54 protein-coding genes and 2 pseudogenes (1 of these 56 running past the window's edge) are annotated in these 57,671 nt (G+C 32.0%); 10 read left to right on the top strand and 46 right to left on the bottom strand.

Translation table 11 applies throughout. The features are described from left to right. Positions 1 to 123: 123 nt before the first annotated feature. On the bottom strand, positions 124 to 858 hold the full coding sequence (locus tag RR643_RS02450) for a phosphatase (RefSeq protein ID WP_332482215.1): 735 nt from the start codon (positions 856 to 858) through the stop codon (positions 124 to 126). 104 nt (positions 859 to 962) lie between these two features. On the opposite strand from RR643_RS02450, the gene RR643_RS02455 reads away from it, so the two are divergent. Both RR643_RS02455 and RR643_RS02460 read left to right on the top strand, forming a co-directional pair. Continuing rightward, positions 963 to 2,192 (top strand): lipid II:glycine glycyltransferase FemX, encoded by a 1,230-nt coding sequence (locus RR643_RS02455; protein ID WP_332482216.1) that lies wholly within the window; start codon positions 963 to 965, stop codon positions 2,190 to 2,192. A gap of 310 nt (positions 2,193 to 2,502) precedes the next feature. Then, entirely contained in the window at positions 2,503 to 3,741 is a 1,239-nt protein-coding gene (locus RR643_RS02460) for a lipid II:glycine glycyltransferase FemX (RefSeq protein WP_332482217.1), read from the top strand. A gap of 42 nt (positions 3,742 to 3,783) precedes the next feature. Here RR643_RS02460 and ftsZ read toward each other — a convergent pair whose 3' ends face one another. Next, positions 3,784 to 4,842: a cell division protein FtsZ gene (gene ftsZ, locus RR643_RS02465; protein ID WP_332469218.1), complete on the bottom strand. Its 1,059-nt coding sequence runs from the start codon at positions 4,840 to 4,842 to the stop codon at positions 3,784 to 3,786. A gap of 12 nt (positions 4,843 to 4,854) precedes the next feature. After that, entirely contained in the window at positions 4,855 to 6,111 is a 1,257-nt protein-coding gene (locus tag RR643_RS02470; RefSeq protein WP_332482218.1) for a cell division protein FtsA, read from the bottom strand. A gap of 185 nt (positions 6,112 to 6,296) precedes the next feature. Between RR643_RS02470 and rpmB the strand changes: the two genes are divergently transcribed. Then, on the top strand, positions 6,297 to 6,491 hold the full coding sequence (gene rpmB / locus RR643_RS02475) for a 50S ribosomal protein L28 (RefSeq protein ID WP_078711928.1): 195 nt from the start codon (positions 6,297 to 6,299) through the stop codon (positions 6,489 to 6,491). A gap of 34 nt (positions 6,492 to 6,525) precedes the next feature. Here the strand turns inward: rpmB and RR643_RS02480 are convergent, their stop codons facing one another. From RR643_RS02480 to sufC, 18 genes are all read right to left on the bottom strand, one after another. Further along, entirely contained in the window at positions 6,526 to 7,134 is a 609-nt protein-coding gene (locus RR643_RS02480; RefSeq protein WP_332469220.1) for a thiamine diphosphokinase, read from the bottom strand. Further along, positions 7,128 to 7,772, bottom strand: a complete 645-nt coding sequence (gene rpe / locus RR643_RS02485; protein ID WP_332482219.1) for a ribulose-phosphate 3-epimerase — start codon at positions 7,770 to 7,772, stop codon at positions 7,128 to 7,130. The genes RR643_RS02480 and rpe overlap by 7 nt, the downstream gene beginning before the upstream one ends. A gap of 11 nt (positions 7,773 to 7,783) precedes the next feature. Next, the gene (gene rsgA / locus RR643_RS02490; RefSeq protein ID WP_332482220.1) at positions 7,784 to 8,632 is read right to left on the bottom strand and encodes a ribosome small subunit-dependent GTPase A; all 849 of its coding nucleotides are present in this window, start codon (positions 8,630 to 8,632) and stop codon (positions 7,784 to 7,786) included. Positions 8,633 to 8,641: 9 nt separating this feature from the next. Beyond that, positions 8,642 to 10,330, bottom strand: a complete 1,689-nt coding sequence (pknB, locus tag RR643_RS02495) for a Stk1 family PASTA domain-containing Ser/Thr kinase (protein ID WP_332469223.1) — start codon at positions 10,328 to 10,330, stop codon at positions 8,642 to 8,644. After that, on the bottom strand, positions 10,327 to 11,076 hold the full coding sequence (locus RR643_RS02500) for a Stp1/IreP family PP2C-type Ser/Thr phosphatase (protein WP_332469224.1): 750 nt from the start codon (positions 11,074 to 11,076) through the stop codon (positions 10,327 to 10,329). Before RR643_RS02500 ends, pknB begins: the two co-directional genes overlap by 4 nt. A gap of 7 nt (positions 11,077 to 11,083) precedes the next feature. Continuing rightward, complete coding sequence (gene rlmN / locus RR643_RS02505) at positions 11,084 to 12,118, bottom strand: 23S rRNA (adenine(2503)-C(2))-methyltransferase RlmN (protein ID WP_332469225.1); 1,035 nt, start codon at positions 12,116 to 12,118, stop codon at positions 11,084 to 11,086. Positions 12,119 to 12,148: 30 nt separating this feature from the next. After that, a complete protein-coding gene (rsmB, locus tag RR643_RS02510; RefSeq protein WP_332472465.1) occupies positions 12,149 to 13,363 on the bottom strand; it encodes a 16S rRNA (cytosine(967)-C(5))-methyltransferase RsmB in 1,215 nt (404 codons plus the stop codon). Between the two features lie 10 nt (positions 13,364 to 13,373). Next, the gene (priA, locus tag RR643_RS02515) at positions 13,374 to 15,542 is read right to left on the bottom strand and encodes a replication restart helicase PriA (protein ID WP_332482221.1); all 2,169 of its coding nucleotides are present in this window, start codon (positions 15,540 to 15,542) and stop codon (positions 13,374 to 13,376) included. A gap of 128 nt (positions 15,543 to 15,670) precedes the next feature. Continuing rightward, complete coding sequence (locus tag RR643_RS02520; RefSeq protein WP_332482222.1) at positions 15,671 to 17,473, bottom strand: M56 family metallopeptidase; 1,803 nt, start codon at positions 17,471 to 17,473, stop codon at positions 15,671 to 15,673. Positions 17,474 to 17,482: 9 nt separating this feature from the next. Beyond that, positions 17,483 to 17,923 (bottom strand): hypothetical protein, encoded by a 441-nt coding sequence (locus RR643_RS02525; protein ID WP_332482223.1) that lies wholly within the window; start codon positions 17,921 to 17,923, stop codon positions 17,483 to 17,485. Between the two features lie 31 nt (positions 17,924 to 17,954). Beyond that, positions 17,955 to 18,320 (bottom strand): BlaI/MecI/CopY family transcriptional regulator, encoded by a 366-nt coding sequence (locus RR643_RS02530; RefSeq protein WP_332469230.1) that lies wholly within the window; start codon positions 18,318 to 18,320, stop codon positions 17,955 to 17,957. A gap of 105 nt (positions 18,321 to 18,425) precedes the next feature. Further along, a complete protein-coding gene (locus RR643_RS02535; protein WP_332482224.1) occupies positions 18,426 to 19,091 on the bottom strand; it encodes a YoaK family protein in 666 nt (221 codons plus the stop codon). Between the two features lie 12 nt (positions 19,092 to 19,103). Beyond that, positions 19,104 to 19,640 (bottom strand): 5-formyltetrahydrofolate cyclo-ligase, encoded by a 537-nt coding sequence (locus tag RR643_RS02540; protein ID WP_332482225.1) that lies wholly within the window; start codon positions 19,638 to 19,640, stop codon positions 19,104 to 19,106. Between the two features lie 49 nt (positions 19,641 to 19,689). Beyond that, positions 19,690 to 21,093, bottom strand: coding sequence for a Fe-S cluster assembly protein SufB (gene sufB, locus RR643_RS02545; RefSeq protein WP_332469233.1), 1,404 nt, complete (start codon positions 21,091 to 21,093; stop codon positions 19,690 to 19,692). Next, a complete protein-coding gene (gene sufU, locus RR643_RS02550; RefSeq protein WP_332469234.1) occupies positions 21,094 to 21,537 on the bottom strand; it encodes a Fe-S cluster assembly sulfur transfer protein SufU in 444 nt (147 codons plus the stop codon). Between the two features lie 10 nt (positions 21,538 to 21,547). Beyond that, positions 21,548 to 22,765, bottom strand: coding sequence for an aminotransferase class V-fold PLP-dependent enzyme (locus RR643_RS02555; protein WP_332469235.1), 1,218 nt, complete (start codon positions 22,763 to 22,765; stop codon positions 21,548 to 21,550). Then, entirely contained in the window at positions 22,753 to 23,565 is an 813-nt protein-coding gene (locus tag RR643_RS02560) for a SufD family Fe-S cluster assembly protein (protein ID WP_332469236.1), read from the bottom strand. Before RR643_RS02560 ends, RR643_RS02555 begins: the two co-directional genes overlap by 13 nt. After that, a complete protein-coding gene (sufC, locus tag RR643_RS02565) occupies positions 23,562 to 24,389 on the bottom strand; it encodes a Fe-S cluster assembly ATPase SufC (protein WP_332469237.1) in 828 nt (275 codons plus the stop codon). Before sufC ends, RR643_RS02560 begins: the two co-directional genes overlap by 4 nt. 175 nt (positions 24,390 to 24,564) lie before the next feature. On the opposite strand from sufC, the gene RR643_RS02570 reads away from it, so the two are divergent. The 4 genes from RR643_RS02570 (at position 24,565) to RR643_RS02585 (ending at position 27,980) form a co-directional block, all read left to right on the top strand. Beyond that, entirely contained in the window at positions 24,565 to 25,536 is a 972-nt protein-coding gene (locus tag RR643_RS02570) for a foldase protein PrsA (protein ID WP_332469238.1), read from the top strand. A gap of 11 nt (positions 25,537 to 25,547) precedes the next feature. Further along, positions 25,548 to 26,399 carry a hypothetical protein gene (locus RR643_RS02575; protein WP_332469239.1) on the top strand — a complete coding sequence of 284 codons (852 nt, stop codon included), beginning with the start codon at positions 25,548 to 25,550 and terminating at the stop codon, positions 26,397 to 26,399. A 65-nt stretch (positions 26,400 to 26,464) separates the two neighbouring features. Then, on the top strand, positions 26,465 to 27,574 hold the full coding sequence (locus tag RR643_RS02580; protein ID WP_332482226.1) for a DUF362 domain-containing protein: 1,110 nt from the start codon (positions 26,465 to 26,467) through the stop codon (positions 27,572 to 27,574). Positions 27,575 to 27,584: 10 nt separating this feature from the next. Beyond that, positions 27,585 to 27,980, top strand: a complete 396-nt coding sequence (locus RR643_RS02585) for an HIT family protein (protein WP_332482227.1) — start codon at positions 27,585 to 27,587, stop codon at positions 27,978 to 27,980. A gap of 36 nt (positions 27,981 to 28,016) precedes the next feature. Here the strand turns inward: RR643_RS02585 and RR643_RS02590 are convergent, their stop codons facing one another. From RR643_RS02590 to nifJ, 10 genes are all read right to left on the bottom strand, one after another. Beyond that, on the bottom strand, positions 28,017 to 28,694 hold the full coding sequence (locus tag RR643_RS02590; RefSeq protein WP_332482228.1) for an ABC transporter ATP-binding protein: 678 nt from the start codon (positions 28,692 to 28,694) through the stop codon (positions 28,017 to 28,019). Between the two features lie 9 nt (positions 28,695 to 28,703). Then, positions 28,704 to 30,254: an ABC transporter permease gene (locus RR643_RS02595; RefSeq protein ID WP_332482229.1), complete on the bottom strand. Its 1,551-nt coding sequence runs from the start codon at positions 30,252 to 30,254 to the stop codon at positions 28,704 to 28,706. A 114-nt stretch (positions 30,255 to 30,368) separates the two neighbouring features. Next, positions 30,369 to 31,112 (bottom strand): tyrosine-protein phosphatase, encoded by a 744-nt coding sequence (locus RR643_RS02600; RefSeq protein WP_332482230.1) that lies wholly within the window; start codon positions 31,110 to 31,112, stop codon positions 30,369 to 30,371. Next, positions 31,105 to 32,049 (bottom strand): 3'-5' exoribonuclease YhaM family protein, encoded by a 945-nt coding sequence (locus tag RR643_RS02605; RefSeq protein ID WP_332482231.1) that lies wholly within the window; start codon positions 32,047 to 32,049, stop codon positions 31,105 to 31,107. The genes RR643_RS02600 and RR643_RS02605 overlap by 8 nt, the downstream gene beginning before the upstream one ends. Further along, on the bottom strand, positions 32,039 to 34,027 hold the full coding sequence (locus RR643_RS02610; RefSeq protein ID WP_332482232.1) for a glycosyltransferase: 1,989 nt from the start codon (positions 34,025 to 34,027) through the stop codon (positions 32,039 to 32,041). Before RR643_RS02610 ends, RR643_RS02605 begins: the two co-directional genes overlap by 11 nt. A 13-nt stretch (positions 34,028 to 34,040) precedes the next feature. Next, positions 34,041 to 35,078 carry a lysylphosphatidylglycerol synthase transmembrane domain-containing protein gene (locus RR643_RS02615; protein ID WP_332482233.1) on the bottom strand — a complete coding sequence of 346 codons (1,038 nt, stop codon included), beginning with the start codon at positions 35,076 to 35,078 and terminating at the stop codon, positions 34,041 to 34,043. 134 nt (positions 35,079 to 35,212) lie between these two features. Further along, positions 35,213 to 36,016: a prepilin-type N-terminal cleavage/methylation domain-containing protein gene (locus tag RR643_RS02620; protein WP_332482234.1), complete on the bottom strand. Its 804-nt coding sequence runs from the start codon at positions 36,014 to 36,016 to the stop codon at positions 35,213 to 35,215. 21 nt (positions 36,017 to 36,037) lie between these two features. Then, on the bottom strand, positions 36,038 to 37,045 hold the full coding sequence (locus RR643_RS02625; protein WP_332482235.1) for a glycosyltransferase family 4 protein: 1,008 nt from the start codon (positions 37,043 to 37,045) through the stop codon (positions 36,038 to 36,040). Between the two features lie 106 nt (positions 37,046 to 37,151). Then, on the bottom strand, positions 37,152 to 37,550 hold the full coding sequence (locus RR643_RS02630; protein ID WP_332482236.1) for a hypothetical protein: 399 nt from the start codon (positions 37,548 to 37,550) through the stop codon (positions 37,152 to 37,154). Between the two features lie 164 nt (positions 37,551 to 37,714). Further along, complete coding sequence (gene nifJ, locus RR643_RS02635; protein ID WP_332482237.1) at positions 37,715 to 41,233, bottom strand: pyruvate:ferredoxin (flavodoxin) oxidoreductase; 3,519 nt, start codon at positions 41,231 to 41,233, stop codon at positions 37,715 to 37,717. Between the two features lie 234 nt (positions 41,234 to 41,467). On the opposite strand from nifJ, the gene RR643_RS02640 reads away from it, so the two are divergent. Further along, positions 41,468 to 41,794, top strand: coding sequence for a hypothetical protein (locus RR643_RS02640; RefSeq protein ID WP_332482238.1), 327 nt, complete (start codon positions 41,468 to 41,470; stop codon positions 41,792 to 41,794). Between the two features lie 198 nt (positions 41,795 to 41,992). On the opposite strand, the gene RR643_RS02645 is transcribed toward RR643_RS02640, so the two are convergent. Then, on the bottom strand, positions 41,993 to 42,685 hold the full coding sequence (locus RR643_RS02645; RefSeq protein WP_332482239.1) for an ATP-binding protein: 693 nt from the start codon (positions 42,683 to 42,685) through the stop codon (positions 41,993 to 41,995). Between RR643_RS02645 and RR643_RS02650 the strand changes: the two genes are divergently transcribed. Together RR643_RS02650 and fucO are read left to right on the top strand one after the other, a co-directional pair. Next, positions 42,684 to 43,232, top strand: coding sequence for a TetR/AcrR family transcriptional regulator C-terminal domain-containing protein (locus tag RR643_RS02650; protein WP_332482240.1), 549 nt, complete (start codon positions 42,684 to 42,686; stop codon positions 43,230 to 43,232). The genes RR643_RS02645 and RR643_RS02650 overlap by 2 nt on opposite strands. Before the next feature lie 88 nt (positions 43,233 to 43,320). After that, complete coding sequence (gene fucO / locus RR643_RS02655; protein WP_332469253.1) at positions 43,321 to 44,466, top strand: lactaldehyde reductase; 1,146 nt, start codon at positions 43,321 to 43,323, stop codon at positions 44,464 to 44,466. 36 nt (positions 44,467 to 44,502) lie between these two features. On the opposite strand, the gene pyrR is transcribed toward fucO, so the two are convergent. From pyrR to RR643_RS02715, 14 genes and pseudogenes are all read right to left on the bottom strand, one after another. Next, a complete protein-coding gene (pyrR, locus tag RR643_RS02660; protein ID WP_332482241.1) occupies positions 44,503 to 45,012 on the bottom strand; it encodes a bifunctional pyr operon transcriptional regulator/uracil phosphoribosyltransferase PyrR in 510 nt (169 codons plus the stop codon). Positions 45,013 to 45,061: 49 nt separating this feature from the next. Further along, positions 45,062 to 46,246, bottom strand: coding sequence for a nucleotide sugar dehydrogenase (locus RR643_RS02665; protein ID WP_332482254.1), 1,185 nt, complete (start codon positions 46,244 to 46,246; stop codon positions 45,062 to 45,064). A 367-nt stretch (positions 46,247 to 46,613) separates the two neighbouring features. Further along, complete coding sequence (gene rfbD / locus RR643_RS02670) at positions 46,614 to 47,525, bottom strand: dTDP-4-dehydrorhamnose reductase (RefSeq protein ID WP_332482242.1); 912 nt, start codon at positions 47,523 to 47,525, stop codon at positions 46,614 to 46,616. Positions 47,526 to 47,527: 2 nt separating this feature from the next. Then, positions 47,528 to 48,103, bottom strand: coding sequence for a dTDP-4-dehydrorhamnose 3,5-epimerase (gene rfbC, locus RR643_RS02675; protein WP_332482243.1), 576 nt, complete (start codon positions 48,101 to 48,103; stop codon positions 47,528 to 47,530). 482 nt (positions 48,104 to 48,585) lie between these two features. Next, positions 48,586 to 48,789 (bottom strand): hypothetical protein, encoded by a 204-nt coding sequence (locus RR643_RS02680; protein WP_332482255.1) that lies wholly within the window; start codon positions 48,787 to 48,789, stop codon positions 48,586 to 48,588. Positions 48,790 to 49,582: 793 nt separating this feature from the next. Further along, a complete protein-coding gene (locus tag RR643_RS02685) occupies positions 49,583 to 50,416 on the bottom strand; it encodes an NAD-dependent epimerase/dehydratase family protein (protein ID WP_332482244.1) in 834 nt (277 codons plus the stop codon). A 224-nt stretch (positions 50,417 to 50,640) separates the two neighbouring features. Next, on the bottom strand, positions 50,641 to 52,041 hold the full coding sequence (locus RR643_RS02690; RefSeq protein WP_332482245.1) for a lipopolysaccharide biosynthesis protein: 1,401 nt from the start codon (positions 52,039 to 52,041) through the stop codon (positions 50,641 to 50,643). Positions 52,042 to 52,070: 29 nt separating this feature from the next. Then, positions 52,071 to 53,198: an EpsG family protein gene (locus tag RR643_RS02695; protein ID WP_332482246.1), complete on the bottom strand. Its 1,128-nt coding sequence runs from the start codon at positions 53,196 to 53,198 to the stop codon at positions 52,071 to 52,073. 10 nt (positions 53,199 to 53,208) lie between these two features. Next, complete coding sequence (locus RR643_RS02700) at positions 53,209 to 54,168, bottom strand: glycosyltransferase family 2 protein (RefSeq protein ID WP_332482247.1); 960 nt, start codon at positions 54,166 to 54,168, stop codon at positions 53,209 to 53,211. A 371-nt stretch (positions 54,169 to 54,539) separates the two neighbouring features. After that, complete coding sequence (locus tag RR643_RS02705) at positions 54,540 to 55,637, bottom strand: glycosyltransferase family 4 protein (RefSeq protein WP_332482248.1); 1,098 nt, start codon at positions 55,635 to 55,637, stop codon at positions 54,540 to 54,542. A 184-nt stretch (positions 55,638 to 55,821) separates the two neighbouring features. Next, positions 55,822 to 55,983: pseudogene (locus RR643_RS11670) on the bottom strand (ATP-grasp fold amidoligase family protein); the annotation flags it as partial. Between the two features lie 95 nt (positions 55,984 to 56,078). Then, positions 56,079 to 56,303, bottom strand: a pseudogene (locus tag RR643_RS11675) (ATP-grasp fold amidoligase family protein); the annotation flags it as partial. Between the two features lie 236 nt (positions 56,304 to 56,539). Further along, entirely contained in the window at positions 56,540 to 57,637 is a 1,098-nt protein-coding gene (locus tag RR643_RS02710; protein WP_332482249.1) for a hypothetical protein, read from the bottom strand. Between the two features lie 13 nt (positions 57,638 to 57,650). After that, a protein-coding gene (locus RR643_RS02715) for a DapH/DapD/GlmU-related protein (RefSeq protein WP_332482250.1) crosses the window boundary here: on the bottom strand, positions 57,651 to 57,671 show its 3' end. The gene runs 558 nt beyond the window's last position; the window shows 21 of its 579 coding nt (coding positions 559-579); its start codon lies beyond the right edge, outside the window; the stop codon is at positions 57,651 to 57,653.

Genomic DNA, 57,671 nt, shown 5'->3' on the forward strand with positions numbered 1-57,671 from the left:
TCTAAGAATTTAGGTTGACATTACTTTTCTCTTCAATGTCTTTAACAGTACTTTAAACCTTTGAATGTAAGATGTCAATATCTTTTTCTGAAAATTATTTCAAAATTACAATTCTCTATAAACTTACTCCTTACTGGTTGAATCCTTCAATTTGATAAAATTATTTAATTTATCTTCATTGTAGTTAAGAATCAATTCTTTTGGAAAATCTACTTCTTCAATTAATATCGTTGAATAATCATCTCTTCCAACATCAAATGAGATGTGGGCATCACTATTTAAGACAATCATGCATCCCACTTTTTTACACGCTTGCAATATTTTACGACAATTCTCTTGTCCATTAATACGACTTGCATTAGGACGTAGTGATGAATTGTTTAATTCAATCAATGTATTAGTTTCCTTAGCCATTTTCGCAAGTTCTTCATAATCACAAGGATATCTTCCATCATCAGCATGACCAATGATATGTACATATGGATTATGACAAATTGCTTTATATGCACTCATATTATCTTCAAGGGTATGCTTTGAGCTATAACAAGGAGAATGGAAAGATGCGATACAATAATCAAGTTTTTCTAAAATATTTTTCTCTAAATCCACAGTACCTAATTCATCAATGATATTTAATTCACACCCTCTTAAAACTCGAACACCATCGATTTCAGTCGGTATAATTTCCAAGTTTTTAAAATGAAAGAAATGAGTTCCACCAGGAATACCCGGAGCATGATCACTCATGCCATAATATTTTAAGCCCTTGAGTTTGGCAGCTTGTATATTTTCTTGTAGCGTACTATACGCATGTCCACTACTTATTGTATGTGTATGTAAATCCAGTATATTCTTCATTGTATATCTCCATTCATATTGTACTATTATAGAACTTTAAGATTTTAAATACAAGAAACTGAATGTAAAGTTTGTGCTATAATACATTAGAAAGGTTGGTCTATATGTTACTAAATCCTAATTGTAAAATTACTGAATTTAATGAGTTCGTAAAAAATCATACTCATGGACATTATATGAAAACATCGATGTGGGTAAATACGCTTGATGCTAATACAAAACCTTTCTATGTTGGGTTTTATGAAGAAGACAAATTAATAGGAACAGCTCTTGTACTTAAAAAGAAATGGTTGAATAAATCCTATCTTTATATTCCTTGGGGACCATGTATTGATTATCAAAATCAAACACAACTCAAAGAAACATTAAATTTATTAAAAACATTCACAAAGAATGAAAATTGTTTTATGTTACGAATCGATTTCAATGTTATTCGTGTTTCTCGTGATTTAGATGGCAATGAAATTGAAGGTATCAACAACGAACACATTACAGATACAATTATAGACTGTGGTTTCAAACACAAAGGTTATGGCTATGCCTATAACGGCAGTTGGGTGAATCGTTACACGCTTGTAGCGAGTTTAAACAAGACTATTGATGAAATACTTGCATCTTATGCAAAACCACGTCAAACAGCCATTAAACGTCACCAAATTATCGGTGTTCAAACACGTATTGGTACCTTAGATGATTTAGATGCACTCTGTTCGTTTGAAAAAGAGTTAGCTGAACTTCAAGGATTTAAACCACATTCAAAAGAATACTTTAAAAAGATTATTGAATCATTTAAACAAAATGCTCGGTTCTATGTCACAGAAATCGATTTAGCAAGAATGGTTCAAGGATTAGATGAAGAAATTCATTCAAAAAAATACGCAAAAGATAAAGAAGCCTACGCTTCAAAAGAAAAAGAATACAAAGAAGCTCTTCAATTACAAAAAACATATGGAGACCATGTAAAAATTGCAGCTGGTTTATTTCTTTATTATGGTGATACTTCATATGATTTATATACTTACAACAAGAAGGAATTCGGTTTTGTAAAACCAGTAGATAATTTACACTTCTTTGCAATGCAAGATATGAAAAATCTTGGAGTTACCCATTATGACATGTGTGGATTCTCAGGAACAGTAAAAAAAGAAGATCCCTATTACGGACTCTATAGTTATAAAAAATCATTTGGAAGTGAGTTTACCGAATACATAGGTGAATTCGATTATATCCAATCACCAAAAGCATATCAAAACTTCATCAAACAATATCGCTTATACAGTAAAGTAAAAAGAAAAGTTAACGCAATATTAAACCAAAAACAAAAAAGTTCATAATTACTTGAACTTATAAGGAGAAGAATAAGTGAAAAACATCAGAATTATCAGTACAATGATACTCATCATCACCCTCATTATTCTAGGTGTACACAATACAATATTACCTATGAATGTATGGATTCTAAGATTAAATTGCATCATTATGATGGGTTGTATCGTAACCATTTCCTATTGCACAATTAAAAGTTTGAAAAAAAATTAGACAGTTAATCAAATGATTAACTGTTTTTATTATGTTTCAATATAAAAAGACACTTGACTTCTAAGGTCTACATATGTAGACTATAAGTAGAAAGGTTGTGTCTTTATGGAATTTATCACGCATGTAGACCCAGTTATATTCGATAATTTTGTATCTCTTCACCCACATAGTCATTACATGAAACTATCTTCGTGGGCAAATCACAAACGACATACTGAAGGTTTAATACCTCACTACATTGGATTACAAGAACATCATACATTAATTGCCACAAGTTTGCTACTAGAAAAGAAAACAAAAGACATACATTACTTCTATTGCCCTTGGGGATTGTGTACGGATTACAATAGTGAATTAGTAACACGCTACTTTATTCAACAAATTCAAAAATATATAACAAAACAAAATGCTGATTTTCTAAGAATTGATTTCAATGTTGAAAGAAGACATCATGAACTATCCGGTAATGTAATTGATGATGGATTTAACAACGAGTTTGTAACAAAGTTATTAATCGATGAAGGCTTTAAACATAAAGGTTATGGTTATGCTTATAACGGAAGTTGGGTAAATCGTTTTACACTCGTTATCGATATTGATAAACCTCTACCTGAAATTATAAATCATTTTGAAAAGCGTAGAAAATCAAAAATAAATCATATAGGCATTCAAGGATTATCAACACGACTTGGTACTAAAGATGATTTAATTTATATTGCTTTATTTGAAAAACAATTATCTATGCAAAAAGGATTCAAACCTAAACCCCTATCCTACTTTGAAAATCTTGTAGAAGATTTGGAAGAACAAGTTGTATATTACGTTACAGAATTCAACATAAAACAATACATCCAAAACATCGAAGACTTACTTCAAACAAAGAAATACAAACTTGACTTAAAGGCTGCTTCTTACAAAAAAGAAGAAAAGGAACAAGCTCAAGTTTGGTTGAATAAGTATGGTGAAAAAGTAATTGTTGCAGCTGGGTTATTCATGAGATTAAATACGAAGTGTTGGGATTTATATATTTATAACAACAAGAACTTTCCGACAATTCATTCTTCTGATTCATTGCACATGTTTGCGATTAACGATATGAAACAACATGGCGTTAAAGAATACGATATGGTTGGTTTTTCTGGTGAAACCAACAAGTCCGATCCCTATTATGGTTTATATGAATATAAGAGTAGTTTTGGTCCACGTTTTGTTGAATACATTGGAGAATTTGATTTTATATTAAATGAAAAGCATTACCGTTCATATTTCAAAAAGACTAATCTATTGAAACGAATCAAAAAAAAGATTTATTCAATTCTTGTAAAGAAAAAACGAACATACTAACATAAGAAAATGGAGCTGGTTAGCTCCATTTTTACTTTTCTATTAACGTAGTTTGAAGAATCCTGGAATTTGATTATCTTCTTCTTCCACAATTACTTCTTCTTCAAATTCATGAGTATAATTTGATTGAGTTACAGGTTTACCTTGAGTAGGAATCTTTGCTTTAGGTAAATCGAAACCTGTTGCGATTACTGTAACGATAATTGCATCACCAATTTTTTCATTGATAGCAACCCCGAATATAATATCAATATCATTTCCTGCTGCTTCACGAATAAATTCAACTGCTTCACTAGCATCATATACTGAAATTGAAGCGCCACCAGTTACATTAACGATAGCATTTTTAGCGCCAGTAATTTGAGCTTCTAATAATGGAGATTGAATTGCTTTTTGTGCAGCTTCTTGAGCTTTGTTATCACCTTGTGACATACCAATACCAATTAATGCAGATCCTTGACCTTCCATAATTGAACGAACGTCAGCAAAGTCTAAGTTCATTAATGCTGGAACAGCAATTAAGTCAGTAATGGTTTGTACACCTTGACGTAATACGTTATCTGCTTCTTTGAATGCTTCTTCAAATGGAATATGTCCAATAACTTCTAGTACGCGATTATTTGAAACTATAATTAAACTATCAACATATTCTTTTAATTGTTCAAGACCTTCTTCAGCTTGAACCATACGACGTTTTCCTTCAAAACTAAAAGGTTTTGTCACGATACCCACAGTTAAAGCACCCATTTCTTTTGCAACTTTCGCAAATAATGGTGCAGCACCAGTACCAGTTCCTCCACCAAGACCAGCAGTAAGGAAGATCATATCTGCGCCTTCCATAGCTTTCTTGATATCTTCTTGACTTTCTTCTGCCGCTTTACGTCCGTTTAAAGGATTTCCGCCTGCTCCTAAGCCATCTTTACCTAATACTATTTTATTTTCAACTGGTGAAACTTCTAGTACTTGTAAATCAGTATTCGCAATGAAGAATTCAACCCCCTGAACACCTTCTTGCACCATACGGTTAACAGCATTGTTACCAGCCCCACCGATACCAAATACTTTAATTTTCGCTACTTGATTATAAGCTAAATCTGCCATCTCTTATTCCTCTTACTTTCTTGCTTCAAAAAGCATACCTTTCAAACGTTTTGTAATTGATTCTTCTTCTGAATCAGGATTTTGTTCTTTATAGTGAACAGTCTTACTAAATTGCTCCATATCAATACTATTTTCATTTTGTCCATTAATAGGAAGCTGATCTTTATATGCAAAGAATAAACCTAAACATGTCGATAAACCACTGTATCTAACACCTAATGTTTCTGGTGTATAATTCTTTACTTCAACACCTAGTTGTTTCGACAGTAAAGTAGCTAAACCTTGAAGTTCTCCACCTTCTCCAGTAATCATAACAGTCGTCTTATTTGAATTCAAGATAGGAAGACAAATAGATTTCATATCGCTCAACCACTTTTGAACATCTTTTTCAATACAACCACATAATTCTTTCTCAGACATCGTGAATGTTTCACCATGATTTGCCCAAATATAAATAGGCGAATTTGTGTATGATGTCTCATCCAATCGAGCATTATATTTCAATAAACGAGAAATAGTCTCATTGGGTAGGTCAAATTTTTCTTTGATTGAATCAATCCATGTATCTATACCATTCTCAAAGATATCACTATTCATTAGTTTTCCTTTTGATAGTAAACCAAGTGTTGTAGTTTGTCTTTCAAGTTTAATAACAATTACATTTTGATCCATTGTTTGTTCGAATAACGCCGCTTCTTTTGCAAGTGCAAACGTATCCAAATAAATATCCATAACACTTAATCCTGTTTCTTCTACACAGCGTACTAAGTCAAATGCTACATCACGATCAACACATAATAAATCAATATCAATTGTTAAATCCGAACATTTTTCATTTAGCGGCATACGTCTTGTTGAAATACCATTGCATGTGTATTTCACGCAAACTGCTTGTACCATAGCCAAAGAATCATCAATTTTAGTAGCCATTGCCTTTTTTACAGAACGACGAATATCTTGAATAGTCACAACATTCTCAATTGATTCTACTCTTGTATTCACTTTAAGTGGGTAACGATGCATATTAACTGAAGGAATACACAATAAAACACGCTCAATTTTTGCTCCTACTGTACGAGTAGCATTATCAACCGCTTTTTTAATTGACTCTTGAATCGCTTCAGCGTCAGATATTCTGTTATTGCTTATCCCAAATGCTGGTACTCTTTCCACTTTGATAATATTAAAGCGAGTATTAAAAAATTCGCCTAAAATTAATCTAATTTCGTGATCTGCTATTTCTAGGGCAGCAAAGATTTGTTTATCCATGTCCTTAGGAGACCCCCTTTTCAAATTCACAATGTTATAATAACACATATATTCCATTATAAAAAGAGATTACGTAATAAAATGAATAATTTTCATAAGAAAATGTCGTCCAAATACTTGCAAAGAATGAATAGGTATGTTATAGTTTACAAGCGAATTACGAAATTAGAGAGGGGGTCTACGGTATGTCAAGAGTTTGTGCCGTATCCGGTAAAAAAGCATTATCAGGAAATAGACGTTCACATTCATTACGTGCGACTCGTCGTAAATGGAATGTAAATTTACAAAAAGTTAGAGTGATGATTGATGGGAAACCACAAAGAATCCGTATTTCCGCTCGTGCACTTAAAACATTAAAAGCTGAACAAGCAGCAAAATAAAAGAGTCTAACGACTCTTTTTTTTCATGTTTTATTCAATCATTTGTTTGCATACATAATAGTTTACCTGCATGTACACATACCATACCAACTTGATCAACTATCTCATTGGATAATCCAATGAGATTTTTTGTATCCATTTTATAATGATCCAATGGATATTTAACGTCCGTAAGGGTCACTACAGCATCTTCTATTGCAAAGAGCGATAAATACTTGTACCCATTCTTTTCAATTAAATGAGTACCCTCTCTAAGCACTACCATGCAATTTTTATCATCAATTAGTTTCAGATTGATATCTTCATTCATTAACATTCTTTCATTTACATAATGATGATCAAATCGTTTACCTAATCCACCATAGAAGAGTATTTCCTCATACCCTCTTTCTTTGCATTGGTGAATCGCTGCTTGACTATCACTAAAATCTTTCATCGGTTCAAGTTGAATCACTTCATCACTCATTTGATAAACTAACTCTTTTTCCTCAATTTCAATTGAATCAAAATCACCAACCGCAAGAACCATGTGTTTACCTTGATTTGCTAAATGCAATGCACCACGATCAATTCCAATGTAATCACCATATGTTTGAACAAGATCAGTTTTTATATTCGCAACTAAAATCGCTCTTTTTAACATAAACTCTCGACAGCTTTCTCAATATCATTTTTAAATACATAACTACCTGCTACCAACACATCCACACCTGCATCTTTACAAAGGGTTGCAGTTTCTTGGTTGATGCCTCCATCAACTTGGATGAGGGTATTGTAATGATTGTCATCAATCATTGTTCGTAGCGTTTTTATTTTATCTATTGCATTCATCATGAACGATTGACCACCAAAACCAGGTTCAACTGACATAACCAATACCAAATCAAATGCACCTAGAATATCTTTTAATACCGATACATCTGTATTTGGCTTAATACTTATTCCTGCTTTAATACCACGATCATGGATGTGTTTAGCAATCATTAAACATTCTTCATTATCTTTACATGCTTCATAGTGAAAAGTAATCATTTCAGCACCAGCATCAATAAATACATCACTAAAGAATAATGGGTTACTTACCATGATATGCACATCTAAAAATAAATTACTTAAACGTCTAAATGCCTTTAATATATCTGGACCAAATGTTAAATTAGGTACAAAATGACCATCCATAACATCAAAGTGTAACCACTCCGCTTTTGATCGATTTAATTGTTCTGTTTGTTCATTGATTTTACAAAAATCAAGTGATAACACTGATGGTGATATAATCATATTATTTTCTCCTATTTCTTCATTAATGGTAAACATTGCAAATAATCATCATAACGTATTTTAGACAAGCTACCATTTTCAACAGCTTCTTTTACAACACATCCTGGTTCATTGACATGAATACAGTTTCTAAACTTACATTTACCAATATAGGGCCTAAATTCAAACAATGAATTCGCAAGCTCATCTGGAGTAGTATGGGTAAAATCTAGCGATGAGAATCCTGGTGTATCTGCAACCCACCCTCCTGCAACTTCATGCAGTTCTGAATGGCGAGTCGTGTGCTTACCTCTACCTAGCGCTTTTGATGTTTCTTGTGTGCGTAGTTTAAAAGTAGGATCAAGTGTGTTCAACAAAGTTGATTTACCTACTCCGCTTTGCCCTGTTAACACAGTTATTTTATCACATAAAATGGATGCAAGCTCGTTATCTACATTATCTCTACCACATAATAAACAGATATATCCCGACTTACGATAATCATCAATAATTTGATAAAGTTCATCATGTTCATCAACTAAATCCATTTTTGTAATACATAAAATAGGTTGAATATTTGCGATTTGAATCAAGAATGAAATACGATCAACAAGTGTAGTACTAAACTCTGGATCTTTACTAGACATGACAATAATAGCTTGATCAACATTTGCGATTGCAGGGCGCACTAAAGTATTCTTTCGCTCAAGAATTTTTTCGATACCTACTTGATCATCGTAACGTACGATTTCAACAAGATCGCCTACTACTGGTGTAATTTGAAGACGAATCTTTCCCATTGCAACGCACAAAACACGTTCATTATTTTCTGTTAAAACAGTGTATTGATTAGAAATTATTTTTATTATTCTAGCTTTCATTCAATCTCCCTAATAGTAATATAAAAGAATATAGCTTCCTTCTTCTTGTGTAAATGCACTACCTAATGCAGGTGAAGTATCAATCACAACTCCATATGATAAATTCGCTCTTTCTTCATCACTCATCGTACTAGTATCCATTGTACTTAAACGAACATCTGCACCAAGCGCTTCTAACTCAGCTTTCGCATCTTCAATTGGCATTCCTTTTAAGCTATGAGGAATAACAATACTTGGATAACTAGAATACACTAAGCGAATCTCTGTAGCTGATTCTGGATTGAATTCAGTGTTCGCAAGTAATAATTCTTGGCGAATAACCTGTCCAGCTGGTACATCTGCATTTTCTTCTGAAACCGTATAAACTCTCATATTCTTATATTGACTTAATTCAGCTTTCGCATCTTTTTGATTGTAACCAGTATAATCTTTAACACGTACTCCAATACCACTTGAAACCGTTACCTGAACACGTGATCCTTTTTCAACATTAGTACCTACAGCTGGATTCACTTCTACAATTTGTCCTTTAGGTGTATTTTCCGTTAGTTTATAAGTAACATTTGAAGTATCTAACATGAGATTATTCTCTATACAAATATCTTTTGCTTCAGTTATTGTTAGTCCCATTATGTCTGGTATTTCAAATCTTCTTGTAATTGGATCAAGAATTCCTGATAACGAAATCAACATATACCCTACTCCTATTGTTAGAATTAAGATAAGCGTAGTAATAATTTTAGGTAGAATTGATTTTCTTTGTTTAACAGGTGCTTTTTTCTTTCTAGTATCGGATGTCTTCTCATCTTCGAGTTGATTGAACATTACTGTCTTATTGTCATTCGCTTTTGATGTGAAGACTAATTTTTTATCGTTCGCATGAACTGGCAGTAAACATTGATTGATGTCATTTAACATTTCTAAACATGATTGATAGCGATATGACTTATTCTTCACAGTTGATTTTGTAATGATATTTTCAACTGATTGTGGTAATGAAGGGTTAAATTCTCTTACTGACGGAATTTCATTACGCATATGTTTAAGAGCTACTTGTACAGGAGCATCTGCTTGAAATGGTAATTCTCCCGTAAGTAATTCAAAGAAAACAATGCCTAAAGAATAGATATCACTTTGATTTGTTGCTGATTCTCCACGTGCTAATTCTGGTGCCAAATAATGTACTGATCCCATAACAGAATCTGATTGTGTTAATTGTAATGACCCTTGTGCCAAAGCAATACCAAAGTCTAACATTTTAATGGTTCCATCCGCCATAACAATCACGTTTTGTGATTTGATATCACGGTGGATGATTCCTTTGCGGTGAGCTTCGGCCGTAGCACTGATAAGTTGTTTCATAATATCAATGGCTTCTTCTTTGCAAAGTGCACCACGTTGATTAATCAATTGCTTAAGCGTCTTCCCTCTGATGTATTCCATAACAATAAAATGTTTACCATTTTCTTCGCCCACATCATATATATCTACAATATTAGGATGCGTTAATGCAGTTGAGGCACTTGCTTCACGTTGAAAACGCAATAAATTAACGGGGTCACTACTTAGTTCACCACGTAATATTTTAATTGCTACTTCACGATTAAGTATAATATCGACTGCTACATAAACATCAGCCATTCCACCCTGTCCAATGTGTTTGGTCAGTATATATCGATTCGCTATAGTTTCATTCATCGGTTGTCATTTGCCTCCAGTTCTATCAAAATAATTGTTACATTATCATACCCACCTACTTTTAAAGACTTATTTAATAGGTTTCTTACTTTTAAAGTTGTGCTTAATTCTTTACTCATCATTATTTTATAAATGACCTCATGTTCAACATAGCCATATAGACCATCACTACAAATTAAAAATGAGTTTATTTTCTCTGGGTGAGGGTCAATATCAATACGTACATTATCCCAAACACCCAAGGCATTTGTAATGACATTTTTCTTTGGATGAAACTCTGCTTCTTCTTTTGTTATTTCACCTGTTTTTAGTAAATCATTGACCAGAGTATGGTCTTTTGTGACTGGAACAAATCGTCCATCAGGATAGGCACAATAAACTCTACTGTCTCCAATATTGACGACATAACGTCCAATCTTACAAATTAATACCCCAACAAATGTTGTACCCATTCCTTTGTATACATTGGAAGTAGTTGATTTAGTAAAAATAATGTCATTGGCTTTTAATAAATGATATCGAATCCAACGAATTACATCTTCTTCATCTCGAAATCCTTTGTTTTCACTAAACATTTCTGAGAAGTAATCAATTGCAATCTTCGAAGCCACATCACCCGCACGGCCTCCACCAATACCATCGCAGACAATAGCAAAAACATCGCCTACCTCATTGGAGGCGATGACATAATTATCTTGATTTGTTTTTCTTACGAGTCCTTTATCTGTCACTCCATAATAACGCATCGAGAAATTATCCCCTTTCGTGTTTTGCTCTTAACTGTCCACATGCTGCATCAATATCATCACCATGTTTAGCACGTAAAGTTGCTTTGACTTTGTTCTTCATTAATGCATCATAGAAACGCAAAGCCGATTTTGAGTCACAAGTTTTATATCCATGTTCATCAACTTGATTATAAGGAATTAAGTTGACATAGGCATTACATCCACGAATTAAATTTGCTAAATCTCTTGCATCTTGATCACTGTCATTTACACCCTTTAATAATACATATTCAAAAGTTAATCGACGGTTATTCTCTTCACTATATTTTCTAAGTGCTCCCATTAATTGATTCAATGGATAAGCACGGTTAATTGGCATAAGTTGATTTCGTAATTCATCCGTTGGTGCATGCAAGGATATCGCAAGATTATATTGCACATGTTCTTTAGAGAATTTTTCAATCATTGGTACAATACCACAAGTACTAATTGTAATGTGTCTTGCCCCTAATGCTAATCCTTTATCATGATTGATTGTTCTACAAAAATTCATGACGTTATCATAATTATCAAAAGGCTCTCCTGTTCCCATGATCACCAAGTTTGATATTCTCTTTTCTTCTACATCCAACTCTTTTTGAACATACATAATTTGTGCAACAATTTCACCACTAGTTAAATCGCGTTGCTTCTTAAGTAAACCAGAAGCACAGAACTTACAGCCCATGTTGCAGCCTACTTGCGATGTAACACAAATACTCTCACCAAACTCATAATGCATTAATACTGTTTCAATTAAAGAACCATCTTGAAGTTTAAATAAATATTTTGCGGTTAAATCTTTCGCAACTTGTTTATCAACTAATTCAAGTGGATTAATACAATATTCAGCTGAAAGCTTTTCAATTGCTTCTTTACTCATATCCGTCATTTCATTAAAACTTGAAACACGTTTACGGTAAAGCCATTGAAAGCATTGATCAGCTCTAAATTTTTTCCATCCCCAGCCTAGAAATAGTGTCTCTAGCTCGGTATAACTATAATCATAAATTGTCTTCATTTTTTCACCACTGTACTATTCTACCACAAATTAACCTTTTTTTAACACCTTAGCCATATAGAAACCATCTTTTGTTGCATCCGTAGGAAAAATAGTTTTTTCACAAATTAATTCATATTCCTCATGATTTTTTAAGAATTTTTCTATTTGTTTCTCATTTTCTTTTTTATTGAGTGTACATGTACTATAAACTAAAACCCCTTGTTTCTTCAAGAGTGATTGTACAGAATCTAGGATATTGGCCTGAAGTTGTACAATTTCATCTATATTTTCAGGTTTTATTTTACTTTTAATCTCTGGTTTTCGACGAAGTACACCCAATCCAGAACAAGGAGCATCTACTAAAATCGCATCAAAAGATGCTTCTTCAAATCGTTGACTTAGGTTTAAAGCATCATCTTGAATGACCACAGTATTCGTGAATCCTAGTTTACTCATCGTATCTTCTACAAGTTTTGCTCGATGTTCATGTAACTCATTCGCAATGATTTCTCCTGTGTTGTTCATCATCATTGCGATTTGTGACGTCTTGGTACCTGGCGCACTACAACAATCCAATACACGCATTCCCTCTTTGACATCCATCATCTTTACTACTTGTTGACTGGATTCATCTTGGATTACAATTTTCCCTTCTTTAAATAGATCACTTTGCACAAGATTAAAATCAGCTACAAAGGCCAACTCATCTAGAAAGTGAACTCCTTCCATTTGTTCTACTTCTTCTTTATTACATTTATAAGTATTGAGTCTACCTACCACTTGCGCATCTAAATTATTACCCTGTGCTATCTTTTCCATTTGTTCTTGACCATAATGGGATTTCCATAAGTTAAGTAACCATTCTGGATGACTTGTCGCGACACCAATATCAGAAGATTCAAGTTTTCCTCGAACTTCTACTTTACGTAAAATTGCATTCACAAATCCTTTACTTGATTTAGCTGCACAATCTACTGCTTCATTAAGTATGGCATACGTGGGTACTTTATCCATAAAAAATAATTGATAGACACTCATATCTAAAAGAATCGCAATCTTTCGATCACATGGTGTACTTATTAAATCAACCCATTGATAACGACATAAACGATAATTACGCAATGTACCATATACAATTTGTGTTACAAATCCTTTATCTTTATCACTAATATTCTCTAAGGCTTTACGCATCATCAAATTAGCGTATTGTCCCTCTAGTATGATTTTACACAAACAATCATACGCAACTGATCTTGCATTCATTTGATTTCTCCTAATCTAATATCATTGGATTCACATCCACCTTAATTGTTGGACATCCCCCAATTGCACATTTCTCTCTTACAACACTACGCACACAATCTTTCATTTTTTCTAAATCTTTACCTTTAATTAATATACGATAACGATAGGTATCTTTAATTCTCAATAGTGTAGATGGACCCAATATTTTAAAATCACCTTTTAACTCATTATGAATCTCTTTGACTATTTTCTTAGCTTTGTCTTGATTCATATCTTGTACAAGAATTGATATCATATAGTTATAAGGTGGATATCCACCTGCATGTCTAAATTTCATTTCACAATTAAAGAATGAAACATAATCTTGTCTTAGTGCTGTTTGTATTGCATAATGCTCTTCATCAAAAACTTGAAGTACAACCTCACCTGCTAATTCACTACGGCCACTTCTTCCTGATGCTTGTACAATTAAATCAAACGTTGATTCAACACTACGATAATCACTACGATTTAATCCAGCATCGGCATTGAGCACACCAACAAGTGTAACTCGTGGATAATCCAATCCTTTCGCAATCATTTGGGTACCTACTAAAATATCAGCTTTGCCATCTTCGAACATTTGAAGCAAACGTTCATGACTATTCTTTTTAGATGTTGTATCCGCATCCATGCGCAAGATACGACTCTCTTTAAAACGTTGTTGAAGTTCCTCTTCTAATCGTTGGGTACCAAACCCAAATGTTGAAAATCCAGCTTTTGATTTACAAGTAGGACATTCATGAATATTTCGTATTACTTCACCACATGTATGACATTTTAGTGTTTTATCACTTGCATGATATGACATGGCCAACTCGCAATGAGGACACATTATTACTTCTTGACAACGATTGCAACGAAGCGTTGTACTATATCCCCTACGATTGAGTAATAAGATAACTTGTTCATGACGTTTTAATCTTTCTTCAATCTTTTCAACTAAAGTATTACTTAAAATATATGACTCTCCTTTTTTAATTGTGTTCTTTAAATTTACACAATGAATGGTGGGTAGAGTTTCATTTATACGTTGATTCATTTCCACAAGTTCATATACATTTCGAATCGCACGAGCATATGATTCTAGTGATGGTGTAGCACTTCCTAATATCACTTTACAACCAAATGTTGAAGCACGATGTATCGCTATATCGCGACAATGGTATTGAGGTGTATTATCTTGTTTATAAGAATGATCGTGTTCTTCATCGAGAATGATTAATCCTAAATCATAAAACGGCATAAAGACAGATGAACGTGTTCCAACTACAACATTGACAACTCCTTCTTTAACCAACTTAAACTGTTCATATTTTTCTTGAGGATTTAATCCTGAATGATAAATCGCTACATGACTTCCAAAACGACTTTTAACACGTGATACCATTTGGGGTGTTAAACTAATTTCTGGCACCAAAAATAAAACTTGTTTACCTTTTTCAACAACTTCTTCAGCAAGTTGAAGATATACTTCTGTCTTACCACTACCCGTTAATCCATGTAATAAAATTACACTTTTATCTGTTTCTTGAATTTGCTTCATCGCTTTTTCTTGGCATTCACTCAAATTCAATCGTTCTGATGTAACTATTTCATCATCAAATATAGCACTAACCTCTTTTTCAATGACTTCTAAAACACCTTTATCAATACAGTTTTTCGCATGAACACCATACTTAACTCTTAAATCAGTATATTTCAACTCGCCTTTCGTACATACATACTCATAAACTTCTGCTTGTTTTGGTGTTAACGATGCTTCAAAATCATTTGCATGTACCCACTTTTCCATTTTAATTTTATGATTACTACTTGTAGGTTTTACTTTGGATGGAAGCATTGTTTTAAAACAGCTAATTGTTGGAGATACAGTATCATATGCCATCCATTTTGCAAGATTAATTAATTCAGGTGTCAAATATGACTCTTCATCTAACACACTTAAAATAGGTTTGCATTCAAACCCCTTTTCTTCATTGATTTCCTCTAAAGAATTATATTTAGTAACAGATTCAACGAATCCGATGATTTCACGATGATTAAAATTAATAAGTACTCGAACTCCAGGGACAATAGAATCATTCTCTGTGACATAAGAATACGTTTTATCCAGTTGTAAAACCGGATGTTCAATCCAACATTCAATAAGATTCATAAGTGCCCTCCTGTTTCATCATTTTATCATAGTGCACCTCATTTGATAAGAAAAGACTTGAATAGAAGTATCTTATGTCATTATTTATACATAAAGAAAATTAAAAATAAGTAACATCTTTTCAGATATTACTTATTCGATATTTGATCAACAATTTGATAATACTCATCAACTACAAGAATATCATCAAAATAGAATCCATCATATACTTTGCCAAAAGCACCGACCGGTTGAACACGAGTACCTTTAAGAAATTCTTTTATATCATTTTCGCGTGAGCGTTCATATTGGTAAACACTACCACTTACTCCACTTACTTGATTACCTATAGTACTACAATTTTCCATAACAATATTATTTGAACCAATTCGATCATCAGGGGTTGAGGTTAATTCTATTTCATTTTCTGGTTTATCAATGAAGGTATTCGCATAACTCTTCTCTAGTTTATCTTGTGTATAAAACTCAACATAAATATAATCATCATCTTTTGGCTTGATTAATGCACATGAATTAAGTGAATTATTCATAACTTCTTCCGTCAAATAATAATCATCATGAAGAATAACAAAATCTTGTACAACTTCATTCACATTTTCATTAAGATGATTAAATGAATATAACTTCTTTTTATTCTTTGTATACTCATTTGTTATTTCATAATGATCCTCAGTGGAATAAATAAGATCCATCAACACATCACCAGTTTCTTTGTCGACAAAACTAAATGCAATATCACCTTTTTTATAGACACCCTCATCTGCTTGAATAACTTCTGGTACAGTCATTTTAAACGATGCATCTTTCAGTACTTTTACACCAAACTCTTGATTATATATCGTGAAATAATACTCAGTACCTTCTGTTGTATCTAAACGATTAATTTTTCGGTTTGCTACATTATTCTTAGTTTCTGTGCTTGAACATGAGACCAACATCGAGCTAAGCAAAACAACACACATTGCACCTAACACAAAATTCTTACTTAACTTTTTTACATTAGTATTTAAAAGGCCTACAATTCTTTCCTTAACCACAAACTTATTTGAGTTGAAGTTTGTGGTCAATAACATATTCATATTTTTATTTTGATTCTTGAGCACATCTAAAATTGTAAATCCATATTCTTTACGATATTCTAGTGACTTTTCTTTAAGAATCATTTCATCACAAGATAGTTCAATATCTTTATCTGCTTCTTTATAAAGTAAATAAACAAAGGGATTAAACCAGTATAATGATTTTATAAACATGAGAATCCATTTGAACACAACATCTTTGCGTTTATAATGCATTAATTCATGCATACATATCATTTCAACTTGTTCTTCACTTAATTCTAAATTTGGTAGTACAACAAAGGGTTTAAAAACTCCCACAAGCATAGGAGAACTTAAGTTCTCTACAATATAAATTGGAATATCCTTATGAATACCCATGGATTTTTGTAATGTATTAAACAGATTCACTAAAGCACGACTTGGCTTTTTACTCTTTCTCTTCAAGATATTTAAGTCACGGAAATACTTGATAACTTGTGTAAGAATTAGTAAACATGAAACTGTTAAACTTAGTCCTAATCCTATCGCTACATAGCTAATTTCTAACCCAGATTTAGCTAATACATCTGTCTTATCATAAGTATTTAAGATTTCATACTTCATAGATACTTCTGGAGCTATTTTTACTTCTTCAAATTCTACAGGATTGCTTACATGGATAACAGGCATGCTAGGCTCTTCTATTTGAAAAGATGTTGGTAATGAAATATTGAAAGGAAGTATCAAACGTATTGCGATCAAGTACCACAATAAATAACGAATTTTGTATCCATATTTATTTTTGGTTATTTTCTTAATAACACTTAAAACTACAATACAAAATGACATTGTAATCATAACTTCCAAAATCATCTTTACCATATTTTCCATAAAGTACTCCTATTTTTCTATTCTAAAATCCATTTTTTCAATAAATTCAACTCTGTTTGGATCGTCTTGAGGAAGTGTTAAATATCCAATCTGATATTCCCCTACATCCTGAATATGCTTATATTGTTCAGGAAGATCAAATTTAGTAACGATGAAGTCTCCTCCATAATTTTCAATTTCATTATCTAACAGAAAGAAAACTAAATCACCTTCATGTGCTAGGGTAAAGATGTTCGTTGGATCACCTATTTCCATGATATCAACAAGTGTGTATGTTGCATCATTTGTTACAGTGAATCTAACCTCATTGAATATGTACTCTTCTCTATTATCATAATGTTGCACTTTTAAATGATCACTTAAAACTTCTGTTGTGTATTTCTCTTTTGTACATCCACTTAGAAAGATAACGGCTACAAACAAAATAAAAGCTGTTTTTATAAATTTCATATTGTATTTTCTCCACTTATTTTATCTTGAACTATTTTCCTGCTTTTCTGAGAATTTCTTCCAACTCATCAATATCAGATTTACTAAGTTTTGTTGAGTCAATTAACGATGTCACTAAACTTTTCATTGAATTGTTATGTACTTTATCCATAAACCATTCTGTTTCTTTTGATTTATACTCTTCTTCTTTGACATTTGGCTCATATAGTTTGATTCTGCCATCTTTTTCAAGCGTTACGAATCCTCTTTCAAGAAGTCGAGCAAGTAGTGCTTGTATTGTCGACATCGTCCAATTATTTTGTTTACAATATTCCCCTATCTCACTTGTCTTAAGTGGTCGGTTTTCTCGCCATAATACATTCATGATTTCTAGTTCTGCTTCTGGTAATTTTTTCATTTTATTCACCCCCGTGATTTACATTTGTCAATATTATCATAGCATTATCTCTACGGTTGTCAATAAATAAAAAGACAAACTGTTTAAGTCTGTCTAATTTATATATTAATAAGATTCTGGATGATAAAACATAGATAGAAATGCAACCAGCAATAACAACGAACAAATCAAAATCGAGTATTGCCCCATTGATTGTATAAATACATTTCCTAATACTGCACCCATTACAAAGAAGAAAATAATAAGTAAGTACAATAATCCTTTTTTCAAATCTTCTTTGTCCTTTGTGTAGATATAATCACTTAATAAGGAAGTAGCACTTCGCAAGTTACCAACACACATTGTCGTTGATGCACCTAATCCATGGATTTTCTTAAAACTTTCAATTTGGATACCACAGCTTAGCGATATCAAACTATTGACGAGTAAATTCATAGATTGCGGTAGAAATGCAACTGAAAATAAAACAATTGCTTCAATGAGAATCGTGAATTGACGCCAATGAAACTTTTTATAGCTTTGAAATGAACGACGGATACAGGTTGCAAGAAATACACCTATCATAAAACAAACAATTGGCACTAAATACTTGATACAAGCATCCCAATGTCCTTCAAAGATATTTAAACCAAGAAGTAATAAGTTTCCTGTTTGAGCATTCGCAAATACTTTACCTCTAAAGAGATAAGAGTAAGCATCCATAAAACCTCCACTGATAGCCAATAGAAGTCCAAGTCTTACTGAATCTGATATTTGCCGAGTCTGTTTCATGAAACACCTAGATTAGAATTCTGAATATTCTGTAATAATTTTATCCATCGCAACATCGTGTGTTGAACAAATAAAATTTTCTACTTGTTGCATTGCATAAGCAATACCTACATGTTCACATGAAACTTTATCCAATACTGAATCATAATATCCTTTACCATAACCAATACGATGTTTTAGTGCATCAAAAGCTACCATTGGTACAATCATGTATTCAATTGTGCTTAAATCAATTGCATCATCACTAATTGGTTCAAGAAGCCCAAATACACCATCCGCAAGATCATCAAATGATTTAATTTCGACAAATATTAATGATTTCTTTACCACTTTAGGTACAACAATTGTTTTGCCTGCTTGTAGGAAGTCTTGAATAAGTGCATGCGTTTCAACTTCGTCACCTTTACTTACATAAATACCAATGACTTGTTTATCTTGACATGCATTCTTAATTTCTTTAGCGATGATTTCGCTTTTTTCTTTTCTATCTTCACCAGATAGTTCACTACGTTTTTTTAGAGCTATTTCTCTAAGAGTATGTTTCTCCATATGTTGTCCCTCACTTGTATCTATTATAGCACAAGAAAAGGTTCAATCTTTATCCGATTGAACCTTCCATATCTATTTTTAATAATTGATTTAATTCTACTGCATATTCCATTGGTAATTCTCTTGTGAATGGTTCTAAGAATCCCATAACAATCATCTCCGTTGCCTGTGATTTTGTTAAACCACGTGACATCAAATAAAATAATTGTTCCTCAGATATCTTAGATACTGTTGCTTCATGTTCTAAAGTACTTGTACGATTATTACTTACATTCGTTGGTATTGTATCACTTGTTGAAATCTTATCTAAGATCAATGTATCACACTCTACCTTTGATTTTGCATAAGCCGCTTTAGGACCATGTGAAACTAATCCACGATAGTTAACTGCTCCCCCACGTCTTGCGACTGATTTAGAAATAATTGTACTTGATGTATGTGGTGCTAAGTGAATCATTTTAGCTCCAGCATCTTGAATTTGATTTTCACTTGCAACCGCAATTGATATTGTCATACCACGTGCATATTCTCCATTTAGAATACATGCAGGATATTTCATTGTAATACGTGAACCAATGTTTCCATCAATCCATTCCATTGCACCATGTGCTTCTACTTTCGCACGTTTAGTTACTAGATTTAAAATATTGCTAGACCAGTTTTGAACTGTTGAATAGCGACATTTTGCACCTTCTTCAACAAAGATTTCTACCACTGCAGCATGCAATGAATCTTTAGAATAACTTGGTGCTGTACAACCTTCAACATAATGAAGATCTGCTCCTTTATCAACAACAATACATGTTCTTTCAAATTGACCCATACGTTCTGAATTAATTCTAAAATAAGATTGTAATGGTTTATCAAGGACAACTCCTGGTGGTACATAGATAAATGATCCACCTGACCATACTGCAGAATTGAGTGCTGCAAATTTATTGTCTGCATAAGATACAATTGTACCAAAATATTTTTTTAATAATTCTGGATATTGTTTCAATGCAGAATCTGTATCCAAGAAGATAACACCTTTATCTTCCACTTCTTTTAACATATTGTGATATACAACTTCTGATTCATATTGTGTTGATACACCAGCTAAAAACTTTTGTTCAGCTTCAGGAATACCCAAGCGATCAAAGGTGTTTTTTATAGTTTCTGGTACTTCATCCCAGTTATTTTCTTTCTCATCACTTGGACGAATATAATATGTATAGTCATCAAAGTTCAACTCTTCAAGACTTGGTCCCCATGATGGCATTGGCATTTTTTCAAAAAGATGAAATGCTTTCAAACGATATTCCAACATCCAATCTGGTTCATTTTTTATCTTCGATATTTCACGAACCGTATCTTCTGTTAAACCGATTTTCGTTCTAAAAATACTTACATCTTCATCACTAAAGCCATACTTATACTCATCCTGTGTTTTTAGTACGTCTTCATGGCTCATTTAAACTTTCTCTCTTTCATCAATCATTTGGCGAATTGCCTTCCAACCAATTGTTGCGCATTTTATTCGATTCGCTTGTTTAGAAACACCTTTAAGAGCAATTGCTTCTTGTAGTATTTCAGGATCATATTCTTTTTCATCAATCATTGCATAATATTGATCAATAATATGAATTGCTTCCTCAACTGATTTTCCAACAAGTAATTCTGTCATCATCGATGTTGATGCAGTCGCAATCGTACAAGCTACACCATCAAAACAAATATCTTGGATGATATCTTTTTCAATCTTTGATTGGACAGTAATGTCATCAATGCATGAATCCGATGCCATATGCACCGAGGCATAGGTAGCATCTTCTTTTAATGCATGGTGACGTGGATATTGATAGTGATCCATAATCAGTTCTCTTAGAACTTGTGGATCATCAAGTAAACTTGACATAGTGACCTCCTTAGAAAAAGATACCTACACAGTTTTCTACTGTTATCTCTTTACATGCTTCTATAAATTGATCAACTTCTTCTTTTGTATTATAGAAATACAATGAACAACGAATTGTTTCAGAAGCCTCAATTAGTTCTATTAATATTTTTGCACAATGATTACCTGAACGTACTGCGATACCTTTTGAGTTCAAATAACTTGCAGCGTCTTGTGCAAACACGCCTTTTACATTGAATGTAAGAATACCTGTTGATGCATTTGGATTATAGAATGTGATGTTATCTAATTCTTGTAGTCGCTTTGATGCATAAACACGTAATTCATGTTCGTAGCGATATACATTCTCCATACCTAAGGTTTGAAGATATTCTACCGCAGCTTTTAAACCTAGTACTGCTTCAATTGCTGGTGTTCCAGCTTCAAATTTATAAGGAGCATCTTTTAATAAGATATTTCCACATATATCAAAGCGAGCATTACTACCTCCACCTAGCATAAATGGATCCATTTGTTGAAGTAAATCAAAACGTCCGTAAAGAACACCTACTCCTGTAGGTCCACACATTTTATGAGCACTAAATCCTAAGAAATCAACACCTGAATCTTTAACATCAATTGGAACATGAGGAACAGATTGTGCTCCATCACAAACAACTAATGCACCATATTCATGTGCAATCTTAACTATTTCTTTCATGGGTTGAATATATCCCATAACATTTGATACTTCAGCCATCGCTACAATCTTTACTTTGTCATGCATTGCACCCTTAAAAGCTTCAATTGTCATTTCACCTTCAGTTGATAAAGGTATATATTCAATTACTGCACCTACTTCTTCACATACCTTGAACCAAGGTAAAATATTAGAAGCATGTTCAGCTTCAGTTGAAAGAATAACATCACCCTTCTTTAGAAACTTACGGCCATAACCATACGCAACTAAATTAAGTGACATACTAGCACCTGATGTGAATACTACTTCTCTTGCATCGCAATTAATGAATTTCGCAACACTTTCTCTAGCATCCTCATAGTCTTTAGATACTTGATATGATAAATCATAATCCCCACGATGAACATTCGATGTTTCATGAGTATAGTATCTTGTAACTGCATCAATCACGCATTGTGGTTTAAATGTAGTTGCAGCATTATCTAAATAGGCAACCTTACTATTTTGAATCATTGGAAAGTCTGCTCTGATTTTATTTATATCGAACATGACTCGACCACCTTACTTTCTATTTCTCTTCTTAATACAGTTTGTAATTCTTCATTTTCTATAAAATCCGCAATTGGCATTAAATATCCAATTGTAATTAAACTTAATACTTGTTTTTGTGTTAATCCTCTTGATTGTAAATACACCATTTGGTTCTCATCAATTTGACCAACACTTGTAGCATGACTTGCTTCTACATCATTTTCATCAATTAATAACTTTGGAATAATGGTAGCCTTTTGTTTGTCATCAAATGTTAATGCACGTGAGGTTTGATGTGACTTAGAACCGTAGGCACCCTTGTGGATTTTACCAGTTGCTTCCATCTTATAGTCGCCACCCTCAAGTACAACACTATAGTTTTCCATATTACCTGTTGTATGCGGCGCAAGTGATTGACATAGTATTGAAGTGTTTTTCTTATTTTTACACAAGGTAGCACTTTTAATCATCGCTGTAGCACCATCATCTACAAGTGAAACAATTGAATTACGTTGAATATCTGCTGTATTACATTCGCCATAAGCTAGATTTAAATAACTATTTTTATTGACTACATAGTTTTCATCAAACTCTACAGGAGATGTTGTATTGTTCCATATTAATAAAGAACATCCAGCATTCTCCAACACTGTCATCTTTATTCCTAGTTTTGAAGCTTTTTTTATATTTACAAAAACACTTGAAATCCCATCGCATGTTAAATCCAATGTTAATGGGTCCAATGTGTCAATAATCCACTCTTGATAACCATCAGGAATAATTTCATTATTTCTTCCACCAACATCAATTAATTTCATACCTGTTTACCTTTTGAAGATGCAGCGCATGATCCTAATGATAGAGGTGCTAATTTCTTTTCTTCCAATACAGGTTGAATATCAAATTCTTTGTATAACCATTCATATCCTTCTGTATCTATCTTCGTAACAAGTTCTTCATTTCCTTCAAGAACAATCTTACCATCTATTAAAACATGAGCATGCGTAGGTTGTAAGAGTTGATAGAATCTTTCATAGTGAGATACTGCTAGAACACCACAGCCAATCTCTTTTTGAAGTTCTACAACGCTACTTGCAACAATCTTTAATGCATCGACATCAAGACCACTGTCAATTTCATCCAACATTGCCATGCTTGGTTTTAGTAATTTCATTTGAACAATTTCATTACGTTTCTTTTCACCACCAGAGAATCCTTCATTTAAGAAACGATGAGCCAAATCAGGTTTCATTTCTAAATCCTTAATCGTTTTTTCCATCTCTTTAATAAAAGAGAATAGTGGGATTGGTGTTTCACGACGAGCATTGATAGCCGCTCTTAAAAAATCACTATTGGTAACCCCTGGTACTTCTTGTGGATATTGCATTGCTAAAAAAAGACCAGCACGGCTTCTTTCATCAACACTCATTGATAAAACATCTTTTCCATCTAAAGTAATACTACCACTTGTTACAATATATTTTGGATGCCCCATAATTGCGGACAACAAGGTACTTTTACCGTTTCCATTTGGTCCCATTAGAGCATGGATCTCGTTTGATTTTATAACTAGAGATACCCCTTTAAGGATCTCCTTATCTTCAATACTTACATGAAGATCTGAAATAATTAGTTCTGACATATATACTTAAACCTCCTCAAAGATTATAGCATATTATGTCTTTTTTGAGAAAATAACGCACTTTTTTCTTATGCATTTTTTGTTCACATAAAGTTCAGATGCCAAAATTGCATAAGAAATTGCAAAAAAAGTAGAAATACCCTATAATTAGTAAGCGTTTCAAAGGAGGAAAGACATGAAAGACATGTTCAAAAAATACGGAGTTGTAATTCTAATCAGTGTATTCTTTGTAGGAATTATTGCTTACTTCGGTTATGATCAAACAAAAAACATAGTACAAGGTAAAAAAGCGAATGGTGAAGATGTAATGTTCACAATTAACAATGAGGATGTAACTGCAAATGAATTCTATGACATCTTATATAAAGATTTAGGAATTCAAACTGCTTATACACAATTCGAAAAAGCAGTAGTTAACGAAAGTGTTGAAGTTACAGATGAAATGAAAGCAACTGCAGATGAATATGCTGCAAACATTGTAAGTAGTTTCCAATCTCAATATGGAACAACATACGAACAAGAATTAGTTAAAATCTTAAAGACACTCGGATATGATGAAGCAAGTGATTTAAATGCTTATATGCTTGATGGTCTTAAAAAGAACTCATTAATTGAAAATTATGTATTAACAAATAAAGACACAGTGTATACACCTTATGCTGAAGCAAAACAACCACGTGTTGTTAGCCACATCTTAGTGAAGATGGCAGATCCTGCTAATCCAACTGATGAAGAAAAAGCAAAGATGGATGCAGTAAACGCTGCACTAGCTGAAGGTAAAACATTTGCAGAAGTTGCTACTGAGTATTCAGATGATACAGGAAGCGCAGTTCAAGGTGGTAGCTTAGGTTTTATGGATGCTGATACTCAATTCGTTCCAACATTCTTAGCAGCTGCATTAGCTCTTGAAGCTGGTCAACAAAGCGAATGGATTCAATCAGATTATGGATATCACTTAATTGTATGTGATGCTACAGATTTTGAAACATTAACTACATACCCTGATTTCTATACTCAATTAACAACATTTACACCTGAAATTCAACCTATGGCTGTTTGGGCTAGTGCTCAAGCATTAGGTTTAGATTTCAAAGAAAATGAAGAATTCAAAACAGCATTATTGAATTACATGGGAATTACTGAATAGGAGGAGTCAATATGAAAAAATTACTATTAAGTCTATGCGCCTTACTCCTATTAACAGGATGTAGTGATGCATATGGAAAGTTAACTGATGGAGATACTGTCATCTTCTCTGTTGGAGAAACAAACATCACAAAAAATGATATCTATCAAACAATGAAAGCTCAAGCATCAGGATATGCTGCATTATCAGAAGCTACACGCGTTATTCTTGAAAATGAAGTACCTGTAACTGCTGAAATTGAAGCAGAAGCTCAAGCTAGTTTAGAAACATACCAAGCTACTCTACAAGATTCATTCTTAACAACAATTCAAAGTTATGGTTATGCTGATGAACAAGATTTCTATACAAATTCATTATTAGTTAATGCACAATTAACTGAACTTACTAAGAAATATGTTACAGATAACTTTGATACGCTTGTAAAAACATATGATCCAAAAGAAGCTATCGTATTAACATTCGCTACTGAAGAAGATGCATTAGCTGCTAAAGCTGATTTAGAGAGTGGTATTGATGGTTTAACTGTAGGAAGTACTTATAACTCATCATCTGCAGGAGCTGAAAGAATCATCACTACATCTACTGAGTTAGATACTAGTGTAAAATCATTCATTCAAAACGCAACTGAAAATACAATCTCTGATGTTATCATCGGAGCTGACAATGAAACATATTCAATTGTTCAAATCACTGAAGTTGATCCAAACAATATGAAAGATGCAGTAATTACAGTATTAACAAATCTTGATACTACAGGAGCTGATAGTGATTTATATTACTTCAAGAAATATGGTTTCAAGATTCATGACAAAGATTTGTTTGATAACGTAGAAACAAATTACCCAACTTACATTTTTGATTAGGTGCTAAAAGCACCTTTTCTTTTGGTGTAGTAAACCGTATAATGATATACATAAGGAGAAAAACGATGACAAAATCAAAAGTATATTTCACAGATTTTAAGGCAAACATTGGTGATAGTCACCTAAAAAAACTCGCTCGTCTAGTAAAACAAGCTGGTATTGAAACAATTGATATGCAAGATAAGTATGTTGCTATCAAAATTCACTTTGGAGAACCAGGTAATTTAGCATTCCTTCGCCCAAACTATGCAAAGACAATCGTTGACATCATTAAGGATCAAGGTGGTAAACCCTATCTTACCGATTGTAATACGCTTTATGTTGGAGGAAGAAAGAATGCATTAGATCACATAGATAGTGCTTATACAAATGGATACAGTCCATTTAGTACTGGATGTCATATTATAATTGGTGATGGATTAAAAGGCACAGATGAATCGATTATTCCAATCAACCAAGAATATGTAAAAGAAGCAAAAATTGGTCGTGCAGTTATGGATAGTGATATCTTCATTTCCCTTAACCATTTCAAAGGTCATGAATCTACTGGATTTGGTGGAGCACTAAAGAATATTGGTATGGGGTGTGGATCTCGTGCCGGTAAGTTTGAAATGCACAGTAGTGGAAAACCTGTTGTTGATGAAGAATTATGTAAATCGTGCGGTACATGTATTAAACAATGTGCACATGATGCCCTTCACTTCAACGAAAATAAAAAAGCTCATATTGATGTAGATAAATGTGCAGGATGTGGACGTTGTATTGGTTCATGTGGATTTGATGCAATTAGTACAATCGATTGGGAAGCTAATGATATCTTGAATAAAAAAATCGCAGAATACTCCCTTGCAGTTGTTGAAAAAAAACCTTGTTTCCATATTAGTATCGTTTGTGATGTATCTCCAAACTGTGATTGCCACTCTGAAAATGATATTCCTATCATTGCAGACGTTGGCATGTTCGCATCATTTGATCCAGTTGCTCTTGATCAAGCTTGTGCTGATGCATGCTTGAAATCACCAGTAATCCAAGGAAGCATTCTTTCCCATCAAGACCACCATCACCATGACCCATTCAAAGATACTCACCCTGATACAAACTGGGAAGTATGTGTAGAACATGCTGAAAAGATTGGTCTTGGAACAAGAGAATACGAATTGGTTATAGTTAAATAAGGAGACAAGTATGTGTATATTTTGTAAAATTATTAACGGAGAATTACCCTGTTCAAAGGTATATGAAGATGAACATGTCATCGCAATACTGGATATAGCGCAAGTAACTTATGGTCATACTCTAGTTATTCCTAAGAAACATTGCAATGATATCTTAGATGCAGATGAAGAAACAATGATTCATATCGCAAAAGTATTACCTATGTTAAGTAATAAAATTGTAAAGAATTGTAAAGCCGAAGGAAGCCATATCATTAGTAATCAAGGTACTATCTCAGGTCAAACAGTCGATCACCTACATTTCCACATCATCCCTCGCTATCGTGAAGATGATGCCATTGTAGTTCAATTTAACGAAACAGAAAAACCTGATTTTAGTGAAGTACTTAAAACAATCAACGGTTAATTACAAAGGGTTTGTCAAATGACAAACCCTTTTATATTACTCAATATTAATTAACTTTCCATCCTGTAAGAAAAGTCGGTAATCAGATAGTTTTGATACTTCATTACTGTGTGTTACCACAATTACAGTCTTTCCAAATTTCTCAGTTAACATTTTAAAGATACTTATAATTTCTTGTTCAGTAGCACTATCTAAATTCCCTGTAGGTTCATCTGCGAAAATCAAATCAACATTTGAAGCTAAAGCACGTGCAATCGCAATACGTTGCTGTTCACCACCTGATATGTGAGTTACTAAACGATCAGCTTTTGATTTTGTTATCCCGAACTTTTCCAATAACGCATACCCTACTTCTTTTTGATTTTTAGGTACTTCATTATCCGTTTCAGCCATTGCTAGTTCTATATTCTCAATTCCTGTTAAATATTGAACTAGGTTATAAGCTTGAAAAACTACTCCTATTTTATTTCTACGAAAATGATACAATCCTATTTTATTTAAATCTTCTCCTTGAAATGTAATCGTACCACTCTCTTGCGAATCTAACCCTGCCAGGATACTCAATAATGTAGTCTTGCCACTACCAGATGGCCCAAGAATTGTATAAAACTTACCTTCTTCAAATTCATAGCTAAGGTTAGTTAATATTTCTCTACGATATCCACCGTCTTCATATCCATAGTTGATATTTTCAATTTTTAGTATTGTATTCATCTTTTCCTCCTAAGAAAGCATGATGCGCTTTGGACTAAGTTTCATAATCATATAAGTTGGTACCAAGATACTTATAAAGACAACACCAATACCAAATATATAGATTTCTAGAATGAGTAATGTATTGATTCTTACCTCATATTTACTTATTACATCTTCTTGTGTTAATTCTGTAAAGTAATCTTTAAAACCCAGCCAATTAGGCACAAAGTCTGTATTGATTTCATCTACTTGATTCATACTCATTTGATTTTCCAATACTTGATCCCCTACTTTATTTGCGATCAAACTTCCTGTACCCACAGCACAAGTAAAGGAAACAAGTAAGATGATCAACAGTTCTATAAAAAATTGAGCAACTATCTTAATACGACTAACTCCTAATGATAATAAAACCCCTACTTCAAATTCTCTAGATTTTAATGTTAATGCTGTAATTAATGTAATAATAAAAATTGAAGTAATAGAAATAATAATTAGGATTACTTCTGCGAAATATGTTAAATTGTTTAATGGTTTAGAAAATAAATTAAATTGTTCATTGTTTGCATCGAGATAAATAAATTGTGTATTCAATGATTGATAATCTTCCATAAAACCTTCTACGTCCAGTGGATCATTCAGTAAAAATATTGCCTTACTTGTTTCATACATAACATCAATATCAACTTTTATAGAATCAGGGAAACGAGGTAAAATATTCGCAACATAATCTATTTCATACATTTTATAATTTTCTTCAATCACAGTCGAAATTGGAACATATGCACGATTTAATGGAGATTCATTGCCTCCCACTACTTGAAAGCGTGGATCATTTTTATCAACTTCTTCAATTGTTGTATAAAACCCGATTATTTCATAAACTTGATCTAAATCTTCTCTTGCGTATCCTTTTGATTCAAGTTCACTTAAGTATTGTTCGGTTCCGATTCGTAATGTGATTGAATCTCCAATTGATAATCCATTGAAATCTGCAACATCCTTTGAAATAACCGCAACATGATTAGCATTATCGATATCGTCTTGAGTATAAAAATTACCTTCAATCAGTGTACAAGTACCATCATTGAACTCAATCATATTGGGAGATAAATTACCTACAAGACTAAAGTTCGCAAGCTTATACTCAAATTTCTTACCTTCACTTGTTACTTCTACTTGTGGTGGATTTATATCCTCATTACCCATCGGCATACTGTTAAAATCAACTGTATAGACTTGAATAACATTTAAATAATTCATTGCCTTAACTCGTTCATCTTGACTCATAAGTTCTACATGTTTTGGAGTTACATTGGGGCTATTGTTGTTAGCTTCCTCTATTTCTTCTTGTGATTCTAAATGAGAAACATATTCTGAAAACTCTTCATAGTCCGTTTTTAAATTTACTATCGCTTTCATTGATTTTCTAGTTAACAACTTTGTATTGTTTGCAGCTTGTGTTATTCCTAGTCCAATAAGCACAAGATTACCAATAACAAAAAATGTTAATCCAAGCAATATAGATTTTGATAATTTTCTTTTAACATATAACCAAGCTCTTCTTAAGTAATTCATGTTGCTCCTTCCTGGTAATCGGTCTACCTTTGTAGATTTATCTTAATTCTTTTATCTACATTTGTCAATGTTGGACACAAAAAAAAGATTCATCACATGAATGAACCTTACTTTCTATACAATATAATCTTCTCCTGTAATACTACAATTTGGGTTTGTAATACATACCCTTTTAGCAAACTCTGGTGATATTTCCTGTTCAAGGATTTCGTAAATATCATCCAAACGATTTACACGCATACCAATGTATCCATGTGCATCACTTGCGATAACATCACAATACCCTTCTCTTACCATACGCCATGCAACATCTTGTACGTATGCAGCTTCACCATTTTTCACTAAACTTGTACGATTCACTTGAAAGTAACAACCCATTTCTCTCCATCTTTGTAGTGTAGAGAAATCTTTTTGTACACTCTCATATCGTTCAGGATGTGCAACAATTACTCGATATCCTTCATCCAATAAAAGTTGTAGATAATACTCTTCGCTATGGCTTGTTTTACCTCCGTAATACCAAGGTAATTCCACAAGAACTCTATTGGTATGATTAAGTGTAACCACTTTGTGTTCCTTAATCCATTCAATCGAATCATCGGTTGCTTGAAATTCCGATCCCAAATATAATTCAATTGGATAATTACATTCTTTAACTTTAGCTTTTAAAATCTCAAAATTCTTACTTAAATAAGATAATGTATTTCGTTGATAGCGATGACCTGGTATGGAATGAGGTGTACATAGAATTGCAGTCATTCCATGTTGAATCGCTACCTCAATCATTTGTAATGCATCTTCCATACATTGAGCACCATCATCTACACCAAATACGACATGACAATGTGTATCAATCATTTTTCGGTTTATAGAACGAACGATTCTCCATCGCGAAGATACGTTGCGTAAATTCTCCTGGTGTGATAGATTCTAAAGCTGATTCTAAAGTATTTAAGCGTGCATCGAGATTATCTATGAAACTAAGAACTTCTGCCTCTTGTACTAAAGGTACAACAGGTGATCCATATTCTAATTGACCATGGTGAGAAAGAATACAATGACGTAATAAGATGGCTTCTTCTGTTTCACCTAAATTTAGCTCATTCGCTATTTGCATCAAGCGACCATGTAATATAGAAATGTGTCCAGTAAGTTTACCTTCTAGAGTGTATTCTGTTGTTATTGGACCTGATAATTCAATCATCTTACCTAAATCATGTGCTAATACTCCAGAAACTAATAAATCACGATTAAGTTGAGGATATAATTCACACAATGCATTTGCTAGTTTTACCATACCCACAACATGTGTAGCTAATCCACCTAAGAAACTATGATGATTTTTACTTGCCGCTGGGTATTCATAAAATCCTTCACCAACCATATCAAACAAACCTGCAATTAAAGCTTTGTAATTTGGATTTTGTATGGATTCAATCGTCGTCGTAATAACTTCTTTTAAATCATTTTTACTTACCTTTGAAGCAATAATATAATTACTTAAATCAATTTCATCCTGATTGATTGGTTCAATCTTATGAATACGTAATTGTAGTGCATTGTTATACTTCAATACTTCACATGATACTTTTTGAACTTGTCCAAGCGCAATAACTGCTTCTTGTTCAGGTTTAATATCCCACATCTTCCCATCAATTGTTCCTGTTTTATCTTGTAGAACAATCGATGCATAAGGAGCACCTTTTTGTGTAATTCCTTTTGTAATATTCTTGACAAGCAAAGGTAGTTCTAAACTATCTTTATCTTGAAATTCATTTATAAATTTAATATTCATCTTTCCACTCCATTTCATCTAAGATGACATAGATATCTTCCATATCAAATCCCATTGCTGCACAATAGCGGAACACTGTATTTCTTAGTTTTGGCCCACTGTATTTCTTTTCATAACGTTTCTTTGCTTTCATCGCAACTTTTCTAAGACTATCAATTTCTGTCTTTTCATCTTCTACGAAATTCATTGAATTCATTACTTGATAAATAATGTTTTCACTGAATCCCTGTACAATTAATTTTTGTCTAAGAATCTTTTTCTTCATTTTTACTGATTTTTCTTTAATTGAAGGTTTCACTTTTTCAGCCCATTTAATTGCATTGGATAGTTCGGTATCATCTTCTTCAGTTAATACTTCTTCAATCATTTCTACCGCAATCCCTTTTTTCTTCAAATTACGAAGAATTTTGTTTTCGCCTGTTAATGTTAGCTTCATTGAATATACTGCATTCTTTGTATATTTTAAATCATCAATAAATCCATGTTCTTCTAACTTCTCTACAATACGATTAATAATATCTATTTCACATTTTGTATTTTGTGTTAACCAATCATAGATTTCTTTTCTTGTTCTATCTTTTACCGCAATCTTTCTAAGGCATGATTGATAGGCTTTAACACCTTCTTCTTCTCTTTGAAGACCTTCAATTTCTTCTTGAGACAGTTTAAACCCTTTACGGTATCCACTGTTAAAGTAGCGTTCCAAAGAGACTAGAACTTTAATACTTTCTGAGCTTGGTGAATCCAAGTAGATTTGTATATAATCATTCTTCGGTCTAATTTGTTCAATAACATACATTTGACTATGATTCGCTATTGCTGATTCATAGACATGTAATATTTTACGATAGAATTCTTGTGAATCATATGGTTTTGATTTTTGTATAGCATTTGCTCTCATTTTTTTCTTATGATCATCACTCGCTTCTAAGAATTCTTTAATCTTTTCTGCAAGTTCTTGTGGGGTTTTAAAATAGTATCCCGTTTCATCTTCAACTACTAACTCTTCTAGTACATTATCAGGACGTGCAAATAGTGGTAATCCACTTGCTAATGCTTCCACATAAGTCATACCTTGCGTCTCAGTTATGGACGCAGAAACAAAACAATTACTCGCATGATAAAAACTTGGTATCTCACTCGCTGGTTTTTTTCCAGCAAATTTAACTGTATCTTCTAAATCTAATTCTTTTACTTGATTACGTAATATTTCATCATCAGGACCTGCACCTACAATAAGTAGTTTACATGGTAATCCCATTTGTTTTACATAATGGAATCCCTCAATAACAAAATCAATACTCTTCTCTTGTGCTACTCGTCCAACAAATGTAATTAATGTTTCATTCTCTTTTACTTGATATGTTTGACGAATTTCTTTTATTTTTTCTACTGAAGTACGTTTTGGATTAAAACGATCTAAATCTAATCCTGTAGGTACAACATAGATTGTTTTCTTAATACCATAACCCAATAACATTTCTTTTGTTTTTTGGCTTGGAGCAATCATCTCTGTACTCGAGTCACCATACATACGGCTTAAACTAGCAACTGCCTTCTTCGCAATCTTATCAACAGTATCTGAATTAATAATATTCACGTAATGTGTGTAATCTTCATACGTTGTATGATATGTGCTCACAAGTGGTAATCCTTGAAGTTTAGCTACGATACGCGCAAAAATACCCACACTAAATTCTGTATGCGCATGAATTAAATCAAGATCTATTTCTTTTATTTGATTGTATGCAGAAATATGGATAGGACTCGTAAGTACATAGCCATATAGTCTTTTTAATTCAATCCCTGATAAACGAAGAACAAATGGATCATCTTCTCCAATATCACTTTCTGGTTTAGTTGTAATGACATATACAGTATGTCCATTCTTTACTAACTGTTCACGTAAAATATGAACACTTGATGCCACTCCATTGATTTCTGGAAGATATGTATCTGAAAATAATCCGATTCTCATTCTAGAACACCCCTTACTCTACTAAATCTGGTTTTGCTTTGGCATAGATAAATGTTAATCCACCCAATATCATAACAAAATAATATGTAATAAATCGCCACAAAATCATGGTTGTTGATGCACCTACTGCACCAAATATTGTAGAGAACATCAGAATAAATGTTGCCTCTGTTCCTCCACTTGCTCCTGGAATAGGAATAAAACAATTAATCATTGATACAAAAGATGATAAAGCTAAAATATCAATAATTAGACTCGCATCCACAGGAATATTAAGTGCTAATGCACAGAAATATGGAATAATATAATACACAAACAAACGAACAAAATTCGCAAGAATTACAAGAATAATCGTTTTACGATGTGCTTTTAGTTTCTTAGTTTCTGATGCAAACCGTTGTAATTGAATATCAAGATTTGCTAGTGCTTTTTCCTTGTCTTTAACAATATGTAACTTAACTCCAATTAATATACCTTTCGTGCTCAACCATGTATATACTTTTGGAAATGTTGCGAGCGCCCATAAACCAACAATAATGGAACCATTGATTAAGAACCCAACTAAAACAAGCAAAAAGAACTGTGAGTAATGACGATAAAAATATGTAAACTTCAACAATAATAAAATGAAGACTGAAGCAACCATTGTTGATTGATAGATTATAAAATCCATCCATAAAATACTTGCCGAATCGCTTACTCTTACTCCTTGTTTCTTAAATATATAGATTTGTGCAAACTGTCCTCCAGATGCACTTGGTGTAACCCCGTGAAAGAAACTCGCAACAAATGCATTCACTACACCTTGAGATAGTTTATATTTTGGATTACTTAGTAAAGTTAACCTCTGAAGAATCCAACCAATAATAACTTGATAAAGTATAGCTAACGCAGGTATAACTAACAACCAACCTACATTTGCACTTTGAAGCATTGATAATATTTCTTGATAGTTGTCTTTTAAAGTAAGCCAAAGTACGAGACCTGTGAAACCAACGACTAATGCTATATTAAAAGCGTAACTTTTTACTATTTTTTTCCATGTTTTCATGGGCTTATTATATCATTTACACATGTTATAAACAATAATTCATATTATTGTTAAGAGTTTCTTAAGAAATACACCTATTTTAATACATATTTATAATTTTTACCAAAAGAAAAACGTCAATACTGACGTTTGTTCTAAAGCTCAACAGGTTTAAAATTTGTCTTTATATAGAGTGTTGATTCCTCAATTGTTCTTTGATTAAATTCAGTCATTGAGAAACTTTTATCACTCTTATACCATATTCCTTCAACACATACTAAATTGGTATACCAATTTCCTGAACCTTTGTTTGTCGTATTCGCAAAAATAATAGGTGTCTGTGATTTTTCTCCAAAATAAGGTTTGATGTAATACGTATCATTATTTGGATTCTTTATTCCCGCTTTTTCTAATATCAACGGGTCAAGTGGATCCCAAGAATTACCTTTGTCTCTAAATATTTTTTCGCACATTTCTGATGCATTCCAATAAAACACATTGGAACCATAAAACGCCTTATAACATTCTTCTTTTTCCTTTTGCGTAGTCAATGCACTACAACCATTTGATTTAGATAAAGCATCCAACATTCTCTCATATAGGTCAGTGATTTCAGGATCTTTACCAGGGGTAGTTCCTCCACCTTGATTTCCATTTTTATGTTTTGTACATTCAATGACATTGTTAACTACAACATAGTCACCATCACTTGGACAATCTGCCGTTCCACCAAAGTATTTACCTGTTTTATCTTTTAATACATCTTCAGCTTTTAGATTTTCATTCATAGCCGCAGCCATACGATACGTTCGATTTAACATATTAACATTACTAATACAGACAACATCTTTCGATGAACCAACATAGCCACTTACACTTGGTATTAAAACCGTGCCTAAAACAGCTAATATTGCTATTACTGTAATTAATTCTATTAATGTAAATCCTTTTTTGTTCATCTTGTCTCTCCCTAAAGAAGTTTAGTGTTTATTTAACACACTTTCATAAATCGCTTTTAGTTGTTGTCCAACTGAGCTTATACTTCTTTCTTCTGCAGTACGTCTACCTTCTTCACTAGTTCTTGGTAAAGTGCCCTCTACAATTCCTACAATTTTTTCAATAAATTCTTCATTTGTACTCGCTTTATAACAATTAAATCCATCAATTAACCATGGATCAAAAACCCCAATATCACGTAACAATACTTGTTGACGCGCAGCTAATGCTTCTAGTACAACAATTCCTTCTGTTTCCTCATAAGATGGGAAAAAGAAACAATCAGCTCCTGCATAAGCCCCTTCAATAATAGGACCTTTTACATATCCTGGAAAAATAACATTATCAGGATAATCATCGACTACATCACGTACTGGTTTTGGAATCATAACACGATTGGTATATCCAAACCAAATGAATTTATATTGAGGACATTGTTTCGCAATCTCTATAAAATCCAAAATACCTTTTCTTTCAAAATATAATCCTACAGATAAAACAACTTTGTCTGTATCTTTTAAACTAAAATATTTCTTAAATGCTTTTATCTTCTCTTCATCTGCATCATAACGACTTAACTGAATACCATTTGACACAGCATAAATTGGTAATGTAATACCATATCCTTCCAATAATGACTTAGAATAAGGAGTTGGTGTAATAATTGCATCTGCTTGTGTATATAAGCTCATAAGTCTTTTCTTGAATATGGGTGCAATTTGATTGGATAAGATAAAAGAATTACGGAAGTCCTCTTCCGTAGAATGCGCATGATAAATTACTGGTTTACCATCATTTCTTGTTTTCTTAATAATTGACTCGCTGTTTAATCCAACAGTATTGATGTGTAAGATATCATAATCATCATCCCATGGATCAGTAGTATACTCTATACCTGCAGATTCACACGCTGCGATTTGATGTTTTAATGCACGACCTATACCTGAATTTTGTAGAGCTTTTTCACTCTCAAAATATAATAATACTTTCATTTAATCACCTAACACAATTATAGACTAATTTACTGTATTTTCAAAGGTATCACATGTTTTTCCATAATAAAACCCCATTTTAATGAATAAAACAGGGTTTATCTATTTATTTTAGAATTCCAAATGCTACAACTTGATGGTTATCAATTTTAATCTTGTCATACATCTCATCAACTTCAGAGAAGTCTTTCACTTGATAAAAATTAACATCACTCATAATTTTTGTAGGATCCCATGCAGCTAAGAAATCTTCTACTGCTACTCCATGATCATGAACACCAACGATTGTTGTATTCACTGAGTTTTCATCTAAGTAGTTCCATCCTTCTACAAAGTTTCCCTTAGGTAGTGGATCTTTATATAAGAATAATAAGTATTCTGATCCGTCTCTTCCATTATAGAAGAATGAATGAGCAATATGCACTACACCTTCTCCATCCTTATAAGCAAGAACGATTCTTTCAAAATTATTTAAGTCTGTAACGATTTTCACTGATTGATTCATTGACTATCACCTCTTGTTTTTATTTTATCATATAGCATGTAGGTATAAAAGCCAAAAGCTACAATAAGGTAACGTTTTTAGTAAACACTTTCTTTACATATCCTATGTTCATGCGCATAGAAAAAGCTGGAATCATCAAATGATGGTTCCAGCTACATGTTGTACTAGTCAGCTAATTTCTTAACTAATTCAGCATAACGTTTTTGAGCGTCAGCTTTTGTCTTATCGAACATTTTTTGAGATAAGTCATCACCTTTTAACTTAGTTAATTGGTTATAACGAGTTTCATTCATCAAGAATTCTTGGAATTTATCCCATTGAGGTTCTTTTGAGTCAATTGTAAGTGGTTTTTCGTTACGAGGATCGAAACGATATAATGCTAAATATCCACATTCAACTGCTTTAGCTTGAGTTCTTTGGTGATTTGATAATCCACCTTTGATACCATGTTCAACACATGGTGAGTAAGCGATAATCAATGATGGTCCTTTATAGCTTTCTGCTTCTTTGATTGCTTTTAATGTTTGGTTCTTGTCAGCACCCATAGCAATTTGAGCTACGTATACATGACCATAAGCCATAGCAATTTGTCCTAAGTCTTTCTTAGCTGTTGGTTTACCACCAGCTGCGAACTTAGCAATAGAAGCTGCTTGAGAAGCCTTAGAAGATTGTCCACCAGTATTTGAATAAACTTCTGTATCAAGTACTAATACATTAACATTTAAGTCATTAGCAAGTACATGGTCTAATCCACCGTAACCGATGTCATAAGCCCATCCATCTCCACCAACGATCCATACTGATTTACCAATAAGGTCTCTTTCAAGTTTAAGAAGTTCTTTAACTTCTTTACATTTACTAGCTTTAACACCAGCGATTAGTTCGTTTTTAACAGCACGTTGTGCATCACGATCACCCTCAGCTGCGATGTATGTTTCGAATGCTTTCTTCAATGGAGCTTCAACTTTATCTAAGTTAGATTCCATTAGTTCAAGAATTCTAGATTCTTTAACGTTTTGAGCGATAGCCATACCGAATCCATATTCAGCATTGTCTTCAAATAAACTATTTCCCCAAGCAACACCTTCACCGTTTTTGTCATTAACAAATGGAGAAGATGGAGTAGATGAACAGTAAATCATTGAACATCCAGTAGCATTAGCTACTAGCATATCGCGTCCAAATAATTGAGATACAAGTTTGTAATATGGAGTTTCTCCACATCCAGGACAAGCTCCAGAAACTTCAAAGTAAGGTCTTAAGAATTGAGAACCCTTAACTGTTGTAGTTGGGAAGTATTGACTCTTGTATTCAACTTCATTGTATAGGTAATCTGCAAGTGGTTCTTGATCAAGTTTAGCGTTAACATCCACCATAGTAAGAGCTTTATTACCAGCCTTACCTGGACATTCAGTTACACATAGTCCACAACCAACACAGTTTGCAGGAGATACTTGTACACGGTATTGCATCTTATCAAGATCTTTACCCATTGCAGGAATTGTCTTGAAAGGCATTGGTGCATCTTTAACTTCTTCATCATTTAAGATAAATGTACGGATTGTTCCATGAGGACAAACATAACTACAGAAACCACATTGGATACAGTTATTTGGATCCCATGTAGGAACTTGAGTAGCAATTGTACGTTTTTCTTTTAATGAAACGTTGTTACGGATAGATCCATCAAGTAAGTTGTATTTAGTAAATGCACTTACTGGTAAGTCATATCCACCTAATGCGTTGATAGCAGATACATGTTCGTCAAAATATTTGTCTTTTGTATTTACTTTCTTATCAACAACTTTAAGGTTAACCCATTCTTTCTTAACTGGAATTTCAACTAATCCGTCTTTACCAGCATCGATAGCTTTGTAGTTTAATTTAACAACTTCATCACCCTTTTTAGAGTAAGATTTCTTAGCAGCAGTCTTCATATAATCAACAGCTTCTGCATAAGGCATAATTTGTTCATTAAGAGCAAAGAATGCAGATTGTAGAATTGTATTTGTACGACGACCCATACCAATTTCCATAGCAATCTTAGTTGCATCAATAATATAGAATTTAGCTTTCTTTTCAGCTAAGTCTCTTAACATACGGTTAGGTAAATGTTTTTCAAGTTCATCTGGTGAGAATGTTGTATTTAATAGGAATGTTCCACCTTTTTTAAGGCTTCTAACCATGTCATATTTGAATACATAAGCATCTAATGAACAAGAAACAAAGTCAGCATTGTTTACATAATATGTAGAACGGATTGGAGTAGGACCGAATCTTAAGTGAGAACGTGTAACTCCTCCAGCTTTCTTTGAATCATATGCAAAGTATGCTTGAGCGTATTGGTCAGTGTTATCCCCAATAATCTTGATTGCATTCTTATTTGCAGAAACAGTACCATCTGATCCTAAACCATAGAATAAACATGAAGTATAATCAGGTTTGATTGATAATGTAGCTGGTTTTAATGATAATTTAGTAACATCATCTTCGATACCGATTGTGAATTCATCTTTTGATTTTGGTTTCTTTAAATCATCATATACAGCTTTGATATGACTTGGGTTAGTATCTTTAGATCCCATACCATAACGTCCACCAGTAATGATAATTTTCTTATTATCCTTAAGAGCATTAAGAACATCTAAGTATAATGGTTCACGAGAACCCATTTCTTTAGTACGGTCTAATACAGCAATTTTCTTAACTGTCTTAGGAAGTACTTTAGTTAAATAGTTACTAGCAAAAGGACGGTATAAATGCACTTTAACTAAACCTACTTTTTCGCCTTTTTCTAATAAAGCATCAATTGTTTCTTTAATTGTTTCAGTAACTGAACCCATAGCAATAATAACGCGGTCTGCATTCTTAGCACCATAATATGTGAAAGGAGCATATTCACGCCCTGTATGAGCACTAATTTCTTTCATATATTTAGCAACTACGTCTGCTACTTTGTTATAATGTTCGTTTTGAGCTTCTCTTCCTTGGAAGAAAATATCATCATTTTCAGCACCACCACGTACAACTGGATTAGTGTGAGGGTTTAATGCACTCTTCTTGAATGCTTCAACCTTTTTCATATCTACTAGACCTTTTAAATAGTCATAGTCCATAACTTCAATTTTTTGAATTTCATGAGAAGTTCTAAATCCATCAAAGAAATGAATCATTGGAACAGAAGCATCAATTGCACTTAAGTGAGCAACTCCTGCTAAATCCATACATTCTTGAACTGAATGAGAACAAATCATTGGTACACCAGTTTGACGACAAGCGTATACGTCTTCATGATCACCAAAGATGTTTAATGCACGACCAGCTAATGCACGTGCTGCTACGTGAATTACACCTGGTAATAGTTCCCCTGCCATTTTGTAAAGGTTAGGAATCATTAACAATAAACCTTGTGAAGCTGTGAATGTTGTAGCTAAAGCACCACCTTGTAATGCTCCATGAACAGCACCTGCTGCTCCACCTTCTGATTGCATCTCAACAACTTTAACAGTTGTATCAAAAATGTTTTTACGACCTTGTGATGCCCAAGCGTCAACTACTTCTGCCATTGGCGAAGAAGGTGTAATAGGATAGATTCCCGCTACTTCACTGAATGCATATGCAACATGACCTGTAGCAGTATTTCCGTCCATCGATTGGAATACTTTTTTAGATGTCTTACTCATCATAAACCTCCTAGTTGTTTAAACATATCCATTATAGAACAAATGTAATCGTTTTAAAAGTTGTTCAACGTACTTTTTGTAGAAATTTAATATTTCAAATCGTTATTTTAACTTCGTAACACTTTTTAGATACATATTATTCAAAACACTAAACTTAGTAGCCTTCCATAGATATCAATTAACTAGTAAAATCTCCGTTTGTGTTAAAATTATATAAATAAGGAGGTCTGTTTTATGGACAAATTTGCAATATTCAATAAATTCACCCAGCCTTACCGCCAAAATAGCATGTCCTCAATAGAGTGTGCCAAACAAATCGCCAATGATATTGATGGAAAAAATAGTTCTTTCGAAGATGTTGTAGAAGCATTTGCAGGTGCAGGATTTCCACCATTAGACACATTAAAAGCAGGTGTTGAATTTTCATTCCTTGTAGGAGGTAAACCTAGAATAGCAAAAACAATTATTATCATGAAAGAGTTAAATTATCCTGAAATAGAGATTGAAGATGCCCTCACAATGTACTTCTCTCAAAGCGAAATCAAAGAATTAATGCAATAGAACCATAAGAATATAAATTAATTTTAAAGCTAACAATCCATAAAATTGTTAGCTTTTCTCGATGTATATTCCAAATAAAATAAATATCTTTAATAAAGATATAATACTCTCCATCAATCAATTAATTCTTTGAATACGTATTACGTCCTTCATAATAAAAGCACCTAGCTTTTGATAGAAGCAAGAAAGTAGGTTTATTTATTGAAGAAGCCCCTCTATTAAATTCAGTTGTTTAATTCCTTCATATGAGATAGATTCTTCTTCATCCACACTGATAATCAGTTTTTCATAGTTGTCAGCTATTTTTTGTAGCGGTGTTAACTCACGTTTTCTAACAACTTCCTCTGTCATTGATTCTGTAACCTGTATGTAGATTTTTTCATCTGCATTCGTTGCAATGAAGTCAATTTCTAAATTATCAATTTTTCCGATTGCAACATCATATCCGCGTCTTAAAAGTTCAAGATATACAATATTTTCTAAAATATGACCTCTGTCTCTATCTCTGATTCCTAAAAGATAATTTCTTAGACCAACATCCACAACATAATACTTTCCAAGTGTTTTAAGATATTCCTTCCGCTTGATATCAAATCGTTTTATCTCGTAGAAAAAATAAGATTCAAGCAAGACTTCAATATAATTTTGGATTGTATGCCCACTTGGTATACCTTTCCGTTTCGAATCTTCTAAAAGTCCTTCATTTACAAGTATATTTCCGATAGAAGTGGTCGAAACAATTGAACCAATGTTATCACTCAGGAGCATGATAATTTTTTTAAAAGAAGGGCATCCGATATCTGCCTTTGATTTCTTCCCTTCTCTCTTTCCAAAATATCGCGCACAACTACCGTGGAATAAATACCATCTGTGTGATAAACTATTGTACATGGATATTACGAAATTAAAACTTGCAAATTCAATCAAAACCTTGATGAAAACATGTCCTCTAGACAAAATTACAGTAACTGATATTGTCAAAGAAGCTCATTGTACACGTCAAACTTTTTATCGTCATTTTGTGGATAAATATGACTTAGTCAATTGGTATTTTGAAGAGTTAGTCATGCAATCTTTTAAAGAAATGGGACTTAGTAAAACACTCTATGAAGGACTAGTTAAAAAGTTCAATTTTATTGAACAAGAATACAATTTCTTTTATGAAGCTTTTTCAAGTAATGATGCCAATTCTTTAGTTCAATATGACTATGAAACAATACTTGATTTCTATACTAAAATCATTGAGAAAAAAACACACATACCACTAGATAATCAAACTACTTTTTTACTCAAGATGTATTGTAGAGGATCAATTGATATGACTGTTGACTGGGTAAAAAATGGTATGAAACTTCCACCCAAAGAAATAGCTACCCTATTAATACAAGCACTACCAGAACCTTTAAAAGAAGATTTATCGATACTAAAACTAAAATAAGTTACACTCCAAACAATGTGTAACTTATTTTTTTCTTGTGTACTTGTTAAAATAATCACAGATACATGTCACAAGGAGGAAAATGAAAATGACAAATCGTTTTATTTTAAATGGTACTTCTTACCATGGTGCTGGTGCTATTGGGCACATTAAAGACGAAGTAAAGAATTATGGTTTCAAGAAAGCATTTGTATGCTCAGATCCTGATTTAATTAAATTTGGAGTAACAGACAAAGTGTTAAAGGTATTAACTGATGCACAATGTCCTTATGTTATCTATGATGATATCAAACCTAACCCTACTATTGAAAATGTTCAACATGGTGTTGAAGCATTTAAAACAAGTGGTGCAGATTTTATTGTTTCTATTGGTGGAGGTTCTAGTATGGATACTGCCAAAGCGATTGGTATTATTATTACTAATCCAGAATTCGCTGATGTTAAATCATTAGAAGGTGTTGCCCCTACTAAAAATCCATGTGTTCCAACATTCGCAATACCTACTACTGCTGGAACTGCAGCTGAAGTTACAATTAACTATGTAATCACCGATGCAGCCAACAATAGAAAACTTGTATGCGTTGACCCTCACGATATCCCTGTAGTAGCCTTTGTAGACCCTGATATGATGTCAACTATGCCAAAAGGTCTAACTGCCGCTACTGGTATGGATGCCTTAACACACGCCATTGAAGGCTACATCACAAAGGGTGCTTGGGAGATGTCAGATATGATGCATCTAAAAGCAATCGAAATCATTTCAAGATCATTAAGAAAAGCAGTAGATAACGATCCTCAAGGTAGAGAAGATATGGCTTTAGGTCAATATATTGCAGGTATGGGATTCTCTAATGTAGGACTAGGTATTGTACACTCAATGGCTCATCCACTAGGTGCTCTATACGATACACCTCATGGTATCGCAAATGCGATTATTCTACCAACTGTTATGAAATACAATGCAGAATGCACTGGTGAAAAATACAAAGCAATCGCTGAAGCAATGGGAGTAAACACACAAGGCATGAGCCAAGAAGAATATCGTCAAGCTGCATGTGATGCTGTTCAACAATTATCTACTGATGTTGGTATTCCAACTAACTTAAAAGAAATTGTAAAAGAAGCAGACTTAGACTTCCTAGCACAATCCGCAATGGATGATGCATGCCGTCCAGGTAATCCTAAAGATCCTTCATTTGAAGATATAAAGAATTTATACATTTCACTACTATAAACGAATAAAGGTGCAACCAAATGGCTGCACCTTTACTTATTCTATACAAATGCTATCTACTTCATCGATTTCTGCCATTTTAACAGAAACTATTTCCTTCTTTGATGTAGGTAAATTCTTCCCTACATAATCAGCACGAATTGGTAATTCTCTATGACCTCGATCCACCAATACTGCTAAATGTATTTCTGCAGGCCTTGCATAATTCATGATACCATCCATCGCAGCACGTATCGTACGACCAGAAAACAATACATCATCAACAATAATCACAATTTTACCTTGAAGGTCAACATTAATCGTAGGAATATCCCCTACTTTTTTCTTCTCATCGTCTCTCCAATAATTAATATCTATCCCAACATACGGAACAGCTACTTCTTCAAAGTGATTAATTTTCTCAGCTAAACGTTTCGCCAAAAATTCTCCTCTAGTCTTAATTCCAACTAGAACTATATTATCTGTACCTTTATTCTTTTCTATTATCTCATGCGCAATTCTAGTAATTGAACGAGACATTCCTATTGCATCAACTATTTCTTTCATACAATTCCCTCACATGAGATATCATAGCATAAACAAATAATTTAAAAAACTAGTCTCTACTAAATAAATCTCTTGTATATATTTTATCGAAGACATCTTTTATTTCATCTGATAAACGATTCACAACAATTACATCAGATATTTCTTTGAATTCATTGATATCACGAATAACTCTTGAATTAAAAAAATAATCTTCTTTCAAAGCAGGTTCATACAATACAACTTCAATACCTTTAGCTTTTATCCGTTTCATAACACCTTGAATTGCTGATTGTCTAAAGTTATCAGAATCAGTTTTCATTGTTAATCGATAAATACCGACAATCTTAGGATTACGTCTAATTATCATATCTGCAATATGATCTTTTCGTGTTCTATTCGCATCAACAATTGCAGACATAAGATTTTGTGGCACATCTTCATAATTCGCAAGAAGTTGCTTAGTATCTTTAGGTAAACAATATCCACCATATCCAAATGAAGGATTATTATAATGACCTCCAATTCTTGGATCCAAACAAACTCCATCGATTATTTGATTCGTATTTAACCCTCTTATTTCAGCATAAGTATCTAACTCATTAAAAAATGACACTCTAAGTGCCAAATAGGTGTTTGCGAATAATTTAATTGCTTCAGCTTCTGTATAACCTGTATATCTCACTTCTATTTCTTCTTTAATTGCACCTTCTTGTAATAACAATGCAAATGTTTGTGCTGCTTTTACAAGTTTAGGATTATTTAAATCAGTTCCTACAATGATACGACTTGGATACAAATTATCATATAAAGCTTTACTTTCTCTTAAGAACTCAGGACTAAATAAAATATTTTTATTTCCTGTTTTTTGAATAATTGATTCCGTAAATCCTACAGGTATTGTTGATTTAATAACAATGATTGCGTTAGGATTTACTTTTGTTACTTCTTCAATAACACTTTCAACAGATGATGTGTCGAAATAATTTTTTTGTGCATCGTAATTTGTTGGTGTAGCCACCACAACAAAGTCGGCTTTTTCATATGCTTCTTTTCCATTTAAAGTCGCAACTAAGTTTAATTTGATTTCATTAAAAAATCTCTGTATTTCATTATCTTGAATAGGAGAGATTCTATTGTTTATCTTACTAATTCTGTCTTCAATAATATCTATTGCGATTACATGATTCTCTTGTGATAATAATGTTGCGATTGATAATCCTACATAGCCCGTACCTGCTACAACAATTCTTATACCACTAATATTCTCTTTTTTTGTAACAACTTCTTCGATATAGAAATCCTCTAGTTCGAATATTAGTGCTTTACATAGTGCTTCGAGTTGTTGGATTGATGGATAGTAATCACATTCTTCTAAATGGTTAAGCTCTGTGCAGTTAATATTTGTTAAGTTAGCTAATTCTTGTTGAGATACATTCATTTCTTTTCTAGCATTCACTATTTTTTCCGCAAGTAGTTTGATTAATAATTTCTTCATCGATAAGTTCCCCTTTATTGTTTTGCAATACACTGTTTTTATTTGAGTGACGATTGTTTTGCAATTTGAACTTCATAAAAATATTAAATTTCTATCCAATTTTAGGATAGTAACTTGAATTATATTATTTCACTTCTTTTAAATATCTGCTTAACGCATCCTGCCATGTTGGTAATGATTCAAAGCCATTTTCTACAAGTTTAGATTTATCTAAACGACTGTTAAATGGACGTTTTGCTTTAGAGGCACCATACTCCTCAGTAGTTACAGGAATAACATTCACCTCTACATTAGCTTGTTTAAAGATTTCTTTTGCAAAATCACACCAAGAAATATATCCGCCTTCATTAGTGACATGATAATAGCCATATTTATTAGTTTCAATCATATCGACTAGCAATCTTACTAAGTCAAATGTATATGTTGGTGTACCAATTTGATCATTGACTACTCTTAATTCTTTATACTTCTCACTTAGATTAAGCATTGTCTTAATGAAGTTATTGCCATTTAAACCAAATGCCCATGCAATTCGAACAATAAAATAATTATCTAATGTACTAGCTACTGCTATTTCACCATCTAACTTTGATTTTCCATATACATTTAGTGGTCCGTAATCTTTACAATCAGGAAGCCATGGACTTTCACCTTGACCATCAAAGACATAGTCAGTTGAAATATAAACCATCTTGGCATTTATTTTTTTTGCAGCTTTAACTAAATACTTAGTACCTTCTACATTAATATTTCTAACTAATTCTTGTTTATCTTCATCTTCTGCGTCATCCACTGCAGTCCATGCTGCACAATGTATAATTACATCTGGCTTAAATTTATTAATTGATTTATTAACCATCTCTTGATTTGTAATATCTAATTGAACATACGGCATAGTAATTATCGTGAATCCATCTTTTGTACCATTATAAGTATCTTTAATATCACTACCGATACCTTTATATCCACGTTTAGTTAATTCATTCATGACATCATGACCTAATTGACCACAGACTCCAGTTACAAATACCTTCATTATTAACAGTTCTCCTTATACTTAAACTGATTATTAGCTTTAGAGAGCATTGGCCCTACCTTATCTTTTTCACTTAATACCGGAACAATTCCATTTAATAATTGACCCCAATCAACATTAATACTAGGATCATCATACCGAGTACTTCCTTCGGATTCTTTATTATATACATTATCCACTTTATATCTAAATTCTACATCGTCAGTTAAAGTTAAAAAACCATGAGCAAATCCTTGAGGAATAAAGAATTGTTTATGATTTTCAGCGCTTAATTCGCAACTAACATACTTTCCATATGTTGGACTACCTTTTCGAATATCTACTACAACATCAATTACTGTTCCCTTAGTGCAAGAAACAAGTTTTGATTGAGCATATGGTGGATTTTGCCAATGTAATCCTCTTAGTGTTCCTTTTTGGGCACTAAACGACATATTGTCTTGCACAAAATCTACGTTAATTCCCATTTCTTGATATTTAGCCTTGTTATAAGTTTCGGTGAAATATCCACGATGATCACCAAATACATCTGTTTCAATAATTAATAATCCTTCAATTTCTGTCTTAATAATTTTCATCAAATAATCCCCTATCTTAATTGTTCCAAATATTTACCAACAACATCCTTTTAAATATTGTCCATATTGATTTCTTTTCATTACTTATATATCATTAATATTCCTTCCTTAAAAAAATCCATCTATTTAAATAGGAAATTTCTTCAAGGCATGCAATCTTTGATATAGATAAGATTCAATTCTCTTAACAATGTTATTCGTTTCAACTGGACTTTCATGAGTGCATGTATCTTAACAAGCAAATCCTTGTCCTAATAGTTCTACATTTAATTCATTATTTCCAAATAGATTCTGTTTGAATCTGTTATTTCAAGTTCTCCTTGAGCACTTAGTTTTAATTTCTTGCATACGTTACAACGTCATTTCATAAAAATATAAAACAGTTACACAATAATTTCTCTTTGACTTACTTAACTTTTCTTCTATACTAATGGCTTTTCTTTCATTATTGAATTCTACAATTTTAAAATGTTCTGGATTATCTACATAATATTCAAAACTATAGTTCCTTTACCATTCCCATCATTCTCTATAGTTTGATACAACCGTTTACATAATCCGTATCGAGTAAAAAAATTATCACCTAAAACCTTGGCAACTTTGATGTCACCAATAAACTCTTTTCCTATAATAAATACTTGAGTTAATCCATCCGAACTTGATTGAACTGCATATTGTAAATTAATCTCAAATTTACTTCAATTATCCAATAATTCTTCAAAGTTCAGTGTGTCTATTAGCATTGCAATAATTAAAATATCAATGATCTAGCATATATTAATATACTCATTGGATAATAAATCATTGGTTTATCATAAATAGGTAATAACAGTTTACTTGCTACTTTTGTAAGAGTATTCAATCATGTACTAGATTCTCTATCTAATATAATTTTCTTCGTTTCTCTTCTCATTTTGTTCAAACAAAATATAAAAATGCCATATTATCATCTTCATGTGTTTTTTTAATCAAATGTTTAAGTATTCTTAATAATACTTAATATATTTCCTATTCACCTTACAAACAGAGTTTCTAAAGTCTTAATATTTATATAAGATAATTTCATATTAACTACTAGGACAACAACATCGATACGCGATTAAAACATCTATATTATCAAAAAGCAAATAACTTGAATGTAGATTTACTCTACAAAATTAAAATATGGTTTTAAAATAAATGGAGTATTTTTTATCTAAATATATTAAATTAGTTATTACTCGACTAGTGAATTAATACAACTTATTAAATAATAAAAGCAGTAGCGCTATATTATAAACAACATTGGAACCAAAAAAACTTCAATAATTATTAATTATTGTAATACCTAAAAAATTTAAAAGTAACAATAGCTAGTTTGGTTAGTCACATTAATATGTATTTTATCATAATGTGTCATTCACTTTTTGTTAAGAATTTCCCTTAGAATTTTAATTTTGATAAATGCATGACTTGTACAGCTCAGCCAGAATTAAATATCTATTTTCTTTCTTTTTTTATTTTTTCAATCTTATAGTTATTTCCCCACACAGCTTTTGAATCATAAGGTCTATCTGGGAATACTCCATATTTAAGCTTTATGCTAAATCCGTTCTCGACAATGAATTTTTCAACTCTATCTGCTAATTTCTCCGGTCTTCCAGTGCAAATATTGACTATTCCATTTACTCTATCTTGTTCAATGGTTGCTGCAACTTGAAGACAAAAATCATCATAATTTATAAAATCAAACTGATTTAATCCCATAGTAAAAGGAAACTCTTTTTTCCCCTCTTCACTTGCCGCTTTATACAATTTAGAGAAAATTGATGATCCGTATGCAGTATTGCCCACAATATAATAACCTCTTAACCATTGATAGTTCCTACCATATGTTTTTGCCATATATTCGACATCCTGACGAAGAGCATTCTTCGAAATCCCATATAAACTCATTGGATTACAAGGAGATCTTTCATCGATACTTCCTTCCCAAAATCCTACTTCATGCATAGAACCCATGACTGCAATATTTTTTACATTACTTTTGAATATTTTCTCAATGAATAAGTGATGTTTTGGTAAATCAATAATATGACTATTAGCATTGTGTATAAATCCATCTCTCCATGCCATGTGAAGAACAACATCCGGATTGCCAAAGTATGAGTACGGATCTTCAATAGAGAATAAATCACAATTTACTTTGCTTGATCTACTATCTACTTTATCTGTTTTAAAATCTGTTGCTATGACTTCCATACCATCATCAAGCAATTGCTTAACAACTCCAAGACCTAAATAGCCATTTGCCCCAGTAACTAATATTTTCATTTCGTTCACCCCTCAATATTTTTTTATACATAACTTAGAATAATTTTTGTGCTCACAACAAATAATTTCTCTTGATTTTTCATCATAAAAAAAGCAACAATCATTTTGAATTTAAGTTCTTTGATGGAAATATTGTTATTCAGTTTCAAGTTAAAAATATTACTTTTTTTTGATGATTTTTTGTTATATTTCAAAATAACAAACGGAATCAACTATAAGTTATTCTACATTCTAATTTTTTTTCTCATTAACATTTTTAATAAACAGATAATTTGCTTAAACTCTTTGTGCATAAATATACGCGCACAAAAAACAACCGTAACACAGTAAACTATACATCCTGATATAGCACCTAACAAATAGCCTGCACATAAAAATACACCTATTGTAAGAATCATATAGATAATTTCATTAAATTTCATTGATACATTATTAAAATCAATTTGACACAAAACAAGCCAAAACATTGCAGACAACAGCGTTCCAATCGCGAACGCTTCTTTAACTGGATACACTTCAAAACACAACCAATTTAATATTACACCAACCACTACTACCAAACACAATTTTATAAAATATTCACGTTGTCGTTTTTGTGCTTTATACAGATTAGTATATATACTTTGTACAATAATAAAAAATAATTGTGCTGCAAAGAGAATGAATAATGAGTCAGCAGCTTCTATATACTTAGGTAAATATACATCAAGTATAAATTTTGCTGGATAAGCACACGAAATCAAAGCAGAAGAGAATAACAAAATCATTCTTCTCACATTCACTATTTCATTATTTGTTCTTCCTTGACAAAAATAGTTATATAACGTTGTTGTAACCGGTGTAACTGCATAATTTAGAAAACTAACCATTGATACAGAAAAACTATATTGCGCAAAAGCAGTAGTATTCATCAATACTTTAACAAACCAGCGGTCCATGCCTACCATTATTAGTGAACAAAAATTACCAAGCATTAGAAACATACCATTCTTAATATTTGTAAAAAAAACTCGAGGCAAAAACGATCTATATAGTTTTACTGATCCTAATATTTTTCTTCTAAAGCTTTCTTCTAGTATTAGCCACACAACAATATAAACAACACAATAGCAACTTATATATATAAAATAATTGTCATTTCTTAGTATTAGCAAAACAATATTTACACAAAATAGCATAAGTGTGTTTGCTTTAATTATCAAACTATAAAACTTAAAATCTCCAGTGGCTTGGCAAACACCTTTAAAACAATTTGCCATATTATAAGGTAATATCGAAAGTGCAATAACCATTAATACCTTATCTTTAAAAATAAATGCAAATACTATAGCACCTAATGAAACTAACATCTGAAATATTCTAATTGTTGATAATTCTGATGCCAAATCAACGGATACAATATCTTTCTTACTTTTGCCACCATATTTAAGATATAATCCATCCGCAAACCCAAGGTGAAGGATTCCTATATAATTAAGATATAGTTGATAAGTTTTTATATAAGCATAGCTTTCAACTGAAAGATACTTTGGTAAAACAAAGTTTGTGAGTAAGCTAATAACTAAATTAATTAAGTTTGCTCCTAGAATTAAAAAAATACCTCGTTCTAAACTTCTATTATCCATAGTTTTCACTCCCTCATTTATATTCAAATCTAACTAGTTTGAAAGAAAACCCAAAATGTATTATTTATATCGGTATTAATATTGAAATAATAATTTAGAGCAACAGCAAATATAAATAGGATTAAAAGTCCAAGATTCTTTTTCTTTATCACAATTACATCGAGTAATGCATAATTCATTATTGAAATATTTCTGAAAATTCTAAAAAAATTAATATTAATAGTCAACAACGGAAATAAACAAGCTAAAACTATGTTATTCCAAAATAATCTTTCATAGTTTGATCCTATCTTTTTTGCTGTTTGATATTTAAATATTTTGTATGCGATAAATATAAAAATCAATTCTAAAAACCAATAAAGAATAAAACCCCATTGTATATTCCAATTAACATAAGCAGAAACTTTGGATTCATTGATCAGCGCAAAAATATTGAAAACTAATTGTTGAATTTCACCTGACGATCGAAGTAGAAAAGAAAACAATACTGATAATATAAATATAATTCCAAGAGTTCTTTGCTTCCATTTTTTTTCTAAAATATCATAATCTGCTAATAACAAAACATAATAAATCACAGACAGACTATGTATTGATGAAGCTATCGCAATAGCAAGACAAAACTTCATACGTCCCACAATTGTTCTTTCACTTAGAAAATGTAGCGCATAAATGATGATTCCTAAAGCCAAAAAATTTCTTACTTGTATTACATCTAAAGTAAACGGATAAACTGCATATATAGAAAAGCATATATTCTTATTAAATCCAAGTTTATTAATACCTTTATACATTAATATTATTGACGAACAAATTACAATCCCACGGAACCATTCAAACGATAAATGTAAATTTGATGCAAAACTCGAAATCAAATAATAACCAATTTCGAAGACATTTTTGTTCAAGACTCTATAATGTCTTATATATACATCTATATCCGGAACATTAATTGTCTTAATAGATATGTATAACATCATTATGATAAGTATAAATAATAAGAAATTATCAAGAGGCCTATATATTACAAATTTACCGTATCTAAACTGTCTATTTTGATATGATATTTGCTTTTTTTTTACCCGATTTATACCTACTAATAAATTAAGTATACAAATTATGCAGTAAGTATAAAACAGCGAATAATTAATTTGCATTAGTCCACTCCTATTTTCTATTTAAAAAAATACAACTAACATCACCTATCAACATACGAAAATTTCGATAGTATTTTCTATAGAGTAAAACATATTCTATCGTTATATGTTGATTTTTAAACAACGTTACTCTTGCATCACAAAATTCACTTATTTTTTCCAGATAAGTTTTAGTACTTTTTATCTCATTACCTTGAGGCATCTTATTCAATAAAGACAAAAATTTATCTATATTATTTTTATAAGTTAGCGCTTCTTGCAATCTAACTTCAGTTCTCTTAATTTTATTAGAAACTCCATGCATAGGTGAACTAGCATTCGTTGAATGAATTCTATACTTAATTAATGGTAAATCAATATAGTATGATTTCCCTAATAAAACTCCCATTTTCCAATACAACGCATCGTGCGGTATTGATTGTTCAAATTCTATCGATTGTAATAAAGAAATAAATCCACTCCGTATAACCATTGTACACCCTGGAGAAATTTCGTATATAAACTTTTTTGTAAGTAATACTTTTTTAATATCTCCTGTTGAATATGAATTAAACGGTAACGTCATTGGTGTATCTGCTAATTTTTTTCCATTTTCATCTATTAAAGAAATACGACATGCTAATACGTCAATTAAAGGATTTTCAATCATAATTTCAATCATCGTCTGTATTTTATCCCGTTCCCATATATCATCTTGATCGCAGAAAAAAACAAATTCACTTGTTGCCTTTTGACATGCGTTATGAAAATTAACTATCCATCCAACATTCTTTTCATTTGAGAATACCTTCCAATTATATAAATTCCACTTTTCTATATACTCTCTAATTATTTTTACTGTAGCATCCGTAGAACAATCATCAATTATTATCACTTCACTAGGAGACATACTTTGAGTTCGCAGAGACTCCATCTGTTCAAGTATATATTTACTACCATTATAAGTAGTCATTACGATTGAAATGTCCATTTTATTCTCCTTTCTGATAGTTGATTATAAAATGATTTCATCTTACCTTCTTCAAAATATCCGATTTTTCCAAGTTCTCATCGTATCAAAAGTTCCAAAACCTATTCACCAAACTCTGATGAAGACGACAAAATATATTTCTGAAGTTTACTAATAAATTTATTTTCATCAGTGTTTGTTACGTGTTACCATTGTAATCATCTCTAATGACATTTAGTAGTTCTCTAGTACAATCAAACGAAATACAAGGTACCAAACCAGTTCACTTCTAAAGTACTATCACAAACCTTATATTCTCGATGTAAATTAAATAAGGATGCACCTTTATAAATAGTATGAATTTCTTTCTTGTAGATAATAATTTTACGCATTTATTTAAATATTTTATCCCATTGGTCAAAAATTTTATCGTTATCCCATGATGAAATTGAATTAAATGCAGTTTCTCCCATTGTGATTAAATTTTCTTGTCTCATATCAATTATTTTATTAATTGTATTAATCATCTCTACCTTATTTTTGTTTTCTACAAGAAAACCATTTTCATTATCTATTATGATGTCTCTCGGACCACTCGGACAGTTAAAAGAAATGCAGGGTATTCCAAAAGACATAGCCTCAATTAGTACCATACCAAAGCCCTCAGTTCTAGACGTAATTATAAAAGCTGAAGCATTTTTATAAATATTTTCAACATTTTTTTGAGCTGGCTTTAACGTAACTGTATCTCTCAAATTAAGTTTGTCAATTAGTTTTTCTAAGTTTTCCTTTTCTTCACCATCTCCAACTATTAATAACCTCCAACCTTTCTTATCATTTATTTTCGCCCATAATTCAAGTAAAACATCTTGTTGCTTATCTTTAGTAAGTCTACCCACATTAAGCATAATTTTAGTATCAAGCTTATTTCTAGAAATAGCCTTGAAGGTAACTAGATGAGGTATGAAAAAAGCATTGCAACCCCATTTCAAGTATTCTTCTACATCCGTTTTATTTGGCACTGAAACACAGTATGACCTTGGATATACTATTTTTTTGAGCAAGGAATAAATCATATTATAAGCATTTATAGATGCATGTTCACTAACAACTAGTTTATTTTTTGCATTCTTATTATCAGCAACAAAACATTCAAAACCATTTAAAGGCGTTGTAATATAGATGTAATCATATTCAATTAGTTTAAGTATTTTTTTTAATTTTCTCATTGAATAAATACTGTTTAAAACGGAAAAATAAATACGTTTTATTTTAGATATTTTTAAATCAAACATAGAATATGTACAAGGAGCGTCTATGCATATTAAATCTACCTCTTTTGGCACAGCATAAAATGGAGCATCATTTATCTTTAGAATGATTGTAATATCATATTTATCTTTCCAAGACTTTAATAAATTAGCTACAACTCTTTCTTTACCCCCAGATTTGTCAAAACTAGTTAGATAGACAATAATTTTTTTCTTCATTTTTTACCTCAATTTTTCTGGCAACTCAAGCCATAGTCCAATTTTCTTATTCCATTCTTCAGATGTTATTCTACCTAATCCAGAAGTTGGATAAAATGTTAATTCTCTAAATTTTTTCGTTTATTTCATTAAAATCAATTCTTAAGAAATTTTTTTTGATAGGTTTTCTAGTAATTGAATCATTTCAGCCAGTTTTTGGGGCAGATGATTTTTTTCTAAAATTTGGTGGGACAGACTCTTCTCCAAATGGTAATAAATTACCTTCTCTGTCATAATAATTTGCACCATGATTTGAAAATCTATGAAAATCAATTTTAAAATACTTCACAGTCCCATTAAAACAAAAAAAATTATAATCAAATTAATTATTTCCTTTTTCTGACTCTAGCAATGTTTCCGCAATAATTCTTGGTTTGACAATTTTATATAGCCATTCTCTACCTAAATATAAAAAAAATCAAAGTTAAGTTTTTTCCAACTTTTTTTTACTATCTCTTTATTAAAATTCGTTTTATCTTTACAAATGAATATTCCACCCAAATGATGTGCACATTTAAGCACAAACTTTTCTGAAATATTTTCAAAATTTATATCATCAAAATTATTATATGCTCCAAGAGTAGGTACTATATATTCACATCCTATTATGTTAACAACATACTGTTTCGCGTCATATTTTTATCAACCATGTTCACATATATTTTTTTCTATCATATAACTTTAACCATTGAAATTTTTCATTAAAAGTTTCAAGTTTGTTTAAATCAAGTCTTTTCCCAACATTATTCTGCTCGATATTTTTAAATATTGTTCGTCTGGTATTAGTTTAAAAAAACCTAATTGAGCTAATTTTCAAAATATAATTCTCGGTTTTTTTAATGCTTTAATTATTTTATTCATGCTTAATTATCTCCAAATATTATATATTGATAAATTTTTTCATTTAATTCATCTTGTGATTTTTGAATTTCTTTTAATGCTAATTGACATCCTTTGCGTATCTTTTCTTGATCTAATTCATGATACTTATTATAAATAACATCTCCAAGCCTATTAAAATCTAAAGATGTGATACCTATATCCATATTATGTTCTTTTGCATATTTATATGTATAAGAAGATTTAAAAACCAAAATGGGAATTTGCAGTGCTACTGCATAATATAATTTAATTGGCAAAAGAGTATCACAATGCACGTTATCTTCCGCATTGATAGAGTAAATAACATCAGCCATTGACAAATAATTTGCGGTTTCTGAAGGCTTGAATGAGCCACGAATATAGACATTACTAAATCCCTTCTCGACAGTATATGTTTTCCACACTTCACATCCTGTCCCAACAAGTGATAATTTAAACCTATTGTCATTTCCTAGTACATCAATAACTTTTTTCATCGTATCAGGAAAACTCATTCTACCTATAAACATTAAATTTATACAATCATTCAAAGATTTCTTAACTTTGATTGGTTGTAAATTTTGAGTGACAAGCTTATTAAAACTATGAACAAACAAATAATCGTACCTTGGAAATACTTCTTTAAAATAATCAGAAGATACAGTTGCAAATGAACAACCAATTAATGCTTGTTTATACCTCCACTGCACAGGAAAAATTCGATTCATATTTTCGTCTCGAATATTGATACAATACCTATTTTTATAATGTCGTTTAAGGAAATCAGAAAACATGAATATTGTAAATTCATTCCAAACAATAATAAAATCATAGATTTCACAATTAATTATATTTATTGCGTATTTTCGAAATGACCAATAATTTAGAAATTTGCGTAAGAATGACCATCTAGGTTTTATGAATATTTCATGTCTATACAATTGATTTGCACCATCGTAGTTCTCGACTTCGTGATATTTATCAATATATATTATGTCGTACATTATATTTTCTTGATCAAGTTTCTCTGTGTACAAAGAAATCAAAGTCATATGTTTAATATTTGCCGTACTCAAAATGCAGACTTTTCTTTGTCTCATCAATCTTTCCTCCTTATAGTTTTTCCCATTTATT

It is taken from the genome of Anaerorhabdus sp. (assembly GCF_036637135.1).
In the GTDB taxonomy this organism is placed as follows: domain Bacteria; phylum Bacillota_I; class Bacilli_A; order Erysipelotrichales; family Erysipelotrichaceae; genus Anaerorhabdus.

What these genes read in the sequence shown, in the direction of transcription:
- RR643_RS02530 (WP_332469230.1), bottom strand. Translation starts at nt 18,320, where the DNA reads ATGAAAAAATTACCAGAAGCAGAACTAGAAATCATGAATGTATTATGG.
- RR643_RS02555 (WP_332469235.1), bottom strand. Translation starts at nt 22,765, where the DNA reads ATGTTCGATATAAATAAAATCAGAGCAGACTTTCCAATGATTCAAAAT.
- RR643_RS02540 (WP_332482225.1), bottom strand. Translation starts at nt 19,640, where the DNA reads ATGGAGAAACATACTCTTAGAGAAATAGCTCTAAAAAAACGTAGTGAA.
- RR643_RS02630 (WP_332482236.1), bottom strand. Translation starts at nt 37,550, where the DNA reads ATGAATCAATCAGTGAAAATCGTTACAGACTTAAATAATTTTGAAAGA.
- ftsZ (WP_332469218.1), bottom strand. Translation starts at nt 4,842, where the DNA reads ATGGCAGATTTAGCTTATAATCAAGTAGCGAAAATTAAAGTATTTGGT.
- RR643_RS02600 (WP_332482230.1), bottom strand. Translation starts at nt 31,112, where the DNA reads ATGATTGATACACATTGTCATGTCGTATTTGGTGTAGATGATGGTGCT.
- RR643_RS02695 (WP_332482246.1), bottom strand. Translation starts at nt 53,198, where the DNA reads ATGCAAATTAATTATTCGCTGTTTTATACTTACTGCATAATTTGTATA.
- RR643_RS02685 (WP_332482244.1), bottom strand. Translation starts at nt 50,416, where the DNA reads ATGAAAATATTAGTTACTGGGGCAAATGGCTATTTAGGTCTTGGAGTT.
- RR643_RS02640 (WP_332482238.1), top strand. Translation starts at nt 41,468, where the DNA reads ATGGACAAATTTGCAATATTCAATAAATTCACCCAGCCTTACCGCCAA.
- RR643_RS02470 (WP_332482218.1), bottom strand. Translation starts at nt 6,111, where the DNA reads ATGGATAAACAAATCTTTGCTGCCCTAGAAATAGCAGATCACGAAATT.
- RR643_RS02645 (WP_332482239.1), bottom strand. Translation starts at nt 42,685, where the DNA reads ATGTACAATAGTTTATCACACAGATGGTATTTATTCCACGGTAGTTGT.
- RR643_RS02460 (WP_332482217.1), top strand. Translation starts at nt 2,503, where the DNA reads ATGGAATTTATCACGCATGTAGACCCAGTTATATTCGATAATTTTGTA.
- RR643_RS02710 (WP_332482249.1), bottom strand. Translation starts at nt 57,637, where the DNA reads ATGAGACAAAGAAAAGTCTGCATTTTGAGTACGGCAAATATTAAACAT.
- RR643_RS02580 (WP_332482226.1), top strand. Translation starts at nt 26,465, where the DNA reads ATGACAAAATCAAAAGTATATTTCACAGATTTTAAGGCAAACATTGGT.
- RR643_RS02535 (WP_332482224.1), bottom strand. Translation starts at nt 19,091, where the DNA reads ATGAAACAGACTCGGCAAATATCAGATTCAGTAAGACTTGGACTTCTA.
- rlmN (WP_332469225.1), bottom strand. Translation starts at nt 12,118, where the DNA reads ATGAAGACAATTTATGATTATAGTTATACCGAGCTAGAGACACTATTT.
- RR643_RS02615 (WP_332482233.1), bottom strand. Translation starts at nt 35,078, where the DNA reads ATGAAAACATGGAAAAAAATAGTAAAAAGTTACGCTTTTAATATAGCA.
- RR643_RS02500 (WP_332469224.1), bottom strand. Translation starts at nt 11,076, where the DNA reads ATGCGTTATTATGGAGTGACAGATAAAGGACTCGTAAGAAAAACAAAT.
- RR643_RS02595 (WP_332482229.1), bottom strand. Translation starts at nt 30,254, where the DNA reads ATGAATTACTTAAGAAGAGCTTGGTTATATGTTAAAAGAAAATTATCA.
- sufB (WP_332469233.1), bottom strand. Translation starts at nt 21,093, where the DNA reads ATGAGCCATGAAGACGTACTAAAAACACAGGATGAGTATAAGTATGGC.
- RR643_RS02450 (WP_332482215.1), bottom strand. Translation starts at nt 858, where the DNA reads ATGAAGAATATACTGGATTTACATACACATACAATAAGTAGTGGACAT.
- RR643_RS02625 (WP_332482235.1), bottom strand. Translation starts at nt 37,045, where the DNA reads ATGAAAGTATTATTATATTTTGAGAGTGAAAAAGCTCTACAAAATTCA.
- RR643_RS02560 (WP_332469236.1), bottom strand. Translation starts at nt 23,565, where the DNA reads ATGAAATTAATTGATGTTGGTGGAAGAAATAATGAAATTATTCCTGAT.
- RR643_RS02590 (WP_332482228.1), bottom strand. Translation starts at nt 28,694, where the DNA reads ATGAATACAATACTAAAAATTGAAAATATCAACTATGGATATGAAGAC.
- fucO (WP_332469253.1), top strand. Translation starts at nt 43,321, where the DNA reads ATGACAAATCGTTTTATTTTAAATGGTACTTCTTACCATGGTGCTGGT.
- RR643_RS02605 (WP_332482231.1), bottom strand. Translation starts at nt 32,049, where the DNA reads ATGAATATTAAATTTATAAATGAATTTCAAGATAAAGATAGTTTAGAA.
- pyrR (WP_332482241.1), bottom strand. Translation starts at nt 45,012, where the DNA reads ATGAAAGAAATAGTTGATGCAATAGGAATGTCTCGTTCAATTACTAGA.
- pknB (WP_332469223.1), bottom strand. Translation starts at nt 10,330, where the DNA reads ATGAATGAAACTATAGCGAATCGATATATACTGACCAAACACATTGGA.
- RR643_RS02690 (WP_332482245.1), bottom strand. Translation starts at nt 52,041, where the DNA reads ATGGATAATAGAAGTTTAGAACGAGGTATTTTTTTAATTCTAGGAGCA.
- sufU (WP_332469234.1), bottom strand. Translation starts at nt 21,537, where the DNA reads ATGTCAAGTTTACTTGATGATCCACAAGTTCTAAGAGAACTGATTATG.
- rfbD (WP_332482242.1), bottom strand. Translation starts at nt 47,525, where the DNA reads ATGAAGGTATTTGTAACTGGAGTCTGTGGTCAATTAGGTCATGATGTC.
- rpmB (WP_078711928.1), top strand. Translation starts at nt 6,297, where the DNA reads ATGTCAAGAGTTTGTGCCGTATCCGGTAAAAAAGCATTATCAGGAAAT.
- RR643_RS02585 (WP_332482227.1), top strand. Translation starts at nt 27,585, where the DNA reads ATGTGTATATTTTGTAAAATTATTAACGGAGAATTACCCTGTTCAAAG.
- RR643_RS02520 (WP_332482222.1), bottom strand. Translation starts at nt 17,473, where the DNA reads ATGGAAAATATGGTAAAGATGATTTTGGAAGTTATGATTACAATGTCA.
- RR643_RS02650 (WP_332482240.1), top strand. Translation starts at nt 42,684, where the DNA reads ATGGATATTACGAAATTAAAACTTGCAAATTCAATCAAAACCTTGATG.
- RR643_RS02525 (WP_332482223.1), bottom strand. Translation starts at nt 17,923, where the DNA reads ATGAAATTTATAAAAACAGCTTTTATTTTGTTTGTAGCCGTTATCTTT.
- rsgA (WP_332482220.1), bottom strand. Translation starts at nt 8,632, where the DNA reads ATGAAAGCTAGAATAATAAAAATAATTTCTAATCAATACACTGTTTTA.
- sufC (WP_332469237.1), bottom strand. Translation starts at nt 24,389, where the DNA reads ATGTCAGAACTAATTATTTCAGATCTTCATGTAAGTATTGAAGATAAG.
- RR643_RS02575 (WP_332469239.1), top strand. Translation starts at nt 25,548, where the DNA reads ATGAAAAAATTACTATTAAGTCTATGCGCCTTACTCCTATTAACAGGA.
- nifJ (WP_332482237.1), bottom strand. Translation starts at nt 41,233, where the DNA reads ATGAGTAAGACATCTAAAAAAGTATTCCAATCGATGGACGGAAATACT.
- RR643_RS02620 (WP_332482234.1), bottom strand. Translation starts at nt 36,016, where the DNA reads ATGAACAAAAAAGGATTTACATTAATAGAATTAATTACAGTAATAGCA.
- RR643_RS02610 (WP_332482232.1), bottom strand. Translation starts at nt 34,027, where the DNA reads ATGAGAATCGGATTATTTTCAGATACATATCTTCCAGAAATCAATGGA.
- rpe (WP_332482219.1), bottom strand. Translation starts at nt 7,772, where the DNA reads ATGATTATATCACCATCAGTGTTATCACTTGATTTTTGTAAAATCAAT.
- RR643_RS02700 (WP_332482247.1), bottom strand. Translation starts at nt 54,168, where the DNA reads ATGGACATTTCAATCGTAATGACTACTTATAATGGTAGTAAATATATA.
- RR643_RS02570 (WP_332469238.1), top strand. Translation starts at nt 24,565, where the DNA reads ATGAAAGACATGTTCAAAAAATACGGAGTTGTAATTCTAATCAGTGTA.
- rfbC (WP_332482243.1), bottom strand. Translation starts at nt 48,103, where the DNA reads ATGAAAATTATTAAGACAGAAATTGAAGGATTATTAATTATTGAAACA.
- RR643_RS02705 (WP_332482248.1), bottom strand. Translation starts at nt 55,637, where the DNA reads ATGAAGAAAAAAATTATTGTCTATCTAACTAGTTTTGACAAATCTGGG.
- priA (WP_332482221.1), bottom strand. Translation starts at nt 15,542, where the DNA reads ATGAATCTTATTGAATGTTGGATTGAACATCCGGTTTTACAACTGGAT.
- RR643_RS02480 (WP_332469220.1), bottom strand. Translation starts at nt 7,134, where the DNA reads ATGTTAAAAAGAGCGATTTTAGTTGCGAATATAAAAACTGATCTTGTT.
- rsmB (WP_332472465.1), bottom strand. Translation starts at nt 13,363, where the DNA reads ATGAATGCAAGATCAGTTGCGTATGATTGTTTGTGTAAAATCATACTA.
- RR643_RS02455 (WP_332482216.1), top strand. Translation starts at nt 963, where the DNA reads ATGTTACTAAATCCTAATTGTAAAATTACTGAATTTAATGAGTTCGTA.